Annotated in this window: 50 protein-coding genes, 1 pseudogene and 1 riboswitch (2 of these 52 running past the window's edge); of the genes and pseudogenes, 32 read left to right on the plus strand and 19 right to left on the minus strand. The window is 59.4% G+C overall.

Features of this window, described 5'->3' with window-relative positions:
• Positions 1–5376: the 3' portion of an Hpt domain-containing protein gene (locus tag CUN63_RS14535; RefSeq protein ID WP_129445103.1), read on the plus strand. The gene continues 531 nt to the left of window position 1, outside the view; 5376 of the gene's 5907 nt are visible here — the last part of the coding sequence; its start codon lies off the left edge, out of view; it ends in the stop codon at positions 5374–5376.
• Positions 5369–5821: a chemotaxis protein CheW gene (locus tag CUN63_RS14540; protein ID WP_129440366.1), complete on the plus strand. Its 453-nt coding sequence runs from the start codon at positions 5369–5371 to the stop codon at positions 5819–5821. Before CUN63_RS14535 ends, CUN63_RS14540 begins: the two co-directional genes overlap by 8 nt.
• A 131-nt stretch (positions 5822–5952) precedes the next feature.
• On the opposite strand, the gene CUN63_RS14545 is transcribed toward CUN63_RS14540, so the two are convergent.
• Complete coding sequence (locus CUN63_RS14545) at positions 5953–6327, minus strand: DUF6124 family protein (protein ID WP_129440368.1); 375 nt, start codon at positions 6325–6327, stop codon at positions 5953–5955.
• Between the two features lie 704 nt (positions 6328–7031).
• Here CUN63_RS14545 and mdcA point away from each other — a divergent pair.
• The 9 genes from mdcA to madM all read left to right on the plus strand — a co-directional run bounded on the left by mdcA (position 7032) and on the right by madM (position 14290).
• Complete coding sequence (mdcA, locus tag CUN63_RS14550) at positions 7032–8702, plus strand: malonate decarboxylase subunit alpha (RefSeq protein WP_129440370.1); 1671 nt, start codon at positions 7032–7034, stop codon at positions 8700–8702.
• Positions 8702–9565, plus strand: a complete 864-nt coding sequence (locus CUN63_RS14555) for a triphosphoribosyl-dephospho-CoA synthase (protein ID WP_129440372.1) — start codon at positions 8702–8704, stop codon at positions 9563–9565. The genes mdcA and CUN63_RS14555 overlap by 1 nt, the downstream gene beginning before the upstream one ends.
• Positions 9566–9576: 11 nt before the next feature.
• Complete coding sequence (locus tag CUN63_RS14560) at positions 9577–9876, plus strand: malonate decarboxylase subunit delta (protein WP_129440374.1); 300 nt, start codon at positions 9577–9579, stop codon at positions 9874–9876.
• On the plus strand, positions 9869–10723 hold the full coding sequence (locus CUN63_RS14565) for a biotin-independent malonate decarboxylase subunit beta (protein WP_129440376.1): 855 nt from the start codon (positions 9869–9871) through the stop codon (positions 10721–10723). Before CUN63_RS14560 ends, CUN63_RS14565 begins: the two co-directional genes overlap by 8 nt.
• A complete protein-coding gene (gene mdcE, locus CUN63_RS14570) occupies positions 10720–11523 on the plus strand; it encodes a biotin-independent malonate decarboxylase subunit gamma (protein WP_129440377.1) in 804 nt (267 codons plus the stop codon). Before CUN63_RS14565 ends, mdcE begins: the two co-directional genes overlap by 4 nt.
• On the plus strand, positions 11517–12137 hold the full coding sequence (locus CUN63_RS14575) for a malonate decarboxylase holo-ACP synthase (protein WP_129440379.1): 621 nt from the start codon (positions 11517–11519) through the stop codon (positions 12135–12137). The genes mdcE and CUN63_RS14575 overlap by 7 nt, the downstream gene beginning before the upstream one ends.
• Positions 12134–13045, plus strand: coding sequence for a malonate decarboxylase subunit epsilon (gene mdcH / locus CUN63_RS14580; RefSeq protein ID WP_129440381.1), 912 nt, complete (start codon positions 12134–12136; stop codon positions 13043–13045). Before CUN63_RS14575 ends, mdcH begins: the two co-directional genes overlap by 4 nt.
• Positions 13046–13107: 62 nt before the next feature.
• On the plus strand, positions 13108–13524 hold the full coding sequence (gene madL, locus CUN63_RS14585; RefSeq protein WP_046045246.1) for a malonate transporter subunit MadL: 417 nt from the start codon (positions 13108–13110) through the stop codon (positions 13522–13524).
• A gap of 1 nt (position 13525) precedes the next feature.
• The gene (gene madM, locus CUN63_RS14590) at positions 13526–14290 is read left to right on the plus strand and encodes a malonate transporter subunit MadM (protein ID WP_129440383.1); all 765 of its coding nucleotides are present in this window, start codon (positions 13526–13528) and stop codon (positions 14288–14290) included.
• Positions 14291–14401: 111 nt separating this feature from the next.
• Here the strand turns inward: madM and CUN63_RS14595 are convergent, their stop codons facing one another.
• Positions 14402–15316, minus strand: coding sequence for a LysR substrate-binding domain-containing protein (locus tag CUN63_RS14595; protein ID WP_008033325.1), 915 nt, complete (start codon positions 15314–15316; stop codon positions 14402–14404).
• 171 nt (positions 15317–15487) lie between these two features.
• On the opposite strand from CUN63_RS14595, the gene CUN63_RS14600 reads away from it, so the two are divergent.
• Positions 15488–16105 (plus strand): hemolysin III family protein, encoded by a 618-nt coding sequence (locus CUN63_RS14600; protein ID WP_095127102.1) that lies wholly within the window; start codon positions 15488–15490, stop codon positions 16103–16105.
• A gap of 59 nt (positions 16106–16164) precedes the next feature.
• Here CUN63_RS14600 and CUN63_RS14605 read toward each other — a convergent pair whose 3' ends face one another.
• Positions 16165–17127 carry a LysR family transcriptional regulator gene (locus CUN63_RS14605; RefSeq protein WP_129440385.1) on the minus strand — a complete coding sequence of 321 codons (963 nt, stop codon included), beginning with the start codon at positions 17125–17127 and terminating at the stop codon, positions 16165–16167.
• A 107-nt stretch (positions 17128–17234) separates the two neighbouring features.
• Here CUN63_RS14605 and CUN63_RS14610 point away from each other — a divergent pair, with 107 nt between their 5' ends.
• The 3 genes from CUN63_RS14610 to CUN63_RS14620 are packed head-to-tail and all read left to right on the plus strand — an operon-like array spanning position 17235 to position 19775.
• Positions 17235–18476 carry a D-amino acid dehydrogenase gene (locus CUN63_RS14610; protein ID WP_129440387.1) on the plus strand — a complete coding sequence of 414 codons (1242 nt, stop codon included), beginning with the start codon at positions 17235–17237 and terminating at the stop codon, positions 18474–18476.
• Positions 18477–18494: 18 nt separating this feature from the next.
• Positions 18495–18845, plus strand: coding sequence for a RidA family protein (locus CUN63_RS14615; RefSeq protein ID WP_129440389.1), 351 nt, complete (start codon positions 18495–18497; stop codon positions 18843–18845).
• A 27-nt stretch (positions 18846–18872) separates the two neighbouring features.
• The gene (locus CUN63_RS14620; protein WP_129440391.1) at positions 18873–19775 is read left to right on the plus strand and encodes a transporter substrate-binding domain-containing protein; all 903 of its coding nucleotides are present in this window, start codon (positions 18873–18875) and stop codon (positions 19773–19775) included.
• Positions 19776–19859: 84 nt separating this feature from the next.
• On the opposite strand, the gene CUN63_RS14625 is transcribed toward CUN63_RS14620, so the two are convergent.
• Positions 19860–20579 (minus strand): 16S rRNA (uracil(1498)-N(3))-methyltransferase, encoded by a 720-nt coding sequence (locus tag CUN63_RS14625; RefSeq protein ID WP_129440393.1) that lies wholly within the window; start codon positions 20577–20579, stop codon positions 19860–19862.
• Between the two features lie 103 nt (positions 20580–20682).
• On the minus strand, positions 20683–22089 hold the full coding sequence (locus CUN63_RS14630; protein WP_129440395.1) for an adenosylmethionine--8-amino-7-oxononanoate transaminase: 1407 nt from the start codon (positions 22087–22089) through the stop codon (positions 20683–20685).
• Positions 22090–22312: 223 nt separating this feature from the next.
• On the opposite strand from CUN63_RS14630, the gene CUN63_RS14635 reads away from it, so the two are divergent.
• The 3 genes from CUN63_RS14635 (at position 22313) to CUN63_RS14645 (ending at position 25517) form a co-directional block, all read left to right on the plus strand.
• Positions 22313–24076, plus strand: coding sequence for a flavin monoamine oxidase family protein (locus CUN63_RS14635; RefSeq protein WP_129440397.1), 1764 nt, complete (start codon positions 22313–22315; stop codon positions 24074–24076).
• A gap of 263 nt (positions 24077–24339) precedes the next feature.
• The gene (locus CUN63_RS14640) at positions 24340–24891 is read left to right on the plus strand and encodes a cytochrome b (protein ID WP_129440399.1); all 552 of its coding nucleotides are present in this window, start codon (positions 24340–24342) and stop codon (positions 24889–24891) included.
• Positions 24892–24923: 32 nt separating this feature from the next.
• The gene (locus CUN63_RS14645) at positions 24924–25517 is read left to right on the plus strand and encodes a YceI family protein (protein ID WP_129440401.1); all 594 of its coding nucleotides are present in this window, start codon (positions 24924–24926) and stop codon (positions 25515–25517) included.
• Positions 25518–25806: 289 nt separating this feature from the next.
• Here CUN63_RS14645 and CUN63_RS14650 read toward each other — a convergent pair whose 3' ends face one another.
• The 4 genes from CUN63_RS14650 to ahcY form a co-directional block, all read right to left on the minus strand.
• Positions 25807–27690 (minus strand): DEAD/DEAH box helicase, encoded by a 1884-nt coding sequence (locus CUN63_RS14650; protein ID WP_129440403.1) that lies wholly within the window; start codon positions 27688–27690, stop codon positions 25807–25809.
• A 223-nt stretch (positions 27691–27913) separates the two neighbouring features.
• The gene (locus CUN63_RS14655) at positions 27914–28729 is read right to left on the minus strand and encodes an ABC transporter substrate-binding protein (RefSeq protein ID WP_129440405.1); all 816 of its coding nucleotides are present in this window, start codon (positions 28727–28729) and stop codon (positions 27914–27916) included.
• Positions 28730–28925: 196 nt separating this feature from the next.
• Positions 28926–29771, minus strand: a complete 846-nt coding sequence (gene metF, locus CUN63_RS14660) for a methylenetetrahydrofolate reductase [NAD(P)H] (protein WP_129440407.1) — start codon at positions 29769–29771, stop codon at positions 28926–28928.
• 160 nt (positions 29772–29931) lie between these two features.
• A complete protein-coding gene (ahcY, locus tag CUN63_RS14665; RefSeq protein ID WP_129440409.1) occupies positions 29932–31341 on the minus strand; it encodes an adenosylhomocysteinase in 1410 nt (469 codons plus the stop codon).
• A gap of 23 nt (positions 31342–31364) precedes the next feature.
• Positions 31365–31467, minus strand: a riboswitch (S-adenosyl-L-homocysteine riboswitch).
• 356 nt (positions 31468–31823) lie between these two features.
• On the opposite strand from ahcY, the gene CUN63_RS14670 reads away from it, so the two are divergent.
• Both CUN63_RS14670 and CUN63_RS14675 read left to right on the plus strand, forming a co-directional pair.
• Positions 31824–32228, plus strand: a complete 405-nt coding sequence (locus CUN63_RS14670; protein ID WP_129440411.1) for an acyl-CoA thioesterase — start codon at positions 31824–31826, stop codon at positions 32226–32228.
• Positions 32229–32433: 205 nt separating this feature from the next.
• Entirely contained in the window at positions 32434–33321 is an 888-nt protein-coding gene (locus CUN63_RS14675) for a formate/nitrite transporter family protein (protein WP_129440413.1), read from the plus strand.
• Between the two features lie 259 nt (positions 33322–33580).
• Here the strand turns inward: CUN63_RS14675 and CUN63_RS14680 are convergent, their stop codons facing one another.
• Positions 33581–34750, minus strand: a complete 1170-nt coding sequence (locus tag CUN63_RS14680; protein WP_008152004.1) for an MFS transporter — start codon at positions 34748–34750, stop codon at positions 33581–33583.
• Between the two features lie 297 nt (positions 34751–35047).
• Here CUN63_RS14680 and CUN63_RS14685 point away from each other — a divergent pair, with 297 nt between their 5' ends.
• Positions 35048–35881: an EamA family transporter gene (locus tag CUN63_RS14685; RefSeq protein WP_129440415.1), complete on the plus strand. Its 834-nt coding sequence runs from the start codon at positions 35048–35050 to the stop codon at positions 35879–35881.
• Positions 35882–35921: 40 nt separating this feature from the next.
• Entirely contained in the window at positions 35922–36305 is a 384-nt protein-coding gene (locus CUN63_RS14690; protein WP_129440417.1) for an MAPEG family protein, read from the plus strand.
• Between the two features lie 80 nt (positions 36306–36385).
• Here CUN63_RS14690 and CUN63_RS14695 read toward each other — a convergent pair whose 3' ends face one another.
• Positions 36386–37558: a murein transglycosylase A gene (locus tag CUN63_RS14695; protein WP_129440418.1), complete on the minus strand. Its 1173-nt coding sequence runs from the start codon at positions 37556–37558 to the stop codon at positions 36386–36388.
• A gap of 128 nt (positions 37559–37686) precedes the next feature.
• Between CUN63_RS14695 and CUN63_RS14700 the strand changes: the two genes are divergently transcribed.
• Positions 37687–38136 carry a cytochrome c gene (locus CUN63_RS14700; protein ID WP_129440420.1) on the plus strand — a complete coding sequence of 150 codons (450 nt, stop codon included), beginning with the start codon at positions 37687–37689 and terminating at the stop codon, positions 38134–38136.
• Positions 38137–38151: 15 nt separating this feature from the next.
• On the opposite strand, the gene CUN63_RS14705 is transcribed toward CUN63_RS14700, so the two are convergent.
• The 4 genes from CUN63_RS14705 to CUN63_RS14720 all read right to left on the minus strand — a co-directional run bounded on the left by CUN63_RS14705 (position 38152) and on the right by CUN63_RS14720 (position 42776).
• The gene (locus tag CUN63_RS14705) at positions 38152–38547 is read right to left on the minus strand and encodes a DUF1090 domain-containing protein (RefSeq protein ID WP_129440422.1); all 396 of its coding nucleotides are present in this window, start codon (positions 38545–38547) and stop codon (positions 38152–38154) included.
• A gap of 99 nt (positions 38548–38646) precedes the next feature.
• Entirely contained in the window at positions 38647–40320 is a 1674-nt protein-coding gene (ligB, locus tag CUN63_RS14710; protein ID WP_129440424.1) for an NAD-dependent DNA ligase LigB, read from the minus strand.
• Positions 40321–40571: 251 nt separating this feature from the next.
• Positions 40572–41762 carry a methionine adenosyltransferase gene (metK, locus tag CUN63_RS14715; RefSeq protein ID WP_129440425.1) on the minus strand — a complete coding sequence of 397 codons (1191 nt, stop codon included), beginning with the start codon at positions 41760–41762 and terminating at the stop codon, positions 40572–40574.
• Between the two features lie 18 nt (positions 41763–41780).
• The gene (locus CUN63_RS14720; protein ID WP_129440427.1) at positions 41781–42776 is read right to left on the minus strand and encodes a metalloregulator ArsR/SmtB family transcription factor; all 996 of its coding nucleotides are present in this window, start codon (positions 42774–42776) and stop codon (positions 41781–41783) included.
• A 260-nt stretch (positions 42777–43036) separates the two neighbouring features.
• Between CUN63_RS14720 and tkt the strand changes: the two genes are divergently transcribed.
• The 6 genes from tkt to fba all read left to right on the plus strand — a co-directional run bounded on the left by tkt (position 43037) and on the right by fba (position 49418).
• Positions 43037–45034: a transketolase gene (gene tkt, locus CUN63_RS14725; RefSeq protein WP_129440429.1), complete on the plus strand. Its 1998-nt coding sequence runs from the start codon at positions 43037–43039 to the stop codon at positions 45032–45034.
• Between the two features lie 150 nt (positions 45035–45184).
• Positions 45185–46252, plus strand: a complete 1068-nt coding sequence (epd, locus tag CUN63_RS14730; protein WP_129440431.1) for an erythrose-4-phosphate dehydrogenase — start codon at positions 45185–45187, stop codon at positions 46250–46252.
• 12 nt (positions 46253–46264) lie between these two features.
• Entirely contained in the window at positions 46265–47428 is a 1164-nt protein-coding gene (locus CUN63_RS14735) for a phosphoglycerate kinase (protein WP_129440433.1), read from the plus strand.
• A 34-nt stretch (positions 47429–47462) separates the two neighbouring features.
• Positions 47463–47684, plus strand: a complete 222-nt coding sequence (locus CUN63_RS14740) for a hypothetical protein (protein ID WP_046045274.1) — start codon at positions 47463–47465, stop codon at positions 47682–47684.
• Positions 47685–47740: 56 nt separating this feature from the next.
• Positions 47741–48073, plus strand: a complete 333-nt coding sequence (locus CUN63_RS14745) for an MliC family protein (protein ID WP_129440434.1) — start codon at positions 47741–47743, stop codon at positions 48071–48073.
• Positions 48074–48353: 280 nt separating this feature from the next.
• The gene (gene fba, locus CUN63_RS14750) at positions 48354–49418 is read left to right on the plus strand and encodes a class II fructose-bisphosphate aldolase (protein WP_046045276.1); all 1065 of its coding nucleotides are present in this window, start codon (positions 48354–48356) and stop codon (positions 49416–49418) included.
• 954 nt (positions 49419–50372) lie between these two features.
• On the opposite strand, the pseudogene CUN63_RS32190 reads toward fba, so the two are convergent.
• The 4 genes and pseudogenes from CUN63_RS32190 to CUN63_RS14770 all read right to left on the minus strand — a co-directional run.
• Positions 50373–50537, minus strand: a pseudogene (locus tag CUN63_RS32190) (transposase); the annotation flags it as partial.
• A gap of 454 nt (positions 50538–50991) precedes the next feature.
• Positions 50992–51483 (minus strand): hypothetical protein, encoded by a 492-nt coding sequence (locus CUN63_RS14760; RefSeq protein WP_129440438.1) that lies wholly within the window; start codon positions 51481–51483, stop codon positions 50992–50994.
• A gap of 241 nt (positions 51484–51724) precedes the next feature.
• The gene (locus CUN63_RS14765; RefSeq protein WP_129440440.1) at positions 51725–52018 is read right to left on the minus strand and encodes a fructose-bisphosphate aldolase; all 294 of its coding nucleotides are present in this window, start codon (positions 52016–52018) and stop codon (positions 51725–51727) included.
• A 727-nt stretch (positions 52019–52745) separates the two neighbouring features.
• Complete coding sequence (locus tag CUN63_RS14770; RefSeq protein ID WP_129440442.1) at positions 52746–53414, minus strand: polysaccharide lyase family 7 protein; 669 nt, start codon at positions 53412–53414, stop codon at positions 52746–52748.
• A 323-nt stretch (positions 53415–53737) separates the two neighbouring features.
• Here CUN63_RS14770 and CUN63_RS14775 point away from each other — a divergent pair, with 323 nt between their 5' ends.
• The 3 genes in view from CUN63_RS14775 to CUN63_RS14785 are tightly spaced (at most 45 nt apart) and all read left to right on the plus strand, a layout consistent with a single transcriptional unit that may run on beyond the window.
• Entirely contained in the window at positions 53738–55861 is a 2124-nt protein-coding gene (locus tag CUN63_RS14775) for a bifunctional diguanylate cyclase/phosphodiesterase (RefSeq protein WP_129440444.1), read from the plus strand.
• Between the two features lie 45 nt (positions 55862–55906).
• Positions 55907–56398, plus strand: a complete 492-nt coding sequence (locus CUN63_RS14780) for a M48 family metallopeptidase (RefSeq protein WP_033060381.1) — start codon at positions 55907–55909, stop codon at positions 56396–56398.
• Between the two features lie 31 nt (positions 56399–56429).
• Positions 56430–56497, plus strand: partial view of a helix-turn-helix domain-containing protein gene (locus CUN63_RS14785; protein WP_123369167.1) — the beginning only. 229 nt of this gene lie beyond the right edge of the window; the window shows 68 of its 297 coding nt (coding positions 1–68); its start codon is at positions 56430–56432; the stop codon falls past the right edge of the window.

Consider the following 56497-nt stretch of genomic DNA (forward strand, 5'->3'; position numbering starts at 1 on the left):
GTCGGATTGCTGCGAGAGCAGGATGGCGAAACCAACCTCGATTATCTGACCAGAGTTTTTACGCGTCTCGAAGGCCTGTGCGGCAATGCGCCCCTGTGCCCGTTGTGGCAAGTGGCCTCGGCGCTGGTCGAAGGTATACGCAGCGGCTCGATTGCTAACAGTCCGGCGTTGCGCAGTCTGTTCAAGGAGGCCGACAAAGAACTGAAGCGCCTGCTCGAACAGGGCATGCCCGGAATCAATCAGCCAGCGCCGCTGGAGTTGCTCAAGAGTTTGCTGTTCTACATTGCCAAGGCCGAACATCCCACCGGGCAGATGCTTACCATGAAAGATCGCTACGGACTGGACGACGCGCTGCCTGACAGCGCAATGGTCGACGAAGAGCGCGCACGGCTGGCCGGTCCCGACCGCGATGCCATGCGCTCGGTGTTGGCCGCTTTGTGTGAAGAGCTGGTACGGGTCAAGGAACGTCTGGACCTGTTCGTGCGCAGTGACCGTCAACACATCTCTGACCTCGAAAGCCTGCTGGCGCCCCTGCGGCAAATCGCCGACACCCTGGCGGTGCTCGGTTTCGGCCAGCCACGTAAGGTCATCATCGATCAACTGGCGGTGGTGCTGAGCCTGGCCCAGGGCCAGCGTGAGCCCAACGACGCGATCCTGATGGACGTCGCCGGTGCCTTGCTCTACGTCGAAGCGACGCTGGCCGGCATGGTCGGCACCGTCGAGCCGGAAAGCCAGGAAGAAAGCCGCCTGCCGACCACCGACCTGACACAGATCCATCAGATCGTGATCAAGGAAGCGCGCATCTGCCTGCAACAGGCCAAGGACATGATCGTCGACTACATCGACGCCGACTGGGACCGCCAGCACTTGCAGCCATTGCCGGCCTTGCTGACCCAGGTGCGCGGTGCGCTGGCGATGATTCCGTTGAGCCGTGCGGCGAGCCTGATCGAAACGTGCAACCACTTCATCCGCGAGCACCTGCTGCTGGACCCGGATCATCCTGGCTGGCAGGAACTGGACAGCCTGGCCGACGTCATCACCAGCATCGAGTATTACCTGGAACGCCTCAGCGACGACCCCGAAGCGCCGGGCGAAAAGTTGCTCGACGTCGCGGAAAAAAGCCTGGCCGCGCTCGGCTTTTTCCCCAGCGAGCAGCAGGTGCCGGTGCTTGAAGATGTGCTCAGCCCGAGTGAAGCGCAGGTCATGCAGGATCTGCAGGAACTGGACGATCCCGAGACCGTCCAGTCACTGGCCGATGTATTGGCCAGCCCTGTGTCTTCCGTCAACCCGCCTGCTCTGACCATCCCGGGAAGCCTGTTGCCGCCACCTGCCGGTGAAGAGCCGGTGGACGATGAACTGCGGGAAGTGTTCCTCGAAGAAACCGATGAAGTCCTGGAAATCCTCCGGGAGTACCTGCCGCGCTGGTCGGCCAATCCCGACGATAAATCAGCTTTGAGTGAATTGCGTCGGGCCTTTCATACGTTGAAAGGCAGTGGCCGGATGGTCCGCGCTTTGGTCCTGGGCGAACTGGCCTGGGCGGTGGAAAACCTGCTCAACCGCGTACTGGAACGCAGCGTTCCGCCGGGGCCGGCGGTGCAGCAACTGCTGGGCGATGCGCTGCATCTGCTGCCGGAACTGGTGGCCGATTTTGCGGCCAATGCCCAGCGCCAGTGCAACGATGTCGACCAATTGGCCGCACGCGCCCACGCCTTGGCCAAGGGCGATGAATCGATACTCGATGAAGATGCACAAGACGTCGCAGCCCTCGATCCGCTGCTACTTGAGATCTTCCGCAACGAGGCCGAAACCCATTTGGGCAGCCTCAACCGTTTCCTCGATAAAGCCGCCGAGCACGTGCCATTGCAGGCCAGCGACGAGTTGCAGCGGGCGCTGCACACTCTCAAGGGCAGCGCCTCCATGGCTGGCGTATTGCCGATCGCCGAACTGGCAACACCGCTGGATCATCTGGCCCGGGAGTACAAGGCGCACCTGCTCGCCCTCGACCTGGACGAAGTCGAACTGTTACTCGAAGCCGAAGGACTGTTCCGTCTCGGGTTGCGACAGCTCAAGACTGATCCACTGGCGGAGATTCCCGGCGCCCCCCCATTGATCGAGCGAACCCAAGCGTTGCTGGCCGAGCGTCTGGAAACGCTCCTGAGTGCACCGAATACCGGGTTGCGCATCAAGCGTGATCCGCAACTGATCAACAACTTCCTCGCGCAAGGCATGGACATCCTGCTGGACGCCGAAAGCCTGTTGCAACGCTGGCAGCAACATCCCGGCGAGCGTCAGGAACTTAGCGCATTGCTGGACGAATTGACCACCCTCGGCGAAGGCGCGCACCTGGCTGATTTGCATCCGGTGGATGAACTCTGCGAAGCCCTGCTCGACCTCTACGGTGCGGTGGAAGAAAGCAGCCTGGCGGTCAGCGAGGCGTTTTTTCACGAGGCGCAAAGTGCCCATGAAGCGCTGATCAACATGCTCGACGAACTGGCGGCCGGCCAGGAAGTCAGCCCGCAACCGGAACGCATTCGGGCCTTGCGCGGCTTGCTCGATGAGAGCCTTGATCCCTCGGCCATGGGCCTGATTCGCAGCGACGGTAGCCGCACCCTGAGCATTAGGGAACTGGGCAGTGCCACCGCCGAACTCGAACAGACCGCGACCCAGGTTGAGCTGGACGATGAGATCGTTTCGATCTTCCTTGAAGAGGCGATGGATATCCTCGAAAGCGCCGGTCAGGCTTTGCAGCGCTGGCTGAGCGACCCGGACAACGCCGCGCCGTTGTTGTCGTTGCAGCGAGATTTGCACACCCTCAAGGGTGGTGCGCGGATGGCCGAGGTCGAGCCGGTCGGTGAGCTGGCCCATGAACTGGAAAGCCTTTACGAAGGTCTGGTGGACCGCCGTTACGCCTACAGCGAAGCCTTGGCGCACTTGCTGCAACACAGTCATGACCGGCTCGCGCAGCTGCTTGATCAGTTGCAGAACCAGCGTCCATTGGGCGATCCGGGTGAGGTGATCGAGGCCATTCGCGAGTTTCGCCAGGGCAACGCCAGCGCTGTTGACGTGGTCGAACCGGCACGGGCCGAGGATTCACCGGGGCATGATCCGGAGCTGCTGGAGATCTTCCTCGAGGAAGGTTTCGACATCATCGAAAACTCCGGCGCGGCGCTGGTGCGTTGGCAGGCCGAGCCGTCGAATCGTCAGGACGTGGAAACCCTGCTGCGTGATTTGCACACCCTCAAGGGTGGCGCGCGGATGGTGGAAATCGCGCCGATTGGCGACCTCGCCCATGAGCTGGAATTCCTCTACGAAGGCCTGTCCGCTGGCGTACTGCAACCCACCGCCGCGTTGTTCGGCTTGTTGCAAAGCAGCCACGACCGACTGGCGCAGATGCTCGACGCGACCCGTGCCGGTCAGCCATTGCCGCCCGCCGATCAACTGATCGACGCGATCAAGAATTTCAGTCATCCGGCCGTGCCCGAAACACCGGCACCGGTCGCGGTGTCCGCAACGCCGAAAGTCGAGACGCCCGCACTGCAACCCGATGCCGGCGCGGACATGGTCAAGGTCTCGGCAGAACTGCTCGACGATCTGGTGAACCTGGCCGGGGAAACGTCGATCTTCCGTGGCCGGATCGAACAACAGGTCAACGATGCACGCGTGACCCTGAGCGAGATGGAAACCACCATCGAACGCATGCGCGACCAGTTGCGTCGTCTCGATACTGAAACACAAGGGCGGATTCTCAGTCGCCAGCAAGTCGAAGCCGAACGCCTGGGCTACGAAGAATTCGATCCGCTGGAAATGGACCGCCACTCGCAGTTGCAGCAACTGTCGCGTGCGCTGTTCGAATCCGCCTCCGACTTGCTCGACCTCAAGGAAACCCTCGACCGACGCAATCAGGACGCGGAAAACCTGCTGCAACAGCAGGGCCGCATCAACACCGAATTGCAGGAAGGCCTGATGCGCACACGCATGGTGCCGTTCGAACGGATGCTGCCGCGCTTGAAGCGGATCGTCCGTCAGGTCTCCAGCGAACTGGGCAAAGATGTGGAATTCATCGTCGGCAATGCCGAAGGCGAGATGGACCGCAATGTCCTCGAACGCATGGCCGCGCCGTTGGAACACATGCTGCGCAACGCCGTGGATCATGGCCTGGAATCGGCCGAGGTGCGTATCGCGGCGGGTAAACCGGCTCAGGGTCGTATCACCCTCGACCTGTCGCGAGAGGGCGGCGACATCATTTTCGACATCCGCGACGACGGTGCCGGCGTGCCGCTGGACGCGGTGCGGCGCAAGGCGATCAAACGCGGGTTGCTGGCCGCGGACAGCGACATCAGCGACCGCGATGTACTGCAATTCATCCTGCAACCGGGATTCTCCACCGCCGAGAAAATCACCCAGATTTCCGGGCGTGGCGTCGGCATGGACGTGGTGCATGAAGAGGTCCGGCAGCTCGGCGGCAGCATGAGCATCGACTCTGTGCCGGGGCAGGGCGTGCACTTCCGGATTCGACTGCCGTTTACCGTGTCGGTCAACCGGGCGCTGATGGTGCAGTGCTTTGATGATCAGTACGCGATCCCGCTGAACACCATCGACGGCATCGTTCGCGTGCTGCCCAACGAACTTGAAGGGCATTACCGGCTCGATCCGCCGACCTACAAATACGCAGGGCAACACTATGAGCTGTGCTACCTCGGCGAACTGCTGAAAACCAGCCACCGCCCCAAACTGCTGGGTCAGAGCCTACCGCTGCCGGTGTTGCTGGTGCAGTGCAACGAGCGGCACATCGCGGTGCAAGTCGACTCCATGGCCGGCACTCGCGAGATCGTGGTCAAAAGCCTCGGCCCGCAATTTGCGGCGGTGCAGGGTTTGTCCGGGGCCACGATTCTCGGCGATGGGCGGGTGGTGCTGATTCTCGATTTGCTGGCGCCGATCCGCGCGATGCAGGCGCGTGTGCCGCAGCAGTCAGCGACTCAGGAGGCAGAGGTCGAGCCGCATAAACCGCTGCTGGTGATGGTGGTCGATGATTCGGTCACCGTGCGCAAGGTCACCAGCCGCCTGCTGGAACGCCACGGCATGAACGTGCTGACCGCCAAGGACGGTGTCGACGCCATGTTGCTGCTCGAAGACCACATGCCTGACCTGATGCTGCTGGACATCGAAATGCCGCGCATGGACGGCTTCGAAGTCGCGACCCAGGTACGCGCCGACGAACGTCTGCAGCACCTGCCGATCATCATGATCACCTCCCGCACCGGACAGAAACACCGCGACCGCGCCATGGCCATCGGCGTCAACGATTACCTCGGCAAGCCGTACCAGGAATCGGTGCTGCTCGAAAGCATCGCCTTGTGGAGCAAAACCCATGCTTGAGCACCGCACCAGCAACCTCACCGGCCTGCTGCTGCCCTTGGCCGACCGCAACCTGATTTTGCCCAACGTCGCTGTTGCGGAGCTTATTGACTACCAACCCAGCGCCTTCGACCTCGACACGCCGCCGTGGTACCTCGGGCGGGTAACGTGGCGGAACCGGCAGATTCCGTTGCTGAGTTTCGAGTCGGCGTGCGGGCAGAAAATCGTCATCGGCGAGGCGCGGATCGTCATCCTCAATGCGCTCGGTGGGCGGCCCGATTTGAAATTCATCGCCTTGCTGGTGCAGGGGATTCCGCGGTCTTACAAGCTTGATAGTCAGCTGAGTTATGTGGATGTGCCGTTGTGCTCGCTGGAACAGGCAGCGGTGCAGGTGGGGGAGCAAGTGGCCAAGGTGCCGGATTTGCTGGCGCTGGAGGAGTTGCTCGTAAGTGCTGGGTTGATCTGACTGGCCTCTTCGCGAGCAAGCCCGCTCCCACAGTTGATCGTCGGTGAACACAAAATATGTGTACGACTGGGACCCCTGTGGGAGCGGGCTTGCCCGCGAAGGCGGCCTTCAATTCACCACAGCCCTGACTGCTAAGCGCTGGCCTGAGCCTTCATCTGCGCCGTCTCATGATGATCCAGCGCCCGCTCCACCAACAACTGCACCCCATCCGCCATGCGGCTGAGCGCCAAGGCTACAGAACGGCGAGAGCCTTCCACATCGTCCGCCAGATCGGCCGCAATGGCGCTGATGGACAGCAGGTCTTCGGAGGCATTGGCCAGAAGGGCTTCGGTGTCGATATCGGGGGAGACGCTGAAGAGGTGATGTTTGCGGCGCTTGCGCGGTTTTTCATGGGGTGGGAAGTAGTAGGAAAAGACGCGGTCGGCGGCTTCCTTGAGTTTTTCGGCTTCGAGGGTTGCTTGGGAATCGGTGTCGGATTCCGGCGGATTGGGAGTTGGTTTGAACATGGCAGAGATCCTTGTAGTGATGGAGCTGCCATTTTTCGTTTTCCAGACGAAAAGGGTGGCAGCTGTACGCGGACTGGAAAAACCGAGAAAGGATCAAACCCGGCAGACCCGAAGGTCTCCCACGCACAGCCGCCATAACTTAGAACTACGGAGCAAAAAAAGCGCCGCATTATGTCATGTGCATTGATCCTGTTCTTCGGGTTTTCCAGACCCGATCGCTGAATTGGCAGCGACCCCCAAACGATAAAGATCAACGCAAAACCGCACCAGTCGGCGGGTTCCGGCATTGCTGTAGGCAGCGACGCCAGACTGCGTAGCCTCTCACCGCTCCTGCGGACAAACTTTTAAACACAAAACCCCAGTCTGTCGGACCTTCCGACAAGCCCCCTCGCCACAAAGGTTTCTGCGCCAGGTTGAAGATTCCCAAAAAGGGAACGATCGGTCCTGTTTTGGGACTGATCGATCATTGCACTCCGGCATTTGAACCGGCGGGGATTGTTCTGGCCCCTTCGCGAGCAAGCCAGCTCCCACAGGGGTATGCATTCCAATGTGGGAGCGGGCTTGCTCGCGAAGAGGCCGGCACAGTCACCACACGTCTTCGCCAACCATTACGGTGACCGTAACGATCCGTCTTTCTGCTTGATTGATGCCCCCACCCAACGCTCCTAAGGTGACTCCCACGACAGCGAACCCGTGGAGTGGTCATGACAACAACAATATCCCCCGACTCGCGATGGACGCGGCGGCGCAGCGAAAAGCAGCGGCGTCTCGAGCTGGTACGGGGTTTAGCCGACGGTGTGGTCCTGCCCACCGACAAAATCATTGCGGCGCTGGAGGCCTTGATCCTGCCCGGCGACCGTGTGGTGCTGGAGGGCAATAACCAGAAGCAGGCGGATTTCCTCTCCCGCTCCCTGGCCAAGGCTGATCCCGCGAAGCTGCATGACCTGCACATGATCATGCCCAGCGTCGGACGCTCCGAGCATCTGGACCTGTTTGAACGCGGCATCGCCCGCAAGCTCGACTTCTCTTTCGCCGGCACCCAGAGCCTGCGCATCAGCCAGTTGCTGGAAGATGGCCTGCTGGAAATCGGCGCGATCCATACCTACATCGAGCTCTATGCGCGGCTGGTGGTCGACCTGATTCCCAACGTCGTGCTCTCGGCCGGTTTCATGGCCGACCGCGCCGGTAACATCTACACCGGCCCGAGCACCGAAGACACTCCTGCATTGATCGAACCGGCCGCCTTCAGCGACGGCATCGTCATCGTTCAGGTCAATCAACTGGTGGACGATGTCAGCGACCTGCCTCGCGTTGACATCCCTGCCTCCTGGGTCGACTTCGTGGTGGTGGCCGATAAGCCGTTCTACATCGAACCGCTGTTCACCCGAGACCCGCGGCACATCAAGCCTGTGCATGTGTTGATGGCGATGATGGCGATCCGCGGGATCTACGAAAAACACAACGTCCAGTCCCTGAACCACGGCATCGGTTTCAACACCGCTGCCATCGAATTGATCCTGCCGACCTACGGCGAATCCCTCGGCCTGAAAGGCAAGATCTGCCGCAACTGGACGCTCAATCCGCACCCAACCTTGATCCCTGCCATCGAAAGCGGTTGGGTCGAAAGCGTGCATTGCTTCGGCACCGAACTGGGCATGGAAAACTACATCGCAGCCCGGCCCGACGTGTTCTTCACCGGACGCGACGGCTCTCTGCGCTCCAACCGGATGTTCTGCCAACTGGCCGGGCAATACGCGGTGGACCTGTTCATCGGCGCCACGCTGCAAGTCGATGGTGACGGGCATTCCTCCACCGTGACGCGCGGCCGCCTGGCCGGTTTCGGCGGTGCGCCGAACATGGGCCATGACCCTCGTGGCCGTCGTCACGGCACCCCAGCCTGGCTCGACATGCGTCACGACGATGCGCCGGAAGCGCTGCTGGAGCGGGGCAAAAAACTCGTGGTGCAAATGGTCGAGACCTTCCAGGAGGGCGGCAAACCGACCTTCGTCGAAACCCTCGACGCCGTGGAAGTGGCGAAGAAAAGCGGCATGCCGCTGGCGCCGATCATGATCTACGGCGACGACGTCACCCACCTGCTGACCGAAGAAGGCATCGCCTATTTGTATAAGGCGCGTTCGCTGGAAGAGCGTCAGGCGATGATTGCGGCCGTGGCCGGAGTCACCGTCATCGGTCTGCGCCACAACCCGAAAGACACTGCGCGCATGCGCCGCGAAGGCCTGATCGCCTTGCCCGAAGACCTCGGCATCCGCCGCACCGACGCCACCCGCGAACTGCTGGCGGCTAAAAGCGTGGCCGATCTGGTCGAGTGGTCCGGTGGCCTCTACAACCCGCCCGCCAAGTTCAGGAGCTGGTAATGCACGCATTTAACCTGCAACCGAAAACCCTGTCGTTGGCCGAGCGGCTGGCGGATCTGGCTGTGGATGCGCTGATCGACGAAGCGGACCTGTCGCCGAAACCGGCGCTGGTCGACCGTCGTGGCAATGGCGCGCACACCGATTTGCACCTCGGGTTGATGCACGCTTCGGCGCTGTCCCTGTGGCCTGCGTTCAAGGAAATGGCGGAGGCCGCCATCGAGTTCGGCGAAGTCAGTTTGCCGCTGCGCGAAGCCATTGGCCTGATCGGTCGTGAAGGGGAGGAAGTGATGCTCGCCACTACGGGCGGGGTGAATACTCATCGCGGGGCTATCTGGGCCTTGGGTCTGTTGGTCGTGGCGGCTGCGCTGGAACCCGAATCCACGGCTGCAGGCTCGATCACTTTGCGTGCTGCACGTCTGGCCTTGCTCGACGACCGTTACGCGCCGCGTCCTCTGAGCCACGGCGCGCAAGTCGCCCAGCGTTATGGCGCACGCGGTGCCCGTGAAGAAGCTCAGCTCGGTTTTCCGGCGGTGATTCAACGCGCGCTGCCACAACTCAAACGCAGCCGCGCCGCCGGTCATGGCGAGCAGAACGCCCGGCTCGATGCCTTGCTGGCGATCATGACGAATCTGGCCGACACCTGCGTGCTCTACCGCGCCGGCGAACAAGGCCTGCAGATCATGCAACTCGGCGCCCAAGCGGTGCTTGATGCAGGCGGCAGTGCCAGCCTCGCCGGCCGCCGCCGTTTGCATGAGCTGGACCAACAACTTATCGCGTTGAATGCCTCGCCCGGTGGTGCTGCGGACTTACTCGCCGCCTGCCTGTTCATCGACCGCATCGAGTCTGGCGACGGCCTCATCTAGGGAGCTTTCTGATGGAAACCTTATCTTTTGAATTCCCCGCCGGGCAGCCGCCACGCTGCCGGACGCTGGTGGGCTGTGTCGGCTCGGGCGATCTGGAAGTGCTGATAGAACCGGGTCAGACCGGCAAGCTCACGATCAAAGTGCAGACCTCGGTCAATGGCAGCGAACAACGCTGGCAGCATCTGTTTGCGCGGATGTTCGACGGTCAGACACCGCCCGCGATGGCGATTGATATCCACGATTTCGGTGCCACACCGGGTGTGGTGCGCTTGCGTCTGGAACAAGGCTTTGAGGAGATCGGCCATGACTGATCTTCTTCAGCCATCCCTACAAAGACGCAGCTTCGTCGAACTCGGCGCCCGGCAACGGGCGAAAGCCTTGCTCGACGCCGGTACTTTCCGCGAATTGCTCGACCCGTTTCAGCGTGTCATGTCGCCGTGGCTGTCGGGCCAGGGCGTGGTGCCGCAAGCCGATGACGGCGTAGTCATCGCCAAGGGCAGCATCGGCGGTTTGCCGGTGGTGATCGCCGCCATCGAAGGCGCATTTCAGGGTGGCAGTCTCGGGGAAGTCGGCGGGGCGAAGATTGCCGGTGCACTGGAACTGGCGGCCGAAGACAACCGCAACGGTGTTCCCACGCGCGCCGTGTTGCTGCTGGAGACCGGTGGCGTGCGTTTGCAGGAAGCCAACCTCGGGCTGGCGGCGATTGCCGATATTCATGCGGCGATTGTCGATCTGCGCCAATACCAGCCAGTCGTTGGCGTGGTGGCGGGCAGCGTGGGTTGCTTTGGCGGGATGTCGATTGCTGCCGGGTTGTGCAGTTATTTGCTGGTGACTCAGGAAGCGCGGCTTGGCCTGAACGGTCCGCAAGTGATCGAACAGGAAGCCGGGCTTGAGGAATACGACTCCCGTGATCGTCCTTTCATCTGGAGCCTGACTGGTGGCGAGCAACGTTTCGCCAGTGGTTTGGTGGATCGTTTTGTCGCTGACGACGTGGCGCAGGTTCAGCAGCAGGTCAGCGAATTGCTGCAACAAGGTTTGCCTGCGCAACAACGCAGCCGTCAGGCCGAGCTGTTCCTGCAACGGTTGGCCCGTCTGGACGCCGAGCCGCAAATCGAGCCGTCAACGGTTCGCGATCTGTATCAAGGAGAGCGCTCATGAGTTCGTATTCCCTGAGAGGTTTGAGCTGGTTCAACGCTTTGAGTGCTGGCGCGAAACCGGTTGATGGTTTGCCCGCTTCGTTGAAGGTTGCCGACGGTGTATTGGGTGACCAATCCGTTCGCTTTATCGCGGTGGTGGCTGATCCCGACAACCGTTTCGTGCGCGCCCGCAATGGCGAGGTCGGTCTGCTGGAAGGTTGGGGACTGGCCAAAGCCGTGGATGAGGTCATCGCAGCGGATCTGGATAAATCGCAGAAACGCGCCTTAATCGCCATCGTCGATGTGCCGAGTCAGGCCTACGGTCGGCGCGAAGAAGCGCTCGGCATTCATCAGGCCTTGGCCGGTGCGGCAGACAGTTATGCCCGTGCCCGACTGGCCGGCCATGCCGTGATCGGTTTACTGGTGGGCAAGGCGATGTCCGGGGCGTTTCTGGCTCATGGGTATCAGGCCAATCGGCTGATTGCGCTGCGCGATCCGGGGGTGATGGTTCACGCGATGGGCAAGGCTTCGGCGGCGCGGGTGACGTTGCGCAGCGTCGAAGAACTCGAAGCCTTGGCTGCCAGCGTGCCGCCGATGGCGTATGACATCGACAGTTACGCGAGCCTTGGTTTGCTGTGGGAAACCTTGTCGGTGGAACAGATCGAGCAGCCGACGGCGGCGGATCTGACGCGGGTGACTGAATGCCTGACCCGGGCGATTGGTGATGTCGCCGCGAAAGGGCGCGACCTGAGCAGCCGCCTGGGCGCGAGCAACCGTGCGGCGTCGAGTCAGGTTCGCCAATTGCTGAGAGAGCAGTGGTGAACACGCTTCTGGCCCACGACCTGCTCTGGGGGATGACCCCGGAGCAGTTGCCTGCAGATGCACCGTCGTGGGTGATCGAGTCGATCAGTGCGGGTCAACCGGTGGTGGTTCGGCGTGCGTTGAGCGCGCCGGATCACATCGCGGTCGGGGTGCGTGGGAGTTTGCGTGAACAGCGGTATGCAACGGTGATGACGGTCGATGCGATCCAGCGTCAAGTTCGGCCGGAAGCGCTTTGCCATGTCTCGATTGATCGGGATTTACCGGCAGTGCGCGCCCTCAATCAACTGCGGCCGATGCTCGATTCCTGTGAGTGGGTTTGGGGTGTCAGCGGCAGTGCCGGGTTTGAATTGGCCAGCGGTTTTCAGGCGTTGCATGAGGGCAGCGATCTCGACTTGATCCTGCGTACACCGCAACCGTTGGAGCGCACTCAGGCGCAGGAACTGGTGAAACTTCTTGATGCCTCGGTGTGCTTGGTGGACATGCAACTGCAAACGCCAAACGGCGCTGTCGCCTTGCGCGAATGGGCCGGTCCCTCGCAACGGGTCCTGCTAAAAAGCGCCAGTGAAGCCTGTCTGGTAACCAATCCCTGGAACCCGCAGGAGCAAGCAGCGTGAGCAGCCTGCTGGTGTTCCCCGGCCAGGGCGCGCAGCAACCGGGCATGCTCCATCGTTTGCCTCGCGAGACAGTGATCGAAGCGAGTGAAGTGCTTGGCGAAGATACATTGATGCTGGATTCTGCCGAGTCGTTGAAATCGACAAGGGCCGTGCAGCTCTGCCTGTTGATCGCCGGCGTCGCGGCTTCACGCCAGTTGTTAATGACGGCGGACTACGTGGCGGGATTGTCCATCGGCGCCTATCCGGCAGCGGTGGTTGCCGGTGCCTTGAGCTTCAGCGATGCGCTGCATCTGGTCAGCCTGCGCGGTGAGCTGATGCAACAGGCTTATCCACAAGGCTATGGCATGACCGCGATCATCGGTCTGGATCTGGCCACGGTGGAAGATTTGCTGGCGCAGGTTCACAGCGATGCAACACCGGTTTACCTGGCCAATATCAACGCCGATAACCAGGTGGTGATTGCCGGCAGCGATGGCGCGATGAAAGCGGTGGCCGCGTTGGCGAAAGGTCGCGGTGCAGGTCTGGCCAAACGTCTGGCCGTCAGCGTGCCGTCTCACTGTCCGCTGCTGGAAACACCTGCGAAAACCCTGGCCGAAGCCTTCGCCAAGGTGCAGCTGAACACACCGACGCTGGGCTACCTGAGCGGCAGTCGCGCCCGGCCCATCATCAACACTGACGCCTTGCGCGACGACCTGGCCTTCAACATGTGCCGCGTGGTGGATTGGCGCGGCACGGTACAAAGCGCCTACGAGCGCGGCGTACGTCTACAGATCGAACTGCCGCCCGGTGCGGTGCTGACCGGGCTGGCGCGCCGGGTGTTCGAGCAGGGCACCGTGATTGCCTTCGACGGTGCGCGGCTCGATACCTTGCAGGCGCTGTTGCGTGAGGAGGGAAGCCGCCAACCCTAGAACGCCCCCAGGCTTCGAACAACAAAAACAACATTCGACGATGCACTTTGAGGACAACAACAATGATTATTTACGGTGTGGCACTGTTGGCGATTTGTACGCTGGCAGGGGTGATCGTAGGCGACATGCTCGGCGTGTTGCTGGGTGTGAAATCCAACGTTGGCGGCGTCGGGATCGCGATGATCCTGTTGATCTGCGCGCGGTTATGGATGCAAAAACGCGGCGGCATGACCAAGGATTGCGAGATGGGCGTCGGTTTCTGGGGCGCCATGTACATTCCGGTCGTGGTCGCGATGGCCGCGCAACAGAACGTCGTCACCGCCCTGCACGGCGGCCCGGTGGCGGTGCTGGCGGCGATCGGCTCGGTGGTGATCTGCGGTTGCACCATTGCCCTGATCAGCCGGACTCACAAAGGCGAACCGTTGCCCGATGAACCGGCGGAAATAACTCCGGTTGGCACTCCAGTAGGAGGTCGCTGATATGTGGGAATTCATTGAGAAGGGGCTGGCCAATAACAGTCTGATTACCGCGTTCGCGTTCGTCGGCGTGATCATGTGGGTGTCGGTGGTGCTGTCCAAGCGCCTGACGTTCGGACGGATTCACGGTTCGGCGATTGCCATCGTCATCGGGCTTGTTCTGGCCTGGGTCGGCGGCACGATGACTGGCGGGCAAAAAGGCCTGGCGGATCTGACGCTGTTTTCCGGCATTGGTCTGATGGGCGGCGCCATGCTGCGGGACTTTGCGATCGTTGCCACGGCATTCGAAGTGCAAGCCACCGAAGCGAAAAAGGCCGGTTTGATCGGTGTGATTGCGCTGCTGTTGGGCACGATCCTGCCATTCACTGTCGGCGCAAGCATGGCCTGGGCGTTCGGTTATCGCGATGCGATCAGCATGACTACCATCGGCGCGGGTGCGGTGACCTACATCGTCGGGCCGGTGACCGGGGCGGCAATTGGTGCGAGTTCGGATGTGGTGGCGTTGTCGATTGCCACCGGGTTGATCAAGGCGATTTTTGTAATGGTCGGCACACCGATGGCGGCGCGCTGGATGGGGTTGGATAACCCGCGCTCGGCGATGGTGTTTGGTGGGTTGGCGGGTACTGTCAGTGGTGTGACGGCCGGGTTGGCAGCGACGGATCGGCGGTTGGTGCCTTATGGGGCGTTGACGGCGACTTTTCACACTGGGCTTGGGTGCTTGCTTGGGCCGTCGTCGTTGTACTTCATTGTTCGCGGGATTGTGGGGTAGGGCTTTGGTTCTTTGTTGAATGTGCTGGCCCCTTCGCGAGCAAGCCCGCTCCCACAGGAGAATGCATTCCAATGTGGGAGCGGGCTTGCTCGCGAAGGGGGCGACGCGGTCTCAAGCCTGGCGATTGGCGTACATCCGACACTCAGCCAGCAACGCCAACAAATTCGGATCCCGCTCCTTGGCCTTCAAGAACACCACCCCAATGTGCTGCTGCAACCGATACTTTTCCTGCAACGGAATCAGCTTCACCCGGTTTTCATACACCGCTGCAATCCGCCCCGGCAGCAACGCATAACCCACGCCCGAGCTGACCATGCTCAGCAGGGTGAAGATGTCGTTGACCTGCATCGCCACCTTCGGTTCGAACCCTGCCTGCTTGAACACCCGATTACCGTCCTGGTGCGTGGCAAAGCCTTGGGTCAGCGTAATGAATGTCTCATCGCGGACTTCGGCAAGGTCGACTTCGGTCCGTTGAGCAAACTTTGAGTCCGCCGGTGTGGCGAGAAAGATGTCGTCGGAAAACAGCGGAATCTGCTCGCAGTCAGGGTCGTTGACGCTCTCGTCCAGCGACACCAGGATCGCGTCGACTTCCATGTTCTTGAGCTTGTACAGCAGGTCGAAGTTCGAGCCGAGGATCAGGTCGATGTTGAGTTCGCTGCGGCGGATTTTCAGGCCCATGATCAGCTGCGGCACCGTCTTCACCGTCAGCGAATACAGCGAGCCGAGCTTGAAACGCTCGGCGGAGAACCCGGCGGCTTCGCGGGTCAGGCGCACGGTTTCGACCACGTCCTGAATCAGCTTCTGCGCCCGCTCTTCCAGCACATAAGCGCTTTCCAGCGGCGTGAGATTGCGGCCTTCGTGCTTGAACAGCGGGCAGCGCAGGGCGCTCTCCAGGGAATGGATCGCCCGGTGCACGCTGACATTGCTGGTCTGCAATTCGGCGGCAGCCCGGGCCAGGTTGCCGGTGCGCATGAAGGCCAGGAACACCTCGAGTTTTTTCAGGGTCAACTCTTCATCGATCAGCATGATGCAGACTCTTATTCGAATGGCTCGATTGTGCACGTATGCGATCTTTTGTAGCAGCTGTCGAGTGAAACGAGGCTGCGATTTTTCAAGATCAAAAGATCGCAGCCTCGTTTCACTCGACAGCTCCTACAGTTTGCGCGATGTTGCAGTGAATTTTGAGGTGAGCAACACATGTATCACGGGGAAAGATTGAACGCCTGGACGCATCTGGTCGGGGCGGTGGCAGCGGTTGTCGGGGTGGTGTGGATGCTGGTGATTGCCGGCATGGACGGAAGTCCGTGGAAGATCGTCAGCGTGGCGATTTACGGGTTTACCTTGCTGGTGCTGTACAGCGCGTCGACCGTTTATCACAGCGTGCGTGGGCGCAAGAAAGCGATCATGCAGAAGGTCGATCACTTTTCGATCTACCTGCTGATCGCCGGCAGCTACACGCCATTCTGTCTCGTGACGCTACGCGGGCCGTGGGGCTGGACGCTGTTCGGGATTGTCTGGGGATTGGCGCTGATCGGCATCCTGCAAGAGATCAAGCCGCGTTCGGAGGCGCGGATTCTGTCGATCGTGATCTACGCAGTGATGGGCTGGATCGTGCTGGTGGCGGTCAAGCCGTTATTGGCGGCGTTGGGCAGTACAGGTTTCGCCTGGCTGGCGTCGGGCGGCGTGCTGTACACCGTGGGCATTATCTTTTTTGCGCTGGATAGTCGTTTACGCCATGCCCACGGGATCTGGCACCTGTTCGTGATTGCCGGGAGTTTGCTGCACTTCGTGGCGATTCTGTTTTATGTCTTGTAGATCGCACTGCAGCTATTTGAAAAACCTGTGGGAGCGGGCTTGCTCGCGAAAGCGTCAGGTCAGCCGACATCATCGCTGACTGATCCACCGCATTCGCGAGCAAGCCCGCTCCCACAGGGGTACAGGTGATCCAGTTGTGCCTGCGCCCGTCGGCTGAACACCTGCAACAAGTCGCTCAGGGTGTGGGGCGGCGGTTCGTCGGCGCGAGTGACCGCATACAACGTGATCGGTAACGCGGGTGCCAGAGGTCGAATCGCCGTGGCGGCGGGGGACGCACCGAGTGCGGTAAACGGATCGATCACCGCCAATCCGGCACCTGACTCAACCATCGCCCGCGCCAGCGAGTAGGTCTGCACGGCGATGCGAACCCGTGGCGGCGGATCGACCGCCTCAAGGTAGCTGTCGAGTCTGGCCGCCAGCGGGTCGGCGCTGGACAGGCCGATCAGCGGCGCTCCGGCCAATTCGCTCAACGGCAACGGTTGGCTCAAGGCGTCGTCGGCCCAATAACCCAACGGCGCCAGTGCCACCAAAACCCCGCAAGCCAGGGTCTGTGCCTTCAGGCCTGGATGATCCGGCGGCTGCAAGGTCAGCGCGACATCCACTTCGCGCATCAACAAATTCTGCATCAGCTCACGGCTGTGGGCGCTGGACAGTTCGCAGACGATGTCCGGGTAGCGTTGCGTCCACTCGTTGATGGCCGGCGGCAGCAGCGACAGGGCCAGCGCCGGGATCGCGCCGATCCGTACGCTGTGCCCCGGCTCGCGCCGCAGGCTCTGGGCCAGACGTCGCACGCCTTGCAGGCTTTCGGTGACCTTGTCGACTTCGCGCTCAAGTTCCAGCGCTTCGGGCGTTGCCTGCAATTTGCCGCGCACCCGCAGGAACAACGGAAAGCCCAGTTGCTGTTCGGCGTGTTGCAGCACTTTGCTCACCGCCGGTTGCGATACGTGCAGCAACTGTGCGGCGCCACTGACCGAACCGGTCTGGCGAATGGCCTGGAAAATCTCGATGTGTCGCAGTCGCATGGCAAGTCCATAACCTTTGTTTATGGGTCAGGCATCTTTATGCATTGTTCAACGGCTGTCACCTGGTCCTAACCTGAAGCCTGTTCCAACAACGGTTAAGGACAGACATGGCTCAGCGGGTTTGCATTATCGGTGGCGGCGTCATCGGGCTGACGACGGCTTACGCACTGGTTCGCGACGGCATCGACGTGACGCTGATCGAGGCCCGGGACTCGCTGGGCAGCGAGACCAGTTTCGCCAACGGCGGCCAGTTGTCCTACCGCTACGTCGCACCGCTGGCCGATGCCGGCGTACCGTTGCAGGCGCTTGGCTGGATGCTGCGCGGTGACTCGCCGTTGAAGCTGCGCCCGCGCCTGGACCCGGCGCAATGGCGCTGGATGGCGTCCTTCCTGGCGGCTTGCCGTCGTTCGGTGAATCAGCGCAACGGCGCGCACCTGCTGCGTCTGGCGCTGCTGAGCCAGGCCACGCTGCAAGTCTGGCGCGAAGAAGACCCTCTCGACGGTTTCGACTGGCGGCGCAACGGCAAACTGGTGACGTTTCGTGAAGCCGCGAGTTTTGAACATGCGCGCCATGGCCTGGCCGATCCGCAACAGCAGCATGTGCTGTCGCGGGCCGAATGCGCCCAACTGGAGCCTGCACTCGCCGAGGCGCCGTTTGTGGGAGCGATTTATACGCCTGACGAAGAAGTCGCCGATTGCCATGCTTTCTGCCAGCAACTGCTGGCTCGACTCCAGGCGTCGGGGCGTTGCGAGTTTTTGCTCGGGCGCAAGGTCACCGGCATTCGCCACGCGGACGGCGCGGTGCAGGCCGTCGAAATAGGTTCGCAAGTGCTGCCTGTCGAGCAACTGGTGATTGCCGCCGGTCATCGCAGTCCGGCGCTGGCGCTGCCCGGCATGAACTTGCCGCTGTATCCGCTCAAGGGCTACAGCCTGACCTTGCCCATCCGCGCCGAACATCGCGCGCCGGAGCTGAGCATCACCGATTACAACCGCAAGATCGTTTACGCCCGCATCGGTGAACAACTGCGCGTGGCGGCGATGGTCGATATTGTCGGTTTCGACCCGGCACTCGACCCCAAACGTCTGGCGCTGATCAAGCGCCAGGCGCAGGAAACCTTACCGAATGCTGGCGATTACGACGCCGCCATCGAATGGGCCGGCATGCGCCCGGCCACCCCCAGCGGCGTGCCGTTGATCGGGGCCACGGTGTATCGCAACCTGTGGCTCAACCTCGGCCATGGAGCCCTGGGTTTTACCCTGGCTTGTGGCAGCGCCCGGTTGCTCAGCGAGTTGATCGCCCGGCGCACACCTTCAATCGAAATGCAGGGCCTCGCCCCCCGCGTCGCCTGACTTGAAAAGGAAAAACCGATGAGCATCAACCGAATCAACAGCAACAGCCGACTCTCTGGCGCAGTGACCTTTGGCGATCTGGTGTTTCTCTCGGGACAGGTTCCGGGTGACAGCACCGACGTCACCGGCCAAACCGCCGAAGTGCTGGCGAAAATCGATGCGTTGCTGGCCGAGGCTGGCAGCGACAAGGATCATCTGCTCAGCGCGACCATTTACCTGAACGACATTGGCCGCGACTTTGCCGCCATGAACGAGGTCTGGTCGCAGTGGCTGTCACCGGGCAACGCACCGACCCGCACCACTGTGCAGGCGCTACTGGCCCGGCCAGAGGTGCTGGTGGAAATCACCGTGATCGCCGCCCGCCGCTAATCGCCCTACCCACAACGGAGAATAACAATGCAAAAAATCACGTTGATCGGCTGCACCCTCGGCCTGCTGCTCGCCAGTCAGGTCCAGGCCAACGAAGCGCCGCTGACCGGCACGCTGAACAAGGTCGCCAATGCCAAGAGCATCACGCTGGGTTATCGCGACGCGTCGGTGCCGTTCTCTTACGTGGGTGATCACACGGGGCAGCCGATGGGCTATTCGGTGGACCTGGCGAGCAAGATTGTCGAGCGCATCAAGCAAAAGCTTGAGCTGCCGGATCTGCAGGTGAAGTACAATCTGGTGACCTCGCAAACGCGCATTCCGCTGGTGCAGAACGGCACCGTCGACCTTGAGTGCGGCTCCACCGGCGTGACGGCCGAGCGCATGCAGCAAGTGGCGTTTTCCTACGGGTTTATCTACGTGAAGGGGCAGTTGCTCACGGCGAAGGACAGCGGCATCAAGAGTTTCGCCGACTTGCGTGGCAAGAACGTCGTGACCACCGCGGGCACCACCAACGAGCGGTTTCTGAAGAGCTACAACGTCGATAACAAGATCGATATGTTCGTGATCAGCGCCAAGGACCACGGCGAAGCCTTCCAGATGTTGCAGTCGGGTCGGGCAGCAGCGTTCTATATGGATGACGCGCTGCTTTACGGCGAACGCGCCAAGGCCCGCGATCCGCATAACTGGGTGGTGGTGGGTGAGGAGCAGTCGCGGGAAATCTACAGCTGTATGGTGCGCAAGGATGATCCGCAGTTTCTTGAGTTGGTGAACTCGACACTCGCCGATCTGTACAGCTCGGGAGAGATCAACGGCATCTACCAGCGCTGGTTCCAGCAGCCGATTCCGCCCAAAGGCCTGAACCTGGAATTCCCGATGACCAGCGAACTGAAAGCAATCATCGCCAAGCCGGTGAGTGATCCGGTGCAATAAGATCAAAAGATCGCAGCCTGCGGCAGCTCCTACAGGAATCGCGCTCCATTGTAGGAGCTGCCGCAGGCTGCGATCTTTTCAGGTTTAGAAGTCGCCCCACAACTGCTGGGCAACCGCCAACGCCACCACCGGCGCGGTCTCCGTCCGCAATACCCTTGGCCCAAGCCGTGCGGCGTGAAAACCGCCAGCCTTGGCCTGATCCACTTCTGCCTCCGACAACCCGCCTTCAGGCCCGATCAAAAAAGCCAAGGTCGCCGGTTTCGCATGGCTCACCAATGGTTCGGCCACCGGATGCAGTACCAGTTTCAATTCGGCCTCCGTCTGCTTCAACCAATCCGCCAACAGCAGCGGCGGATGAATCACCGGCACCCGCGAGCGTCCGCATTGCTCGCACGCGCTGATCGCAACCTGGCGCCAGTGCATCAGGCGTTTGTCGGCGCGCTCATCCTTCAGCCGAACTTCACAGCGGTCGCTAAAAATCGGGGTGATTTCGGTGACGCCCAACTCGGTGGCTTTCTGAATCGCCCAATCCATCCGCTCGCCACGGGACAAGCCCTGGCCGAGATGGATCTGCAAGGGCGACTCGACCTGCCCGGCGAAGCTTTCATCGATCTGCACGACGACGCGCTTCTTGCCGACCTCCACCAGCGTGGCGCGAAACTCATGGCCCGAACCGTCGAACAGTTGCAACGCATCACCCTCGGCCATGCGCAGCACGCGGCTGATGTAATGGGCCTGGGCCTCGGGCAACTCGTGTTCGCCAGTGCTCAAGGGGGCGTCGATAAAGAAGCGGGACAGTCTCATCGGGGGTCTCTGTAAAATGTGTGCAGGTTTTGGCGGCCCTATCGCGAGCAAGCTCGCTCCCACAGGTGTACGCGGTCAACTGTGGGAGCTTCGGTGAAATCAATCAGCCCGGATCTCGGAAGCCCGGGTGGAAGTCTTTCGGCACCGCCACGCTAACGCTATCGCGAGTCGCGATGTCGATGCCTTCGCTGGCCACTTCGGCCAGAAAGTCGATCTGTTCAGGCGTGATCACGTATGGCGGCAGGAAGTACACCACGCTGCCCAACGGTCGAAGTAAAGCACCACGCTCCAGCGCATGCTGGAACACTTTCAAGCCGCGGCGTTCCTGCCACGGATAAGCTTCCTTGGTGGCCTTGTCCTTGACCATCTCGATGGCCAGCACCATGCCGGTCTGACGCACTTCCGAAACGTTCGGGTGATCGGCCAGGTGCGCAGTGCCGCTGGCCATGCGCTGAGACAGGGCCTTGTTGTTCTCGATGACGTTGTCTTCTTCGAATATATCCAGCGTCGCCAAGGCTGCCGCGCACGCCAGAGGATTGCCGGTGTAGCTGTGGGAATGCAGGAAGGCGCGCAGGGTCGGGTAGTCGTCGTAGAACGCGCTGTAGACATCTTCGGTCGTCACGCAGGCCGCCAACGGCAGGTAACCGCCGGTCAGGGCCTTGGACAGGCACAGGAAGTCCGGGCGGATGCCGGCCTGTTCGCAGGCGAACATCGTCCCGGTGCGGCCGAAGCCGACGGCGATTTCGTCGTGGATCAGGTGCACGCCATAGCGGTCGCAGGCTTCGCGCAGCAGTTTCAGGTACACCGGGTGGTACATGCGCATGCCGCCGGCGCCCTGAATCAGTGGCTCGACGATGACTGCCGCGACGGTGTCGTGATTCTCGGCCAGGGTTTGTTCCATGGCGGCGAACATGTTGCGCGAATGTTCTTCCCAGCTCATGCCTTCCGGGCGCAGGTAGCAATCGGGGCTCGGCACCTTGATGGTGTCCAGCAACAGGGCCTTGTAGGTTTCGGTGAACAGCGGCACGTCGCCCACCGACATCGCCGCCATGGTCTCGCCGTGGTAGCTGTTGGTCAGGGTGACGAAGCGCTTCTTGTTCGGCTGTCCGCGGTTGAGCCAATAGTGAAAGCTCATTTTCAGCGCGACTTCGATGCAGGACGAACCGTTATCGGCGTAGAAGCATCGGGTCAGGCCTTCCGGCGTCATCTTCACCAGGCGCTCGGACAACTCGATGACTGGCTGATGACTGAAACCAGCGAGGATCACGTGTTCCAGCTGATCGACCTGGTCCTTGATGCGCTGGTTGATCCGCGGGTTGGCGTGACCAAACACGTTGACCCACCAGGAGCTGACGGCGTCGAGGTAACGTTTGCCTTCGAAGTCTTCCAGCCAAACGCCTTCACCGCGTTTGATCGGGATCAGCGGCAGCTGTTCGTGGTCTTTCATCTGGGTGCAGGGATGCCACAACACCGCGAGATCGCGTTGCATCCACTGATTATTCAGGCCCATTTTCAGTCTCCTCGAGGCGGCTCGCGACGTGCGCGGGCAAACAATCGCGCAAGCCTATGCAATGCGTGACGTGGGGACAACCCATTGTGTGGATTGAGCTACTTTGTATAGGTGGATAGACGTCGCTGGCGGCCTTTTGATGGCTGACGTATTCTTCGCGGTTCTTTGAGTCGTCTGACTCGCAAAACCGCTATTTCCTACGTGTATTTCCGGAGTTCGCTGAATGTCTGCTGGTTGGCTGCGCGCCTGTGCGCTGGTGATGTTGGGGCTGTTCAGCGTGTCTGCGCTGGCCAAGGATAAAACGGCGATCGTGATCGGCGGAGGGCTGTCTGGCCTCACCGCGGCTTACGAACTGCAAAACAAGGGCTGGCAGGTGACCCTGCTGGAAGCCAAGCCGAGCATGGGCGGTCGCTCCGGCATGGCCACCAGTGAGTGGATCGGCAACGACAAGACCCAACCGGTCCTGAACAAGTACGTATCGACCTTCAAGCTGAGCACCACGCCGGCCCCAGAGTTCGTGCGGACCCCGGGCTACCTGATTGACGGTGAGTATTTCACCGCCGCCGATCTGGCCACCAAGCAGCCGGCCACCAGCGACGCGCTCAAGCGCTACGAAAAGACCCTGGACGATCTGGCGCGCTCGATCGAAGACCCGCAGAACCCGGCGGCCAACAGCACGCTGTTCGCGCTGGACCAGATCAACGTGGCCAACTGGCTCGACCGTCTGAATCTGCCGGCCACGGCTCGTCAGTTGGTGAATCAGCAGATTCGTACCCGTTATGACGAACCGTCGCGCCTGTCGCTGCTGTACTTCGCACAGCAAAGCCGCGTTTACCGTGGCGTTGCCGACCGTGACCTGCGTGCTTCGCGTCTGCTCGGTGGCAGCCCGGTGCTGGCACAGGCCTTCGTCAAACAACTGAAAACCATCAAGACCAGCTCCCCGGTCTCGGCCATCACCCAGGAAAAGGACGGCGTAACCGTCAAAGTCGGCAGCGTTGGCTATCAGGCTGACTACGTCGTCGTGGCCGTGCCATTGCGCGCCCTGAACAAGATCCAGATGACTCCGTCGCTGGATGCCCAGCACATGGGCGCGATCAAGGGCACCAACTACGGTTGGCGCGACCAGATCATGCTGAAATTCAAGACGCCAGTGTGGGAAAGCAAGGCGCGGATGACCGGCGAGATCTACAGCAACGCCGGTCTGGGCATGTTGTGGGTTGAGCCGGCGCTGAAGGGCGGCGCCAACGTGGTGATCAACCTGTCCGGCGACAACGCGCGCGTGATGCAGGCTTTCGGCGACAAGCAGATGGTCGATCAGGTGTTGATCCGTCTGCACGCCTTTTATCCACAGGCGCGCGGTTCGTTCACCGGTTACGAAATCCGCCGCTACAGCACCGACCCATCGATGGGCGGCGCTTACCTGGCGTTCGGTCCTGGCCAGATCAGCAAGTACTGGCGTCTGTGGGAGCGTCCGATTCAGCGTGTAGCCTTTGCTGGCGAACACACTGACACCTTGTACCCGGGCACGCTGGAAGGTGCATTGCGCACCGGTCAGCGGGCAGCCAGTCAGGTAGAAGACCTGGCGGCCGGCAAGTCGTTTGAACCGGCGAAAGTTGTTCCGGCAGCGACCGTTGCGGCGGCCGGCGCGGTGGCAGCGAAGAAAGGCAACTTCTTCACCAACCTGTTCATTGGTTCTGACGACAAACCGGCACCGGTCAAGGCGCCAGAGCCAGTGGCTCCGGTTGCTCCGGCACCGGCACCGGCTCCAACACCTGAGCTGGCCCCAGCGCCAGCACCGGTCGAAGCGTCGAAACCAGCGGCACCGGTGAAAGCTGAACCGGCCAAAAAAGCCCCGGCCAAAAAGCCTGCTGCCAAAACCGAGGCCAAAAAGGCTCCGGCAAAAGCGCCGGCGAAGAAAGCTGAACCAGCTAAGAAACCAGCGGCCAAGCCCGCTGCGACTCCGGCGACGGATACCAAAGCGCAGTAAGCTTTGGGACTAAAAAACGCGGCAGAAATGCCGCGTTTTTTTATGTCCTGAAGAAAACCAATATCAAGAATCGAATAAATCTTGGGGCGCAGGTGTTCCTTAGTTGGACTTCATTTTTTCTTACACATTGGTCTTTAATCTTTCCTTAACTCACCTATTTCAGACTCTTGATCGTATTTCTCGATATTTCAAAGCGAAATTTTCCGCTTTAACTCGATAGATAACTCGATAGTCTTGTTCGCAGTTCTCACAGGATTTGGGCAATGCAGCTACGTAATTCTTCTTCGCGCTACGGTTGGGTCAGCATCTTTATGCACTGGGGCGTGGCGCTGGCGGTCTTCGGTCTGTTTGCGTTGGGCTTGTGGATGGTCGGTCTCGACTACTACAGCACCTGGCGCAAAGACGCGCCCGACTTGCACAAGAGCATTGGCCTGGTGTTGTTAGCCGTCATGGTTCTACGGGTGCTGTGGCGTTTCATCAGTCCGCCGCCGCCAGTACTGGAAAGCTATAACCGCATGACGCGCATTGGCGCCAAGTTCGGGCACTCGTTCCTGTATCTCAGTCTGTTTGCTGTGATGATTGCCGGTTACCTGATTTCCACCGCAGAAGGTGTCGGGATTCCGGTGTTTGGCCTGTTTGAAGTTCCTGCACTGGTGTCCGGACTACCGGACCAGGCAGACACCGCCGGTGTGATTCATCTGTATCTGGCGTGGATGCTGGTAATTTTTTCCGGCCTCCATGCGTTGGCAGCACTGAAACACCACTTTATCGATCGTGATGCGACCCTCACTCGAATGCTGGGGCGCAAAGCTTGACGTTCAACCTCGACTCCAAAGGAATAGAAAGCATGTTGAAAAAGACTCTCGCCGCTCTGGCAATCGGTTCTGCTCTGCTGTCCGCCAACGTGATGGCAGCCGACTACGTTGTCGACAAAGAAGGCCAGCACGCCTTCGTTGACTTCAAGATCAGCCACCTGGGCTACAGCTTCATCACCGGTACCTTCAAGGATATCGACGGCAAGTTCAGCTTCGACGCTGCCAAGCCAGAAGACAGCAAGATCGAGTTCAACGTGAACACCGCCAGCGTGTTCACCAACCATGCCGAGCGCGATAAGCACATCGCCAGCGGTGATTTCCTGAATGTGAGCAAGTTCGCCAAAGCCACGTTCGTTTCCACCAGCGTCAAATCCACCGGCAAAAACGCCGCGGGTAAAGACACTGCGGACGTGACCGGTGACCTGACCCTGCTGGGCGTGACCAAGCCAGTCGTGGTCAAGGCCACTTTCCTGGGTGAAGGCAAGGACCCATGGGGCGGCTACCGTGCCGGCTTCGAAGGCACTACCAGCATCAAGCGTTCCGATTTCGGCAAGCAGAAAGACCTGGGCCCACAGTCCGACGCGGTCGAGCTGTACGTTACGTTTGAAGGTGTGAAAGCGAAGTAACTTTCGCCGCTAAAACAAAAACGCCCCCGATCTTGCGATCGGGGGCGTTTTTTATTACCTGGCGCAATACGCACAGGTGATGAGATCAAGTGTGGGAGCGGGCTTGCTTGCGAAAGCGGTGGGTCAGTCGCCATCAATGTTGAATGTTCAACCGCTTTCGCGAGCAAGCCCGCTCCCACATTTGTTCTTTGGTGAATCCGGTATTTGCGCCTGACTTCAGGGCCGCTACGCAGAAAACAAAAATGCCCCTGATCTCGCGATCAGGGGCATTTTTTATTGCAGTGATAACTCAGCGATTGCGGGTCAGCAACGCTGGTTTCTCGCCGCGCGGACGGCCTGGCAGTTGATCAAGTTGCTCAGGAGTCGGGAAACGATCGGTTTTCGACTCCTTGTGAATGATCTTCGGTGCCGGGCCGCGCGGGTTTTGCACGGCTGGCTCCGAACGCGGCTGGTCGTCGGTGCGGGCAGGGCGGCGGTTGCGGGACTCTTCGCGACGGGCCTGGCCGTCACGTGGAGCGCCATTGCGTGGGCCGCTGCGCTTGGCCGGCGGAGTGCCGGTGGTGGCGCCATCGCTGCTGCGTGGGCCGCTTTGACGACCCTGAGGCTTGCCGCCGCCGGTGCGCGGAGCACCTGCACCAGCTGTCGTGCCTTGTGCCGGAGCACTCGGACGGCGGCCACGGCCCTGAGCCGGTTTGGCTTGAGGAACGTAATCGACGCGGTTACCGAAGTTATCGATATCGTCGTCCAGGAACTCGTCCGGAGCACGGTCTGCGGCAGCAGCGCGTGGTGCTGGACGTTGTTGCTCGCGAGCCGGAGTGCCTTCGCGTGGCTTGTGTTCACGCGCCGGGCGATCGCCACGGCCAGTGGCTGCAGGTTTTTCCTTGCCGCCCTTGTCCTTGCCCTTGTCTTTACGACCGCCGCCACCGCCAGTGCCGTTCGGACCGTCGCCGCGCGGGCCACGTGGGTTGCGCGGGTTACGCACATCCGGACGCTCGCGGACTTCAGGCTTCTCGGCTTCTACAGCGCTGGAGTCGAAGCCCATCAGGTTGCCGTCGGCAATCTTCTGCTTGGTCATGCGCTCGATGCTTTTCAGCAACTTCTCTTCGTCCGGGGCAACCAGCGAGATCGCCTCGCCCGAACGACCGGCACGGCCAGTACGGCCGATACGGTGAACGTAGTCTTCGTCGACGTTTGGCAATTCGAAGTTGACCACGTGTGGCAACTGGTCGATATCCAGGCCGCGAGCGGCGATGTCGGTGGCGACCAGGATGCGCACTTCGCCGGCCTTGAAGTCGGCCAAGGCTTTGGTGCGAGCGTTCTGGCTCTTGTTACCGTGGATCGCAACGGCGCTGAGGCCGTGTTTGTCCAGGTACTCGGCCAGACGGTTGGCGCCGTGCTTGGTGCGGGTGAACACCAGCACCTGTTCCCAGGCACCTGCGGTGATCAAGTGCGCCAGCAGCGAACGCTTGTGGCTGGCAGCCAGGCGGAATACGCGCTGTTCGATACGCTCGACCGTGGTGTTCGGCGGCGTGACTTCGATGCGTTCCGGGTTGTGCAGCAGCTTGCCGGCGAGGTCGGTGATGTCTTTGGAGAAAGTCGCCGAGAACAGCAGGTTCTGGCGTTTGCTCGGCAGACGGGCGAGGACCTTTTTCACGTCATGGACGAAGCCCATGTCGAGCATGCGGTCGGCTTCGTCCAGCACGAGGATTTCCACGTGGGACAAATCGACGCTGCCTTGGCCGGCGAGGTCGAGCAGGCGGCCAGGGCAGGCCACCAGCACGTCAACACCGCGGGACATGGCCTGAACCTGCGGGTTCATGCCGACGCCGCCGAAGATGCAGGCGCTGACGAACTTCAGGTCACGGGCATAGACCTTGAAGCTCTCGTGTACTTGAGCCGCGAGTTCGCGGGTAGGGGTCAGGACCAGTACGCGCGGTTGGCGCGGGCCGTGACGCTGGGATTTGTCCGGGTGACCGTTGGGGAACAACCGCTCCAGAATCGGAAGGGCGAAGCCGCCGGTTTTACCAGTACCTGTCTGAGCCGCGACCATCAGGTCGCGACCTTGCAACACGGCGGGAATGGCCCGCTGTTGCACCGGAGTAGGCTCGGTATAGCCCGCTGCCTCGATGGCGCGGACTAAAGCCTCGGAGAGACCGAGGGAAGCAAAGGACATGAGTAATCCTGTTTTAGTTAGGGCTTGGCCCAATGGGAGTCTTGCCTGGCGCGAATGGCGTTTAAGAGGAACGCAATCCCGTCCGGTCCTGCTGGGCCAAGAAGGCTCATCTGGAGTGCTCGCGCGGGCTGAAAAGCTGCGCTGTAGCGGGGTCGAGATGCCTTGAACAAGTCCGAGCGTCCGGGCGTGAGCCTGGCGGGAAGGCCGGAGTATAACAGAGCAATCACTGCGCGCCGCTTTCCTGCTGCTCAACGGTTTTTCCGTTGGCGGCGGTGGCTCTGGTGGTTTTTACCTCGGCCGCCGGGTCGGCGCCATAACGGGCGCTCAGTTCAGCGTACGCGGGCTCGCGCTTGAAGCGTCTGAGTTCGGCGCCGAAGCGCTGCACCAACAAGTCCATGCCGGCGTTGCGGCGTACTGCCAGGAACTGGCTCTGGTGGCTGATGACGGTCGGGTTCTCGGTAATCTTGTCGCGGATGCCCAATTCATCAAGCAAGTGCTGACCGACCCTGCGATCAGTGATCAGTAGGTCGATCCGCCCGCGCACCAGTTTGCCGAAGTTGGCTTCATGGGTCGGCGCCGGTTCGCGAGTGAACAGGGTCGATTCGCTGAAGTCCTGGCTGTACAGATAGCCCGGGGAAGTGCCGATGGTCAGCCCTTTCAGGTCGGCCAGGGTGCGAAAAGGGAGGGGCCGCTCATTGGCGTAGAACATTACGAACTCCACTTCCGAGAGCGGCTCGCCGGGGTAGAGCAGGGTGGCGTCGCGCTCATTGCTGTGGAAGATGTCCAGTGCGCCGTCTGCCTGGCCCGTTTCGAGCATCGACAGGCAGCGTTTCCACGGCAGGAACTGCCATTCCACTTCGATACCCAGACGTTTGAAGACGATGGCGGTGGTTTCGTAGTCCAGTCCCAGGGACTTGCCGTTTTCCTCATACACGTACGGCGCCCAGGGTTCGGTGACAATGCGCAGCTTCTCGCCCCGAGCGGCGAAGCTCAGGCAAGTAAAAAGAAACACGGTCAGTAACTGCGCGATCAAAGGCATGGCTTGAGATTACGACGAGAAACCGGAAAGAGCCAGAAACGGGATCCAGAAGCTCTAACTCAGTGTGTGCTGCACAATAAAAGGGCGTTAAAAGCAAAAGATCGCAGCCTCGTTTCACTCGACAGCTCCTACAGGGGATTGCGTACCCTGTAGGAGCTGTCGAGTGAAACGAGGCTGCGATCTCTTGATCTTGCTTTTAGCGCGGCAGCTTCAGGTTGTTCCACACCGCCAGGCTCGGTTCGGCCTGGTTCAGCGTGTAGAAGTGCAGCCCTGGAGCGCCACCTTGCAGCAGGCGTTCGCACATCTCGGTGATGACTTGCTCACCAAAGCCTTGAATGCTTTGGGTGTCGTCGCCGTAGGCTTCCAGCTGCTTGCGGATCCAGCGCGGGATTTCCGCACCGCAGGCATCGGAGAAGCGCGCCAGCTTGCTGTAGTTGGTGATCGGCATGATCCCCGGAACGATCGGGATATTCACGCCCATCGCCCGTACACGCTCGACGAAGTAGAAGTAGCTGTCGGCGTTGAAGAAGTACTGGGTGATCGCACTGTTGGCGCCAGCGTTGGCCTTGCGCACGAAGTTGGTCAGATCGTCTTCGAAATTGCGCGCTTGCGGATGCATTTCCGGGTAGGCGGCGACTTCGATGTGGAAATGATCGCCGGTTTCTTCACGAATGAATTCAACCAGGTCATTGGCGTGGCGCATTTCACCACTGGCCATGCCCATGCCGGAAGGCAGGTCACCGCGCAGGGCGACGATACGGGTGATACCGGCTGCCTTGTATTGGGCCAGCAGGCCGCGCAAGTCGTCCTTGCTGTCACCAACGCAGGACAAATGCGGCGCGGCAGGAACTTTGACTTCACTTTCGAGCTGCAACACGGTGTTGAGGGTGCGATCACGGGTCGAACCACCAGCGCCGTAGGTGCAGGAGAAGAAGTCAGGATTGTAGGTCGCCAGATGACGGGCAGTGGCGATCAGTTTTTCATGCCCAGCATCGGTCTTCGTAGGGAAGAACTCGAAGCTGTAGCGACGTTCTTGGGACATGGTCATATCCTTGGAAGCACGTAAGCCGGAGGCTTGCACGTCCCAATGTGGGAGCGGGCTTGCTCGCGAAGGCGGTGGGTCAGACGACATTAATGTTGAATGATAAACCGCCTTCGCGAGCAAGCCCGCTCCCACAAGGGAGAGCAGGCAGCAGGTCGAATCAGTAGCGGTAAGCGTGCGGCTTGAACGGGCCTTCAACGGTCACGCCGATGTAGTCGGCCTGGGTCTTGGTCAGTTGAGTCACCACGCCGCCGAAACCGCGGACCATTTCCAGGGCCACTTCTTCGTCGAGTTTCTTCGGCAGTACTTCAACGGTCAGGCGCTCGGCTTTTTGGGCTGGCGACAGGTCGGCGTACTTCTGGCCGAACAGGAAGATCTGAGCCAGAACCTGGTTGGCGAACGAACCGTCCATGATGCGGCTTGGGTGGCCGGTTGCGTTACCCAGGTTAACCAGACGGCCTTCGGCCAGCAGGATCAGGTAGTCGTCGTTCTGAGCGTCGAATGCGCCAGTGCCGGTACGGTGGATCTTGTGAACCTGTGGCTTCACTTCTTCCCATGCCCAGTTCTTGCGCATGAAAGCGGTGTCGATTTCGTTGTCGAAGTGACCGATGTTGCAGACAACGGCACGCTTCTTCAGGGCTTTGAGCATGTTTGCGTCGCAAACGTTGACGTTACCGGTGGTGGTCACGATCAGGTCGATCTTGCCCAGCAGCGCTTTGTCGATGCTTGCTTCGGTGCCGTTGTTGATACCGTCGATGAACGGCGAAACCAGCTCGTAACCGTCCATGCAGGCTTGCATGGCGCAGATCGGGTCGACTTCGGAAACCTTGACGATCATGCCTTCCTGACGCAGGGACTGGGCCGAACCCTTGCCCACGTCACCGTAACCGATGACCAGCGCTTGCTTGCCGGACAACAGGTGGTCGGTACCGCGCTTGATCGCGTCGTTCAGGCTGTGACGGCAGCCGTACTTGTTGTCGTTCTTGCTCTTGGTGACCGAGTCGTTGACGTTGATGGCCGGGATTTTCAGCTCGCCCTTGGCCAGCATGTCCAGCAGGCGGTGAACGCCCGTGGTGGTTTCTTCGGTAACGCCGTGGACGCGGTCCAGGATCGCCGGGTATTTCTTGTGCAGCAACTCGGTCAGGTCGCCGCCGTCGTCGAGGATCATGTTGGCATCCCAAGGCGCGCCATCTTTGAGGATGGTTTGCTCCAGGCACCACTCGTACTCTTCTTCGGTTTCGCCTTTCCAGGCGTAAACCGCGATGCCGGCAGCGGCGATAGCAGCAGCGGCCTGATCCTGAGTCGAGAAAATGTTGCAGGACGACCAACGCACTTCGGCACCCAGGGCAACCAGGGTTTCGATCAGCACGGCAGTCTGAATGGTCATGTGGATGCAGCCGAGGATTTTCGCGCCTTTGAGCGGCTGCTCACCGGCGTACTTGCGGCGCAGACCCATCAGGGCTGGCATTTCGGATTCGGCGATGATGGTTTCGCGACGGCCCCAGGCAGCCAGGGACATGTCGGCAACTTTGTAATCGTTAAAATCTGCAGGCGTGATAACAGCGCTCATGATGAGCCTCCATTCGTAATGTATGCGAATGGGCGCCGTTGTGCGTTTAGTGTCTGACCGATAACGGTCAAGCAACGCCCCATCCGAGCCTGACAGGTCGAACCTGCTGCAGCGCCCCTCGGACAGGTGGCGGGAAAACGGTATCAGGTGGCCCGCATGGCCAGTTTTTCAGCTCAACTTCGGCGCCATAAGCCCAGATCCTGCGTTGCTGTTCCTCGCCATAGCTGGCTATGACTCGTCACAGCGCCTTGGCTCTGGACTTCTGGCATCCGAATTTGAGCTGAAAAACTGGCCATGCGGGCCACGTGAAGATGACCGTTTTGAAACGGTGGCGATTATAGCCGTGTGAGCGATACTTCCAAAGCGTTTCTGTTGGTCAATGTCTGAACGGTAATTGAGACCATAGTCGATGCTTGATAGAGCTCTAGGTCGGGCTCTGCCATGATGGCCGGCATCAATCGGCAAGACGGTCAGGAGTGAATATGAATTTCCACACCCGCAAATGGGTAAAACCCGAAGACCTCAACCCTAACGGCACGCTGTTCGGCGGCAGCCTGTTGCGCTGGCTCGACGAAGAAGCGGCAATCTACGCCATCGTCCAGCTGGGCAATCAGCGTGTGGTCACCAAGTACATTTCCGAAATCAACTTCGTCAGCGCCTCGCGCCAGGGCGACATCATTGAACTGGGCATCACCGCCACGGAATTCGGTCGCACCTCCATCACCCTGAAGTGCGAAGTGCGTAACAAGATCACCCGCAAAAGCATCCTGACGGTGGAGAAGATTGTCTTCGTCAATCTGGGTGAAGACGGCTTGCCCGCGGCACACGGCCAAACCGAGATCAAGTACGTCAAAGACCAGTTCAAGGATGAAATCGCCAGCGAGTGATATCGGCGGCGCGCCCTTCGCGAGCAAGCCCGCTCCCACATTGGATCTTCAGCGAACACGGTTTCTGTGAACGACTGAGATTAAGGGTGGGAGCGGGCTTGCTCGCGAAAGCGGTGTAACAGTCGATGATGTTTTAACGGGTCAGTGAACAGCTCCGAACCCCGCGTGTCGTACCTACATGACACACCACAGGTTCCGGAGCTTTATGGACGCGCAAAAAGACGGCAAGACCCCGAACCTCTCGCCTGAAGAACAGCACGACGTCGACAAGAGCCAGCCACCGCGGGCGGCGGTGTTGCACGAAATCATCCGCACCCAGGGCGATCAGGAACTCGAACGCAGCGTCGCCGCCTTGTGGTGGTCGGCGCTGGCCGCCGGCCTGACCATGGGCCTGTCGCTGATGGCCATGGGGCTGCTCAATTCCCGTCTGCCGGACGGCGAAGGCTTCAAGGTGATTGCCAGTTTCGGTTACTGCGCAGGCTTTCTCGCGGTGATCCTCGCCCGTCAGCAGTTGTTCACCGAAAACACCCTGACGGCGGTGCTGCCGATCATGACCAAGCCCACACTGAACAATTTCGGTCGATTGCTACGCCTGTGGTCGGTGGTGCTGGTGGGCAACCTCTGCGGCACGTTGCTGGTGGCGTATGTGATGCTGAATCTGCCGATTTTCGACAGCAAGACCGACCTGGCCTTCCTTGATATCGGGCGCAAGATCATGGAGAACGACGCCAGCCAGATGTTTGCCAAAGGCATTGTGTCGGGCTGGATGATCGCCACCATGGTCTGGATGATTCCGTCCATGGAGAGCGCGAAGATGTGGATCATCATCCTCATCACCTACCTAATGGCGCTGGGGGATTTCACCCACATCGTGGTCGGTTCGGCCGAGGTCTCGTATCTGGTGTTTGCCGGCGAGTTGCCGTGGAAGGATTTCTGGCTGGTGTTCGCCGGGCCGACGCTGGCGGGGAACATCATCGGCGGCAGCTTCATCTTCGCGCTGATCAGCCATGCGCAGATTCGCAGCGAGAGCGGGCCGCCGAAGAAGTCTACGGATCAAGGCCCGGAGCCCGACCCGCAGAAGACCACAAAGTAATCAGTGATGCTCGGCCTGTGCCGCTGGCGCAGGCTCACCCTTGGTCACGTGCTTGACCAGTTTGCCGATGCTCAACAGCAAGTCACGTTCCGGACAGAAAAGAGGGGATTCAGGGAGTGGCTGCTACACCGTGTCAACTTCTTCGCGAGCAAGCCCGCTCCCACACTGAATCGTCAGTGAACACCGATTTGGTGTACGACGGAGATCAAATGTGGGAGCGGGCTTGCTCGCGAATGCAATGTCATGGGCGATGCAGCTATTAGCCGGACACATTGACCGCAGCAACACCGCGACGTTGCAGATAGATGTAGAAAAGCGCCGTCAGCACCGTTAATCCACTGACCAGCGCGCCGGTCCACGGCAAGTCCGCCAGATCCGCGCCACTGGCAACGACCAGCCCACCAATCCACGCACCGGCCGCGTTGCCGAGGTTGAACGCGCTCTGGTTCAGCGTTGAACCCAGATTCGGCGCTTCATGGGCCTGATCGATGATCAGCAATTGCAAAATCGGGCACAGGGCAAAGGCGAAGATGCCCCACAACACCAGCGTGATCGCCGCCGGAATCACCGAGTGACTGGTCTGCGTGAATGCCGCCAGCACGACCAAAACGGCCAGCGCCATGCCCACCAGCGACGGCAGCAATCGACTGTCAGCCAGGCGACCGCCGAGCATGCTGCCCGCCGTCAGTCCGACACCGAATAGCAGCAGCATGATGGTCACGCCATGCGGGCTGACGCCGGTGATGTCCTGCAGGATGGGGGCAATGTAAGTGAAGACGCTGAACAGGCTGGTCGACGCCAGCACGCTCATGCCCAGCGCCAACAACACGTTGACCTTGCCCAGCACTTTGAACTCGCTGGCGAGGTTGGCTTTGTCCATGGCGATGTCCTTCGGCAACCAGACCCACTGCGCGATCGCGGCAATCACGCCGATTACCGACACCGCCCAGAACGTCGAGCGCCAGCCGGCGTATTGCCCGAGCGCGGTGCCCAAAGGCACGCCCAGCACGTTGGCCAGGGTCAGGCCGGTGAACATCATCGCAATCGCTTGGGCGCGTTTGTTAGGTGCCACCAAACCGGCGGCAACCACCGAACCGATGCCGAAGAACGCACCATGGCAGAGCGCGGTGACCACTCGTGCGGCCATCAGCGTGGCGTAGTTCGGCGCCAATGCGCAAAGAATGTTGCCGAGGATGAACATCAGGGTCATGCCCAGCAGCGTGGCTTTGCGCGGCATGTTGGCGGTGCCGACCGCGAGGATCGGCGCACCGAACACCACGCCCAGGGCGTAGCCGGTGATCAGCAGGCCCGCGTGGGGGATGCTCACGGCGAGGTCGCGGGCGACATCGGGCAGCAAGCCCATGATGACGAATTCAGTGGTGCCGATGCCGAACGCGGCAACGGCGAGGGCAAGCAAGGCGAGTGGCATGCGCAAGGTCTCTGTCGGTAGTCTTGACGCTCTGATCAGGCATACGCATGCCGACGCCCGTTCTCGACGAGAGCGGGCGGTGGCAAAAATTATTGGAATTAGTCTGTGCGCAACTGAGTGCGGCGTGGTCGCTTGCAGTATAAACAGCTGCTGACATATGGCGAATCAATTATCTACCCGGTCAATGTAGGAGCTGCCGAAGGCTGCGGTCTTTTGATGTTGATTTTTTAAGATCAAAAGATCGCAGCCTTCGGCAGCTCCTGCAGGGGGGGGCGGGCAAATAATAAGGAGGGTGCCGTGCTTGCAACAGCACTGGTGTTGGTAGCGGCGCTGTTGCACGCGGCGTGGAATACCCTGATCAAATTCAGTGCGGAACGGCTGCTGGTGGTGGCCTGCATGGACAGCGTTGCAATGCTGTTTGTCGCACTGATGCTGCCGTTCGTGGCGTTGCCACCCCTGGACATCTGGCCGTGGATTCTGGCGTCGGCGGCGTTTGAATTGCTCTATCGCTACTTGTTGATCCAGGCGTACCGGGTCGGCGACCTCGGGTTGGTCTACCCACTGATGCGTGGCTTGTCGCCGCTGGTGGTGCTGGCACTGACGCTGATTTTTGCCGGGGAAGTGCTGACGAACCAGCAGATCTTCGGGATTCTGCTGATCCCGTTCGGCATGCTGTGCCTGCTCTGGCAAGGCGGCGGCGGTGCGCGATTGCCGTGGTCGATGCTGCCGGTGGTGGCGTTGATCGGCCTGTGCATCGGCTGCTACACCTTCATCGATGGCCAGGCGTTGCGGCGCTGGTCGCATCCGCTGGATTACCTGGTGTGGGTCACGCTGCTCAGCGCCTGGCCGTTCCCGTTACTGGCGCTGGTGCGTAAGCGACCGGCCTTCATGTTGTTCTGGCGTGAACAGTGGCGACTGGGGTTGGCGGTCGGGTTTTGCGTGTTGTTCAGCTACGCTCTGGTGCTGTGGGCCATGCAGCTGGGCTCGATTGCCGAAGCGGCGGCATTGCGCGAGATCAGCGTGATCCTGGTGGTGCTGTTCGGCATGCGTTACCTGAAAGAACCTTTCGGCAGGCCACGGCTCTTAGCCTGTGGGCTGGTGCTGACCGGTATGCTGGTGATGAAGTTTTGACTGGAACTCGACTCTTGAAACTTGAAGAAGGGATTGCGTTATGACGGTTGCTCTGTGGTGCATTTTGATCGCGATTTTCCTGCCCTATATCTGCACGGGCATCGCCAGGGTCAGTGGCGGGTTCAGGCCGAAAGACAACCATGACCCCCGTGACTTTCTCGAGTCACTGAATGGTTTTGGCCGACGTGCGTATGCGGCGCATCTGAACAGTTTTGAAGTGACTCCCGCGTTCGCGGCGGCGGTGATCGTTGCCCACTTGGCCGGCAATGCCGAACTGGTGACGATCAATGTGCTGTCGGTGTTGTTCATCACCAGTCGGCTGCTGTACATCATTTGCTACTTGGCGGACTGGGCGATTTTGCGATCGCTGATGTGGTTGGTGGGGATGGGGTTGATCGTCAGTTTCTTTGTGGTTTCTGTTTAAGAGCAAGATCAAGAGATCGCAGGCTTCGCCAGCTCCTACGCTCATCCGCGATTTTGCGGCGAGCCTGCGATCTTTTGACTTTAAAGCTTGTCGGTCACCTGAGGCACTTGAGGCAGGGCTGCACCTTTAGGCCAGAGCATCCAGATTTGCCCCTGCTGTTTCATGTCTCCCGCCAATTGCCCGGCCGCCTCGCCCGTGCCCCAGAACAGGTCTGCACGGACTTCGCCGGCAATTGCGCCGCCGGTGTCCTGAGCGGCTACCGGGCGTACCAGTGCGGTACCGTCCGGTTTAGTGGTCGACAACCACAACAGACTGCCCAGCGGAATCACTTTGCGATCCACCGCCGCGCTATAGCCTGCGGTCAGCGGAACGTTCAGCGAGCCGCGAGGCCCTTCGTTGCTGTCCGGGTTGCGGGTGAAGAACACGTAGCTAGGGTTGCTGCCCAGCAGTTCCGGAATGCGCGTCGGATTGGCCTTGGCCCAATTGCTGATGGCGCCCATGGTCACTTCTTCTTTTTTCAGCTCGCCCTGGTCCACCAGCCAGCGGCCGATCGGTCGATACGGGTGACCGTTCTGATCGGCATACGCAATGCGCAACTGGCGGCCGTCATCGAGCTGGATACGACCTGAACCCTGGATTTGCAGGAATTGCAGGTTCATCGGGTCGGTCAGCCAGGCAACGACAGGCGCCTTGACCCCTTGGGTTTCAATGGTGGCCGCATCGTCGTAAGGCTTGAGTACGCGACCTTCGAGTCGTCCGCGCAGGCGTTTGCCTTTGAGTTCCGGATAAATGCTGTCCAGAGAGACGATGATCATGTCCTCAGGCACACCGTACACCGGGATGTTCGCCACTTCGGTCTGGGTCAGGCTGCCGGGGTAGACCGGCTCGTAATAGCCGGTGATCAAGCCGTTGGGATTGTCATTGGCGGCGCGCAGGCCGTAGACGTCGAGGTTCTGCTTGAGGAAGCCACGAATGTCGCTGGCGGATTGCGGCACGTTGGCGGCAGCCGCGCAGGTCGAGCCCCACACCGGGTCGGCTTTGAGTCGGGTACAGGCGCTGCGCCACGAACCGAAGCCGGCGACCAGGTCGTTGTCGGACACCGTCGGAAGTGCTTCCCACGTGGCGCTGGAGTAGGTGGCCAGGGCGTGGGTTTTCGGTTGGTTGTTGTCGCCACCGGTGCAGCCCGCAAGCACGGCCACCATCGGAAGTGTCCAGGCGAGGTTGTGACGCCATGCCTTGAAACGGCTGTTCATGGAGTAATTCCTTTGTCGGTTGCCTGAGTGCTCCATGCGCTCAAACAACCCGTATTGATAATAGGGCTATTGGTCTTTGCCGATGACGCGAGGATACTGGCCGCCGTTTCCCGTGACCTGAAGCCACCATGACTCTTAAAAGACTTTCTGTTGTATTGCTGGCCTGCCTGACGTTGTCTGCCTGCGGTGGTGTCGATCCCAACTCGCCGCTGGGCCAGCGCAAGGCGATCTTCAAGCAAATGCTCAAGACCGGCGAAGACCTGGGCGGCATGTTGCGTGGTCGCATCCCGTTCGACGGCCCGAAATTCGCTGACGGTGCCGTGAAGCTCGATGCGTTGTCCCGTGAACCCTGGAAACATTTTCCGCAGGTGCGCGAAGAAGATCACACCAGTGCCAAGAGCGATGTATGGCAGAAACAGGAACACTTCCAGGACATGGCCCGCACCCTTGAAGTCGCCACCGGTGAATTGGTGATTGCCAGCAAGGTCCAGCCTTACAAGGCCAGTAACCTGGGGCCGGCCGTGCAGAAGGTCGAAGATGCCTGCAGTGCCTGCCATAAAGAGTTTCGGGGTCATTGAGTCCTGAGCTGATCCTTACTTATCCAGCTCATCGAGTGCGTCCTGCAGTTCCTTGCGGGACTCGGCGAGTTTGTCTTTGTGCTTGTTGATTTTCTCGGCGTCGCCTTTCTTCATGGCCTTGTCGAGGTCAGCCTGACGCTGGCTGACTTCGTGCTTGGCGTCGAGCACCTTGTTTTCCCGTTCTTTCTTCAGGGAAGCATCTGTGCATTGAGCAGTGACTTCACTCAGGGCCGTTTCAAGGCCTGCCTGCTGATCGGCGTTGCCGTGGGACTTGGCCAGTTCAATCTGGTTGATGATGCCCTGCTTCTTTGCGGCGCAGCCGGTCAGGCCCGGAGCTTCTTCGGCGGCCATTAGTGGAGCGGCCAGCACGCTGCAAAGGGTCAACAGGGCGAGCGGTGAAAGAAGTTTCATAAAGGCTCCATGTGAAAAAGCGATCGGGTCGATGTGGCGATGGGGAGTTTGAGCCCAGCGGCACCATTGGGTTCCCGGGTTGGCGGACATCGCCGGCCGTTAAAAACCGTCAATCCCCGCAATACGTAATGTTTCACTCAAGGCCAGGACCTGCGGGTCGCGGAAAAATGCGCTCAATTGCGCTGCGCGTCCCGGGCCGATGCCGGCTTCTGCCTGCCATTGTTCGGTGTTTCGTTGTGCCAGTTCCTGCCATGAATCGGCAAGCCGCGCCTGGCCGGTCGGCGGTAAACCCAGGGCTTTGAGCCAGCGAGTGAAAGGGCGTTGCCGGGCACTGTTGAAACTGTTCAAAAGACGAGCGCTGCTGCGTTCGCCGAAGCCGTCAATGTTAGCAAGCTCTTGAGCATCGAGGGTCAACCAATCCAGCAGGCCTTTCAGGCGGCCTGTTTCTAAAAGTTTCTCCCAAGTGCCAGGACCGACATGCGGCAACGCCAGTCCCTGCTTGCCGCTGAGCCAGGTCAGTCGGGCGAGGAATTGGCTTTCGCACCCCGGTGTCGGCTGCCAGCAACTCAAATGATGAAAGTCGTCCGCCAGCGGTACGCTCAATTCAGTGCGTTGAGTGCTGCGCAGCATGACACCGTCTAACCTTGGAATGGTCAGGCCTGCCAGGCTGATGGACACCTGATCGCCGGGGCGGATGTCCAGTTCTTCCCAGCGTCGCAGGGAGCTGACGCTCACGCGCTTGATTTGTCGGTCATCGAGTTTCACAGGTGTCAGTTCAAGTACCGGGGTGATCCGCCCGGTTCGCCCAATCTTGAAGTTGACCTTGCGCACTTCGGCCAGCGCTTGAGCAAACGGATACTTCCAGGCAACGCTCCAGTGGGGAGGCCGGGCCTGTCGGCGCTCGGCCGGTGGACGTTGGCTCTGACGCAAAACGATACCATCGCTGGCGAAAGGCAAGGGCGCGCGATACCAGTGATCGCGCCAGCGTTCAGCGTCGGCAAATGCCTTGATCGGCTGGCTGTACGGTGCGGTGCTCGGGAAACCCAGTTCGTCCAGGGCCGCCACGCGAGCGGGCAAAGTAGCCGGGCCCTGAGGCCAGTCCCAGACAAACAACCCTATACCACCGGCCTGATCGGCGTTCAGCTCTTTGCGTGCCATTAATCCGGCCACCGTGGCGCGGGCATTGAGGCTGCCAGCCCGGGCTTGTATGTGGTCAGTCAGGCGCCAGTAGAGTTCGCCTTGCACCAGCAGCTCCAGCGGTTGTGGCAGCGCTTGAGGAATGGCGGCGATCTGGCGCGCCGAGGTGGTCCAGTCCTGGCCGTTGACACCGTCACCGCGACTGATCGCCTGATGCAGCAAGCCATTGCGATAGATCAGCGTCACCGCTACACCGTCGACCTTGGGTTGTACCCAGATATCGTTTCGATCGCGCAGCCAGTCCTCTACCGCGCGACCATCACGGAGTTTTTCCAGGCCAGTGTGGGCGATGGGGTGGGGGATCGTGCCGCCGGCGGTGCGCAAAGGTTCGGGCGCCAAACCCAGGTCAAAACATTTCCGCCATTCGATCAGTCTCGCACGGGATTGATCATAGATTTCGTCGGGGACCAGTGAGCGTCCGTTGCGGTGATAGTGGTCGTCCCAGAGGTCGATTTGTTTCTGCAGTGACGTGATTTCGTCCAGGGCGCGTGCGGGTGGCCAGTCGGGGCACTCGCCAGCGTTTGAACTCAGGCAAAGAAAGGTCAGGAAAAAACAGAAAAACAGGCGCAGAAGCATTGTGAGCGTCCTTGCTCAGGAGAATGCTTTCAAGGCTAGTCAGCTTTCGGGCGTCGGTAGCGAGGATGTTTTTCGGTGTGTTTCGAGAGACAGGAAGATCAAGAGATCGCAGCCTCGTTTCACTCGACAGCTCCTACACAAATCCCTGTAGGAGCTGTCGAATGAAACAAGGCTGCGATCTTTCGATTTTCGCGCAATAAAAAGCCCCGCACGGCGAACCGTGCAGGGCTTTTGGTACCGCCGGGGAAGTCTTACAGGCCGGCAGCCGCGCGCAAGGTATCGGCGCGGTCGGTCTTTTCCCAGGTGAAGGTGGTGAAAGTGTCTTCGCCCACAGTCTTGGTTGTCGGGGTGCGACCGAAGTGGCCGTACGCAGCGGTTTCCTGGTACATCGGGTGCAGCAGGTCGAGCATGGTGGTGATTGCGTATGGACGCAGGTCGAACACTTCGCGAACCAGTTTGACGATTTTGTCGTCGCTGATCTTGCCGGTGCCGAAGGTGTTCAACGAGATCGACGTCGGCTGAGCAACACCGATCGCGTAGGAAACCTGAATCTCGCAACGCTCAGCCAGGCCGGCCGCCACGATGTTTTTAGCCACGTAACGACCCGCGTAGGCGGCCGAACGGTCAACCTTCGATGGATCTTTACCGGAGAACGCGCCGCCACCGTGACGGGCCATGCCGCCGTAGCTGTCAACGATGATCTTGCGACCGGTCAGACCGCAGTCGCCTACCGGGCCACCGATGATGAACTGGCCAGTCGGGTTGATGTGGAACTGGGTGTCTTTGGACAGCAGTTCGGCAGGCAGTACGTGCTTGACGATCAGCTCCATCACGCCTTCGCGCAGGTCTTTGTAGGACACGTCAGGGTTGTGCTGAGTCGACAGTACAACGGCGTCGATACCGACAACTTTGCCGCCTTCGTAACGGCAAGTCACTTGCGACTTGGCGTCCGGGCGCAGCCAAGGCAGCAGGCCGGATTTACGGGCTTCGGCCTGACGCTGAACCAGCTGGTGCGAGAAGGTGATCGGTGCTGGCATCAGCACGTCGGTTTCGTTGCTGGCATAGCCGAACATCAGGCCCTGGTCGCCGGCGCCCTGATCTTCAGGCTTGGCACGGTCGACACCCTGGTTGATGTCAGGGGACTGCTTGCCAATGATGTTCATCACGCCGCAAGTGGCGCCGTCGAAGCCGACATCGGAGCTGTTGTAGCCGATGTCCAGAATGACGTTACGCACGATCTCTTCCAGGTCGACCCAGGCCGACGTGGTGACTTCACCTGCGATGATTGCAACGCCGGTTTTTACCAGGGTCTCGACCGCGACACGGGCGAACTTGTCTTCAGCAATGATGGCGTCCAGCACAGCATCGGAAATCTGGTCGGCGATTTTGTCCGGATGCCCTTCGGACACGGACTCGGAGGTGAAGAGGGAGTATTCGCTCATCTCGATTTTTTCCTGAATTTACCGATGGTGAGTGTCGCCAGCCGGTCGCTGAAAATGGCGGACCTGGATCTGGAAACCATTACGTAAGCCTACATAGAGGCTTTCCCCGGGAACGAGTCCCGCAGCGGTGGCCCAACGGGCCAAATCGTCCTGTTCAAACCCCAACCAGAGATCACCGCAGGCCTCCCTGGCCCAACTCTGGTTGTGGCTACATAACTCTGTCACGAGCAGGCTACCGCCCGGTTGCAGCAAGTTGGCCATGTGCTTGAGAGCTTCGGCCGGCGCAGCGAAATGGTGCAGCACCATGTTCAGTACAACGCAGTCAGCCTTGAGGCGGACACCGTTCAATGCATCGGCCAATTGCAGGCTGACGTTAGCCAGCGTTTCACGTTCGCAAACCTGGCGCGCCAGTTCGAGCATCGCCGGGCTGTTGTCCAGCGCCGTGACCTGTGTAAAGCGGCGCGCCAGTTCCGGCAAAAATGCGCCATCTCCGGGGCCGACTTCGATGGCCGTGGCGCCTTCGCTGAAACTCAGCTTGTCGAGCAATGCCACCACGCTTTCGCGGTATTGCGGCAGACCGGCGATCAAGTCTTGCTGGGCGCGAAACTTCTCCGCGACCCGTGAGAAAAAGTCCTGGCTGGCCGCCGCTCGTTGCCCATGGACCTGACCGATCCGCGACTGCACATCGGCAGGCAGGGGCAGGTTGTCCACTTCTTCCAGTAGCGCGGCATGCAGCTTGCCGCCCAGCAGGTCGGTGTGGGGCAGGGCGCGACGGTAGAAAATCGCGTTGCCTTCACGGCGCGTCGCCACCAGATCGGCCTGGGCCAATACCTTGAGGTGATGACTCATGCCGGACTGGCCGATGCCAAAGATCTGCGCCAGCTCCAGTACGCCAAACGAATCGTTGGCCAGCGCGCGCAATACATTCAGCCGCAGAGGATCGCCGCCGGCCTTGCACAGGGCCGCCAGCTCATCGCAATCGTCATGTCGAATGGAAGGCACACGTAAATTCATAAGGCCAGCAGTCTAGTGACGGTCAGAAAACACCGCAAGAGCAATATCAAAAAGTTTTGATATTGCTCGATAGATGGCACTTCTCGGGGAAAGGGTCACTCTACAAATCGTCAGCGGAAAGGTTTCATCAGGCGAATGCGACTTTATCCACCGGAAAAACGCCTTCAGATGACTATCTGTCATTGCCCCGAGGCGGGTGGGTGAGGGAAAATGCTCGCCTTTTTTCCGTTTCGTTTTATTCAGCCCCCAGGAGAACAGCGATGCCCAGCCGTCGTGAGCGTGCCAACGCCATTCGTGCCCTCAGCATGGATGCCGTGCAAAAAGCCAACAGCGGCCATCCCGGTGCCCCTATGGGTATGGCGGATATCGCCGAAGTACTTTGGCGTGACTACCTGAAGCACAACCCGAGCAATCCATCGTTCGCCGACCGTGACCGCTTCGTGCTGTCCAACGGTCACGGCTCGATGTTGATCTACTCGCTGCTGCACCTGACCGGCTACGATCTGTCGATCGAAGACCTGAAGAACTTCCGCCAACTGCACAGCCGCACCCCGGGTCACCCGGAATTGGGCTACACCCCAGGCGTTGAAACCACCACCGGTCCACTGGGCCAAGGCCTGGCCAACGCCGTTGGTTTTGCCCTGGCAGAAAAAGTCCTGGCGGCGCAGTTCAACCGTCCGGGCCACAATGTTGTCGATCACCACACCTACGTGTTCCTGGGTGATGGCTGCATGATGGAAGGCATTTCCCACGAAGTCGGCTCCCTGGCCGGTACTTTGGGCCTGGGCAAACTGATCGCCTTCTACGACGACAACGGCATTTCCATCGACGGCGAAGTCGAAGGCTGGTTCACCGACGACACGCCGAAGCGCTTCGAAGCCTACAACTGGCAGGTCATCCGCAACGTTGACGGTCACGACCCTGAAGAGATCAAGATCGCGATCGAAACTGCGCGCAAAAGCGATCAGCCAACCCTGATCTGCTGCAAGACCACCATCGGTTTCGGTTCACCGAACAAGCAAGGCAAGGAAGACTGCCACGGCGCCCCACTGGGTGACGCGGAAATCGCTCTGACTCGTGCTGCACTGAAATGGAACCACGGTCCGTTCGAAATCCCGGCCGACATCTACGCCGAGTGGGACGCCAAGGAAACCGGTCGCGCGGCCGAAGCCGAATGGGATCAGCGTTTCGCTGCCTACTCTGCTGCCTTCCCTGAGTTGGCCAACGAGCTGATTCGTCGTCTGAGCGGCGAACTGCCGGAAGACTTCGCTGAAAAAGCCTCTGCTTATATTGCTGAAGTCGCTGCCAAAGGCGAAACCATCGCCAGCCGTAAAGCCAGCCAGAACGCATTGAATGCCTACGGCCCGCTGTTGCCTGAACTACTGGGCGGCTCCGCTGACCTGGCCGGTTCCAACCTGACCCTGTGGAAAGGTTGCAAAGGTGTTTCGGCTGAAGACGCCAGCGGCAACTACATGTACTACGGCGTTCGCGAGTTCGGCATGAGCGCGATCATGAACGGCGTGGCCTTGCATGGCGGTCTGGTGCCTTACGGCGCGACCTTCCTGATGTTCATGGAATATGCCCGCAACGCCGTGCGCATGGCCTCGCTGATGAAGCAGCGTGTCGTGTTCGTCTACACCCACGACTCCATCGGTCTGGGCGAAGACGGTCCGACTCACCAGCCGATCGAGCAACTGACCAGCTTGCGCAGCACGCCGAACCTCGACACCTGGCGCCCAGCCGATGCCGTTGAATCGGCGGTGTGCTGGAAACTGGCTCTGGAACGCAAGGACGGCCCTTCGGCGCTGATCTTCTCGCGTCAGAACCTGCAGCACCAAACTCGTAATGCGTTCCAGATCGCCGACATCGCCCGTGGCGGTTACGTGTTGAAGGATTGCGACGGCGAACCTGAGCTGATCCTGATCTCCACCGGTTCCGAAGTCGGTCTGGCGGTTCAGGCCTACGACAAGCTGACCGAACAAGGTCGTAAGGTGCGTGTTGTTTCGATGCCTTGCACCAGCGTGTTCGATGCTCAGGACGCCGGTTACAAGCAAGCAGTTCTGCCGTTGCAGGTCAGTGCCCGTATCGCCATCGAAGCCGCCCACGCGGACTATTGGTACAAGTACGTGGGCCTGGAAGGCCGCGTGATCGGCATGACCACCTACGGCGAGTCGGCGCCTGCGCCTGCCTTGTTCGAAGAGTTCGGCTTCACCCTGGAAAACATCCTGGGTCAGGCTGAAGAGCTGCTGGAAGACTGATCCAGAAGTTGCTTTGTCTGGACTGCCGCTTTCGCGAGCAAGCCCGCTCCCACATTGGAATGCATTCTCCTGTGGGAGCGGGCTTGCTCGCGAAGGCGTCGGTCCGACCAACACTGCAATAACGGATTCACCACGGTAATCGAGAACCCCATGCCTCAACCGCGTCCTTACAAAGTTGCACTCAACGGCTACGGCCGGATTGGTCGTTGCGTCTTGCGTGCGTTGTTTGAGCGAGGCGATAAGGCCGGGTTTGAAATTGTTGCGATCAACGATCTGGCTGACATGGCCAGCATCGAATACCTGACACGCTTCGACTCCACTCACGGGCGTTTTCCCGGGGAAGTGAAGGTCGAGGGCGATTGTCTGCATATCAATGGCGACTGCGTGAAGGTCCTGCGCAGTGCCACCCCCGAAGGCATCGATTGGGCGTCGCTGGGCGTCGATCTGGTGCTGGAGTGCTCCGGCGCTTACCACACTCGGGTCGACGGCCAGCGTTTTCTCGATGCTGGCGCACCGCGTGTGCTGTTTTCCCAGCCGATGGCCAGCGAGGCGGATGTCGACGCCACCATCGTCTACGGCGTGAACCAGGATTGCCTGACCGGCGACGAGCTGCTGGTGTCCAACGCGTCCTGCACCACCAACTGCGGCGTGCCGCTGTTGCGCCTGCTGGATCAGGCCATTGGTCTGGAATACGTGTCGATCACCACCATTCACTCGGCGATGAACGATCAGCCGGTGATTGACGCCTATCACCACGAAGACTTGCGGCGCACCCGTTCGGCGTTTCAGTCGGTGATTCCGGTGTCCACTGGTCTGGCGCGTGGCATCGAACGGCTGTTACCGGAACTTGCCGGGAGAATTCAGGCCAAAGCCGTGCGGGTGCCGACGGTTAACGTGTCTTGCCTCGACATTACGATGCAGACCGTGAGCGACACCGACGCCACCGAGGTCAACCGGATTTTGCGCGAGGCCGCCACCAGCGGCCCGCTCAAAGGCCTTCTGGCCTACACCGAGTTGCCTCACGCCAGTTGTGATTTTAATCATGACCCACATTCGGCCATCGTCGATGCCAGTCAGACCCGAGTTTCCGGCCCACGGCTGGTGAACATTCTGGCCTGGTTCGACAACGAATGGGGGTTTGCCAACCGAATGCTGGATGTTGCGGAACACTATCTGCAATCAGCTGGCTCTCCAAAACACTGCTCTCCAAAACAGTAGGAAATGCGACCCATGACCGTGTTGAAGATGACCGACCTCGATCTGCAAGGTAAGCGCGTACTGATCCGCGAAGACCTCAACGTCCCAGTCAAGGACGGTGTTGTCACCAGCGATGCGCGAATCCTGGCCTCGCTGCCGACCATCAAGCTGGCCCTGGAAAAAGGCGCGGCCGTGATGGTCTGCTCGCACCTTGGCCGTCCGACCGAAGGCGAGTTCTCGGCCGAGAACAGCCTCAAGCCAGTCGCTGATTACCTGAGCAAGGCCCTGGGCCGTGAAGTGCCGCTGGTGGCCGATTACCTGGGCGGCGTTGACGTGAAGGCCGGCGACATCGTGCTGTTCGAAAACGTGCGCTTCAACAAAGGCGAGAAAAAGAACGCCGACGAACTGGCCCAGCAATACGCTGCCCTGTGCGACGTGTTCGTGATGGACGCCTTCGGCACCGCTCACCGTGCGGAGGGTTCGACCCACGGCGTGGCCAAGTTCGCCAAAGTCGCTGCCGCTGGCCCGTTGCTGGCCGCCGAACTGGATGCACTGGGCAAAGCCCTCGGCGCCCCGGCTCAACCCATGGCTGCCATCGTTGCCGGCTCCAAGGTCTCGACCAAACTCGACGTGCTGAACAGCCTGAGCCAGATCTGCAACCAGCTGATCGTCGGCGGCGGCATTGCCAACACCTTCCTGGCCGCTGCCGGTCACCCGGTCGGCAAGTCCCTGTACGAGCCGGACCTGCTGGACACCGCTCGCGCCATCGCCGCCAAGGTCAGCGTGCCGCTGCCGGTCGACGTCGTGGTTGCCAAGGAATTCGCTGAAAGCGCCACCGCTACCGTCAAACTGATCGCTGATGTGGCCGCAGACGACATGATTCTGGACATCGGCCCACAGACCGCGGCGAATTTCGCCGAGCTGCTGAAGTCGTCCCAAACCATTCTGTGGAACGGCCCGGTGGGCGTGTTCGAATTCGACCAGTTCGGTAACGGCACCAAAGTCCTGGCCCAGGCCATCGCAGACAGCTCGGCATTCTCCATTGCTGGCGGCGGCGACACCCTGGCCGCTATCGATAAATATGGCGTTGCTGATCAGATCTCCTACATTTCTACCGGTGGCGGCGCGTTCCTCGAATTCGTCGAAGGCAAGGTTCTGCCAGCCGTTGAAGTCCTGGAAAGCCGGGCCAAGGCCTGAGGCCGCCCATTTGACCAGGCAAAGGAGTGTTCAGATGGTCAAAACATTAGCGCTGTTGATTATCGCGGGATCGCTGGCAGCTTGCGGGAGTAACCCGAAAGCCCCGAAGGTACCCGAGACGCCTGAACAGGACAAAGGCTGCTACCAGGCCGACTGGCAGGCGGAAACCAATCCGGTGATCAACAAGCGTTCCGGGCCTGATGGCCTGGACAAATATGAGACACAGACCCCGGCCAAGGAACATGGTTGCCCTTGACGGGTCTGACACTTTACTCAGGGCTGGCGGCGTGCGTCGTCAGTCGAGGAACATGGATGAAAGGTTTTATCGCCGTTGCGGCGCTGGCTCTACTGGCAGGTTGCGCTAATTTGAACCTGTTCAAGCCTGCCGAATCGACGGATAGCTGGATCACCTGGACCTGCGACAGTCAGGCCAAAGTGCTCTGGCGCTACACCGACGAAAGCCGCAAGGAAGTCGACGTTCGCCTGGGCGGTGCCGATCAGGTCTACCGCTTGAAACATGAGCCGGGCGCCGAAGGTTCGCTGTACAGCAATGACATGCTGGCGTTTCACATAAAAGGTGAGGAAGGCCTGGTGTACTGGGTCGCCACCAATGATTTGATCGGCCGCGGTTGTAAAGCGCAGTAAGACACGAAATTGATACACCACAGATCCAATGTGGAAGCAGATCCAAATGTGGGAGCGGGCTTGCTCGCGAAGGCGTCGGGTCAGCTTGCATCAACGTTGAATGTTAAATCGCATTCGCGAGCAAGCCCACTCCCACAATGAATCTGTGCGGGTACATCAGATTTTTGCAGCACCGAATGAGCGGAGCGGGCCAACCCCCGATCTGCAATAACTTGAATAGCCGCCGCCGCTACGGCAGGCTGGCACGATTAACGACCCTCAACCGGGAGAGACACACACAATGGCACTTATCAGCATGCGCCAGATGCTGGACCACGCAGCCGAGTTCGGCTACGGCGTTCCAGCCTTCAACGTCAACAACCTTGAGCAGATGCGCGCCATCATGGAAGCCGCTGACAAGACTGACTCCCCGGTGATCGTCCAGGCTTCGGCCGGTGCTCGCAAATACGCAGGCGCCCCGTTCCTGCGTCACCTGATCCTGGCGGCAATCGAAGAATTCCCGCACATCCCGGTGTGCATGCACCAGGACCACGGCACCAGCCCTGACGTCTGCCAGCGCTCCATCCAACTGGGCTTCAGCTCGGTGATGATGGACGGTTCCCTGGGCGAAGACGGCAAGACCCCGACCGACTACGACTACAACATCCGCGTCACCCAACAAACCGTGGCCCTGGCTCACGCCTGCGGCGTATCGGTAGAAGGCGAGCTGGGCTGCCTGGGTTCGCTGGAAACCGGCATGGCCGGTGAAGAAGACGGCATCGGTGCCGAAGGCGTTCTGGATCACAGCCAAATGCTGACCGACCCGGAAGAAGCCGCCGACTTCGTCAAGCGCACTCAAGTCGACGCCCTGGCCATCGCCATCGGCACCAGCCACGGCGCCTACAAGTTCACCAAGCCGCCTACCGGCGACGTGCTGGCCATCGACCGCATCAAAGAAATCCACAAACGCATCCCGAACACCCACCTGGTGATGCACGGTTCGTCTTCGGTTCCGCAAGACTGGCTGGCGATCATCAACCAGTACGGCGGCGACATCAAAGAAACCTACGGCGTACCGGTTGAAGAAATCGTCGAAGGCATCAAGCACGGCGTGCGCAAGGTCAACATCGACACCGACCTGCGCCTGGCGTCCACCGGTGCGATGCGTCGCCTGATGGCCACCAACCCGAGTGAATTCGATCCGCGTAAATTCTTCGGCGCGACTGTTACTGCCATGCGTGATGTGTGTATCGCCCGTTATGAAGCGTTTGGTACGGCGGGTAATGCTTCGAAGATCAAGCCGATCTCGTTGGAAGCGATGTATCAGCGTTATTTGAAAGGTGAGTTGAACGCTAAGGTTAACTAAGACTTTAGTGTTTTAGTCTCATAAAAAACCCGCCGCGAGGCGGGTTTTTTGTGGGCGAAACGTTTTTGCATAAAATGCGCCGACGGTTGGAATGTGACCTGTAGCGGACATGTTTTTGCTCAATTTAGAAAAAGTTCGTAATAGGTTACATTTTTATCCCGAGATTTATGGCTGACATGCTCTACGTTATATGCTGTGCACTCACCCAATCCGACCAAGGCCTAATTGTTGAGAATACCAAACGCCGGTAGCTCCAGTGAAGTTTCGCCTCCCGTTCAGAGCGTTAAAGTCGGAAGTTGTAAGTGTCCAGCTTTCTGTATTCTCACCCACCGTCCCGTTGAGCGTAATAGTTGTGGAGTTTGCCCCAATGTTCTGCGTCCCGTTGATTGTTCCAGTTTCTCCATTAATATTGGCGGTCGCGTAACCGGACCTGCATAGTCATCACTGCTATGGACTGTCAAATAGACGTGATTTTCGGCAAGCGCACCATAAAAAGTTCCAACTAGAGCGCCCCTAATTTATATCCTTGTGATGTTGAAAATAACAAAAATGAAAGAAGAAAGAAGAAAGAAGAAAGAAGAAAGAAGAAAGAAGAAAGAAGGGTGGATTTATTTATGTGCCCTGTTCTTCTTTTTTTGTGTTTCGTAGATAAGGCTAGTTCTGTGAGAGTGCACGGTCACCTGTAATAAGTGACAGCTTTTAATATCTTTTTGCTATAGAAAAACAGGTTTTTTGCGGAAGGAAGTGAGGGAGAGCTAAAAGGAGGCTAAAAGGGGATAGGCTGGGACAGATTTATTTAATCGTCCCCTAGTACTTCTATTCCAGTTGTTTCGCAGGTCTGCCGCGCGCTCGACATGATATTCGCAATCCAGTGATTTGTTCAATTTCGTCTATAAATCGAGGATTGCACGTCAGTTGGCCGTGTTGGAGGGCACCTCTGATCAACTGCAATTCACAAAAGGCATAGACTTTCACGTCGAATAGGGTTTTGAGCTCTCGCAGATCTTCGAGGTAGCGTTTGTAGTCACTCGGCTCGGCGAACACGACCTGCTTGTTGTGGCCGCGTTGCACGACATGATGCGGATAATTGGGTAACACAACACGTCCCATTCTGGGCATATAGCCTCCTCCTTGTAGTGATAGGGGAAGCGTAGCAGCAAATAGACGTGTTCCTGGCGGAAAAGCCGTTCCCAGCATTTTTTCTTTAAAGTTATATCTGTTATCGCAAAAATGTATTAAAAACTGTCATTTATTACAGGTGACTTAATGCTGGCTGCTACCTATTGTTTTATGCGTGATCCGAGAAAAAGAATGTTGATTAAATAGATCTGTCCCCTTTATTTCGCTTTATTTCGTCCCCTTTATTTCATTGCCATTTATTGATAGCGAAAAATGCTCCGTATCTTTCGATACGGAGCATTTTCTTTGAGCACTGCGCAGATTACTAGGTTTTCGCACCGTCTGGAGAGGCTGGTTTTTTGTGGGTGTAACTTTCGATCATGAAATACTATGTATCATAAGATACTCATTCTAGGAGGCAGTCGGAACTGAATACTCCACAGATAAAAGCGGTTTATTCTCGGCGGATGAACTCCACTTTAGGTCCCCAGCTGTCACTTTCGTTGGTGTCATTATTAGTGCCGTCATAATGAATCCCGACTGAAATTTTCCCGCCAATCTCACGAGCAAAATTGACAGTTAATTCTGTTTCGTAGGTGTGCCACTGTGTATCTTGACTCATGGTGTCAGGTGAGTTAACGCGCTGGGAAGTATTGCTTTCAATGAGGATATTTATATTTGCCCTATACCAATTTTTGTTGGTCGGTCGGGTGGTTAGCATATACTGCCGCGTTCTTACATATAGTCGGCCATTCTCTACTTTGTATTGATATGTAACCTGGCCCTTCAATTCGGGGACACGAACATGCTGGTGGCTATATGTGAGAGTTGGTGCGCCATCCCAAAAGCCGGCGGGGAACTGCTCTCCCCCTTCTTCTCGGTATGAACCGTCTTTTTCAACGAACTTCGGGTTGCGTGTTTCTTCATTTTTGGTTTTTTCAACCATTTTACACCTCCACAAATTAGTAGAAAAAAATCGAAAGTAATAGGGGCGAATTTATTTATGTATCTTGTTTTGTTTTTTGTGTTTCGTAGATGAGATTAGTTTGAGTGGTAAGCACAGTCACCTGTAAAATATGACAGTTTTTTATATCTTTTAGCTATAGGTGAAAAAGGAAAGTTGACTAAAGAAAAGGACAAGAAAAGGGGGCTGGTTTATTTAATCGTCCCCTTTTCCCTTAAACGGCTCAGCGATTTATTGGCTCATCAAACCCACGTTGCTCAATCACCCGAAACACATCGCTCACATCCTGAACCATGATCCGGGCGATGTTGGTGACGGTGTTGATGTCGTTCTCGGCATAGTCGGGGAGGCTGGTGCAGGCCATGAGGTTCAGATATTTGAGGACGGCGTTGAGGCGTTCGCTGACGCAGTTGTGGAGTTCGCGTAGCGGGGCGTCGCTGTCGATGAGGAGGACGGGGTAGTCGGTGGCGAATTGGGACATGGGGGTGAAGCGGCGGGGCGGATTATTCATTTTCATAAGTAAATCTTCCTCGAATCTAAAAGAAGAGCTACTGCCGTTCGCTGCGAAGCGAATTGGGTGGTAGCTGTGTGCGGGTTCGCAGACCAGGGATACGAGGAACCCGGCAGACCCGGAGGTCTCCCACACACAGCCACCATAAAAAGGAGGACGGGTGCTGATGCGCCCGTGATTTTCGAGGCGCTAGGTTACTACACGTATCGTTAGGGCTGCGAAACCCTATCGCCAACGATGTCAGCGACAGGCTAACTTTAGGCAGCGATTCGGGTAGCCGCAACCGGGCTGTAGGACGCCTTTCCGGTCATTTGGCGAGACGGTTTGGTCTCATTCGGTGGCGTAGCGGCAATAGAACCGTCCGATGTGATGTGTCTGAGGAAATTGGGGGGGAGGGTTTGGCGCTGCTTCGCAGCCCAGCGGGAGCAAGCTCCCTCGCCACGGTCGGAGGAGTCCTACGAGTTTTGCGGACGCCAGGTTTTTGTAGCAGCTGTCGAGCCTGCGAGGCTGCGTTCGGCTCGGGCCGCGTTCGGACGGAGCAGTCGTAAATCAGACAACGCATTTATTCAGGTAGACCGGGTTCCTCGGGCTTGCGAGGACTTCGTCCTCGGACGCAGCCTCGCAGGCTCGGCAGCTGCTACAGAGATCGAGTTGTTCTTGGGAGGGTTGGGGCGCGGAGCGTCCCGGGCGGCATTCCATTGCTGCGCGTGGGAACGATCAGGGTGAGGGGGGATTACTTATCGTGATCAATATCCAGATTGCTGAACGTCACTTGCCCGCCTTCGCTGGTGTACCCGGTGTTGTCCTGCACATAAACCCCGGCCTTGAAGTACAGCGGCTTGACGCTCCAGGTCTTGCTGATTTCGGTGTCCCACTGGTAGCCCGCCGCACTGATGCCCAGCGCGCCGCGCGGGCTCAGGTGGATGAGGTAGGAAAACTCCCGATCCAGTTTCACCCCGGTAGCAATGGTGATTATCCGTGCGCTATCGTCATCAGGGTGCATACGAACCTTGGCGACGATGTTGCCTGACTGCGTAGTGGTGCTGTACTGATACTCGAGCTTCACCATGGGCTTCTGGCTTTCATAGGCGTGGATCTGGCCAATAACGATCTTCCCCGAACTCGGTACCTGATTCACCGCCATGGTGGCGCGCAGGGTATTGTCGGCGTCCGGGTAGCGCCAGTTTTTCAGGGTGCCATTGCTGTAGGTTTCGCGAAGTTCAGTGCGGGGGTACTTTGCGTTTTCAGTTTTGGAACCGGTGACCGGGGCCCAGAAAAACAAGGTGCCGGTGTCGGAGTGGAAGTATTGGTCCTTGAAGCCATCCACCAGTTTTGACGTTTCAACGGTGTACGGCGGATTGCCGACAGGAACACTGAGGTTCCAGGTTGCGAGATCAATCATAGACAAAAGCTTCCACGGTTTTTTTACTGCACGCACGTTCCAGAAGCTCTGGCACGCGCCTTGGGGGCAATCCTTATAATCGCAGAAGTTCAATTTGTTAATGCGTAAATGACAAACGGGTGACGTCAAAATCCTGTCAAAACGCCATCTTTCCCGGTTTCAGAGGCCTGTGGCGCCGACCGTTAGTCGGCAAATGGACTCTTTGGTTAAATGATGGCGTACTGATAGCTTCTGCTTTTGCAGAACCCGGTCTAGAGTGAAGGCTTAGTATTTGTCCGGTTTTCACGAGAAACCGGCCTGACGTCCCGCATAAGAGAAGCAGCATGGAATGCGCGCAACCCACGCCAGCTGAAGGCAGTTCAATTCTTTTAATCGTCGATGATTACCCTGAAAACCTGATCAGCATGCGCGCGTTGTTGCAGCGCCAGGACTGGCAGGTCATGACCGCCGCCTCGGGCTTCGAGGCGCTCAGTCTGTTACTCGAACACGATGTCGACCTGGTGCTGCTGGATGTGCAGATGCCGGGCATGGACGGTTTTGAAGTGGCACGCCTGATGCGCGGCAGCCAACGAACCTGCCTCACGCCGATCATTTTTCTTACCGCCAACGAACAGTCCCAGGACGCCGTGATCAAGGGCTATGCCTGCGGCGCGGTGGATTACCTGTTCAAACCGTTCGATCCACAAATTCTCAAGCCCAAAGTCCAGGCGCTGCTCGAGCATCAGCGCAATCGCCGTGCGTTGCAGCGCCTGAGCCACGATCTGGAGGTCGCACGCGCGTTTAATGCCTCGGTGCTCGACAATGCCGCCGAAGGCATCCTGGTGGTCGGTGAGGACGGTCTGATCCGCTTTGCCAATCCGGCGATGTCGCGGCTGCTCAATGCCACGGTGCAAGACCTGCAAGGCAAAGAGTTCCTGGATTTCCTGCAAAATCCGCACATCCCGATCTGGGCCGACTCCGAGTTGTTCGCCGGTTACAAACGCGGCGAAACCTTGCGCCTGCACGATGCATTGCTGCGTACGGCGCCCGGCCAGCAGGTGCCCGTGGCGCTGTCCTGCGCACCGTTGCCCAGCGAACAACATGCGATGGTGGTGACGGTGCTGGACATGTCGGTGGTGCGCCATCTGCATCAGCAACTGGAGTTCCAGGCCGTCACTGATCCATTGACCGGGCTGCTCAATCGTCGCGGCTTTTACCAGACGGCAGAAAACCTGCTGTTGCGTGGCGACCGCTCAGACAGCGCCTGGGTGCTGCTGTATCTGGACCTCGACGGCTTCAAACGGGTCAACGATTCCCTTGGTCACGATGCCGGCGACCGGGTGCTGCGGTGGGTGTCCGAGCAGTTGAAGGCCTGTCTGCGGCCCTTCGACATTCTGGCGCGCATGGGCGGTGATGAGTTCACCGCTTTGCTGGATCTGGAATTCCCTGAGCAAGCGGCAAAGATTGCCGAGAAGCTGATTGAGCGGGTGTCGATTTGTCAGCAGATCGATGGTCTGGATATCGCGTTGGGCGCCAGCATCGGCATTGCGACGTACCCGGATTGCGGTTCCAATCTTGACGGTTTGTTGCGCGCATCTGACATCGCCATGTACGAAGCCAAGCGCGCCGGCCGTCAGCAATATCGTTTCTACGATCACGAAATGAACGGCCGGGCACGCTCGCGGCTGATGCTCGAAGAAAGTGTGCGCGCGGCAATCGAGAACCGTGAATTCAATTTGGTATATCAACCTCAGGTGGCCATTGCCAGTGGGCAGATTCGCGGGTTCGAAGCGCTGATTCGCTGGCAGCACCCGAGCGTCGGCGATGTACCGCCGGGGCTGTTTTTGCCATTGCTGGAAGAGGCGCGGTTGATCAGTCGCCTGGGCAGCTGGATCTATCAACAAGGGGCGAGCCAGCGAAAGGCCTGGGAAACCTTGTTTGCCAACGACCTGGTGCTGGGCGTCAGTTTGAGCAGTACGCAGTTCGGCATGCCCAATCTGGTCACTGAGTTGCGCCAGGTATTGGAGCGCCATGGTTTGCAGGCGCGCCATCTGGAAGTCGAGGTCACTGAAGAGGCCTTGATGCAAAACCCCGAGGAAACCCGCAAACAGCTGCGCCTGCTGCGTAACCTGGGTGTGCGAGTGGCCCTGGATGACTTCGGTTCCGGGCCGTGTTCGCTGTCTCATCTGCGCGATCTGGAATTGGACACGCTCAAGTTCGACCGGCATTTGATTGGCCGGCTTCTGGAGTCCTCACGCGATGCGGCGCTGGTGCGCAATGTGATCGAGTTGTGCAAGGAGTTCGGGATGCTGGTGATTGCCGAGGGGGTGGAAACCGTTGCGCAATTTCGGTGGCTGCAAGCCAATGGTTGCGAGTACGTGCAAGGGTTTCTGGTCGCACGGCCGATGATGGCCGAGGACGTCGGCGACTTTGTGCGGTCGTTCGACTGGAACACGCTGACCGGCTGAATTCGCTACACTGGCGACCTTTTCGTGAATCGTGTTGCCGCCCCAATGACCGCGTTGAAATACCTCCAGGCCTATCCTGCAGCACTGCAGGACCAAGTGCGCCAGCTGATCGCCGACGGTCGGCTGGGCGACTACCTGAGCCAGCGTTACCCGGAAAAACACCGGGTACAGAGCGACAAGGCGTTGTACACCTATACGCTGGACCTCAAGCAGGAATACCTGCGCAACGCCCCGGCCATCGATAAGGTGTTGTTCGACAACCGTCTGGACCTGACCCACCGCGCCCTCGGATTGCACACCGCGATATCCCGGGTGCAGGGCGGCAAGCTCAAGGCCAAGAAAGAAATTCGTGTAGCTTCATTGTTCAAGGAAGCACCTGCCGAGTTTCTGAAAATGATCGTGGTGCATGAACTGGCGCACTTCAAAGAGTCGGATCACAACAAGGCGTTCTACAAGCTTTGCGAACACATGTTGCCGGGGTATCACCAGGTGGAGTTCGATGTGCGGGTGTACCTGACGTGGCGGGATATGCAATAGAGATCAAAATATCGCAACCGGGAGTGTTTAGATGGATGTAAGCAAGACCAAGAGCAGCTTCTATCGTCGGTTGTACGTGGCGTACCTGATTGATAGCGG

It is taken from the genome of Pseudomonas sp. ACM7, assembly GCF_004136015.1.
Taxonomy (GTDB): Bacteria; Pseudomonadota; Gammaproteobacteria; order Pseudomonadales; family Pseudomonadaceae; genus Aquipseudomonas; species Aquipseudomonas frigoris.

Bases quoted from the DNA above. Each gene is read 5' to 3' on its own strand.
- CUN63_RS14540 (WP_129440366.1), top strand. From the start codon at position 5,369: ATGCTTGAGCACCGCACCAGCAACCTCACCGGCCTGCTGCTGCCCTTG.
- CUN63_RS14545 (WP_129440368.1), bottom strand. From the start codon at position 6,327: ATGTTCAAACCAACTCCCAATCCGCCGGAATCCGACACCGATTCCCAA.
- mdcA (WP_129440370.1), top strand. From the start codon at position 7,032: ATGACAACAACAATATCCCCCGACTCGCGATGGACGCGGCGGCGCAGC.
- CUN63_RS14555 (WP_129440372.1), top strand. From the start codon at position 8,702: ATGCACGCATTTAACCTGCAACCGAAAACCCTGTCGTTGGCCGAGCGG.
- CUN63_RS14560 (WP_129440374.1), top strand. From the start codon at position 9,577: ATGGAAACCTTATCTTTTGAATTCCCCGCCGGGCAGCCGCCACGCTGC.
- CUN63_RS14565 (WP_129440376.1), top strand. From the start codon at position 9,869: ATGACTGATCTTCTTCAGCCATCCCTACAAAGACGCAGCTTCGTCGAA.
- mdcE (WP_129440377.1), top strand. From the start codon at position 10,720: ATGAGTTCGTATTCCCTGAGAGGTTTGAGCTGGTTCAACGCTTTGAGT.
- madL (WP_046045246.1), top strand. From the start codon at position 13,108: ATGATTATTTACGGTGTGGCACTGTTGGCGATTTGTACGCTGGCAGGG.
- madM (WP_129440383.1), top strand. From the start codon at position 13,526: ATGTGGGAATTCATTGAGAAGGGGCTGGCCAATAACAGTCTGATTACC.
- CUN63_RS14595 (WP_008033325.1), bottom strand. From the start codon at position 15,316: ATGCTGATCGATGAAGAGTTGACCCTGAAAAAACTCGAGGTGTTCCTG.
- CUN63_RS14600 (WP_095127102.1), top strand. From the start codon at position 15,488: ATGTATCACGGGGAAAGATTGAACGCCTGGACGCATCTGGTCGGGGCG.
- CUN63_RS14605 (WP_129440385.1), bottom strand. From the start codon at position 17,127: ATGCGACTGCGACACATCGAGATTTTCCAGGCCATTCGCCAGACCGGT.
- CUN63_RS14610 (WP_129440387.1), top strand. From the start codon at position 17,235: ATGGCTCAGCGGGTTTGCATTATCGGTGGCGGCGTCATCGGGCTGACG.
- CUN63_RS14615 (WP_129440389.1), top strand. From the start codon at position 18,495: ATGAGCATCAACCGAATCAACAGCAACAGCCGACTCTCTGGCGCAGTG.
- CUN63_RS14620 (WP_129440391.1), top strand. From the start codon at position 18,873: ATGCAAAAAATCACGTTGATCGGCTGCACCCTCGGCCTGCTGCTCGCC.
- CUN63_RS14625 (WP_129440393.1), bottom strand. From the start codon at position 20,579: ATGAGACTGTCCCGCTTCTTTATCGACGCCCCCTTGAGCACTGGCGAA.
- CUN63_RS14630 (WP_129440395.1), bottom strand. From the start codon at position 22,089: ATGGGCCTGAATAATCAGTGGATGCAACGCGATCTCGCGGTGTTGTGG.
- CUN63_RS14635 (WP_129440397.1), top strand. From the start codon at position 22,313: ATGTCTGCTGGTTGGCTGCGCGCCTGTGCGCTGGTGATGTTGGGGCTG.
- CUN63_RS14640 (WP_129440399.1), top strand. From the start codon at position 24,340: ATGCAGCTACGTAATTCTTCTTCGCGCTACGGTTGGGTCAGCATCTTT.
- CUN63_RS14645 (WP_129440401.1), top strand. From the start codon at position 24,924: ATGTTGAAAAAGACTCTCGCCGCTCTGGCAATCGGTTCTGCTCTGCTG.
- CUN63_RS14650 (WP_129440403.1), bottom strand. From the start codon at position 27,690: ATGTCCTTTGCTTCCCTCGGTCTCTCCGAGGCTTTAGTCCGCGCCATC.
- CUN63_RS14655 (WP_129440405.1), bottom strand. From the start codon at position 28,729: ATGCCTTTGATCGCGCAGTTACTGACCGTGTTTCTTTTTACTTGCCTG.
- metF (WP_129440407.1), bottom strand. From the start codon at position 29,771: ATGTCCCAAGAACGTCGCTACAGCTTCGAGTTCTTCCCTACGAAGACC.
- ahcY (WP_129440409.1), bottom strand. From the start codon at position 31,341: ATGAGCGCTGTTATCACGCCTGCAGATTTTAACGATTACAAAGTTGCC.
- CUN63_RS14670 (WP_129440411.1), top strand. From the start codon at position 31,824: ATGAATTTCCACACCCGCAAATGGGTAAAACCCGAAGACCTCAACCCT.
- CUN63_RS14675 (WP_129440413.1), top strand. From the start codon at position 32,434: ATGGACGCGCAAAAAGACGGCAAGACCCCGAACCTCTCGCCTGAAGAA.
- CUN63_RS14680 (WP_008152004.1), bottom strand. From the start codon at position 34,750: ATGCCACTCGCCTTGCTTGCCCTCGCCGTTGCCGCGTTCGGCATCGGC.
- CUN63_RS14690 (WP_129440417.1), top strand. From the start codon at position 35,922: ATGACGGTTGCTCTGTGGTGCATTTTGATCGCGATTTTCCTGCCCTAT.
- CUN63_RS14695 (WP_129440418.1), bottom strand. From the start codon at position 37,558: ATGAACAGCCGTTTCAAGGCATGGCGTCACAACCTCGCCTGGACACTT.
- CUN63_RS14700 (WP_129440420.1), top strand. From the start codon at position 37,687: ATGACTCTTAAAAGACTTTCTGTTGTATTGCTGGCCTGCCTGACGTTG.
- CUN63_RS14705 (WP_129440422.1), bottom strand. From the start codon at position 38,547: ATGAAACTTCTTTCACCGCTCGCCCTGTTGACCCTTTGCAGCGTGCTG.
- ligB (WP_129440424.1), bottom strand. From the start codon at position 40,320: ATGCTTCTGCGCCTGTTTTTCTGTTTTTTCCTGACCTTTCTTTGCCTG.
- metK (WP_129440425.1), bottom strand. From the start codon at position 41,762: ATGAGCGAATACTCCCTCTTCACCTCCGAGTCCGTGTCCGAAGGGCAT.
- CUN63_RS14720 (WP_129440427.1), bottom strand. From the start codon at position 42,776: ATGAATTTACGTGTGCCTTCCATTCGACATGACGATTGCGATGAGCTG.
- tkt (WP_129440429.1), top strand. From the start codon at position 43,037: ATGCCCAGCCGTCGTGAGCGTGCCAACGCCATTCGTGCCCTCAGCATG.
- epd (WP_129440431.1), top strand. From the start codon at position 45,185: ATGCCTCAACCGCGTCCTTACAAAGTTGCACTCAACGGCTACGGCCGG.
- CUN63_RS14735 (WP_129440433.1), top strand. From the start codon at position 46,265: ATGACCGTGTTGAAGATGACCGACCTCGATCTGCAAGGTAAGCGCGTA.
- CUN63_RS14740 (WP_046045274.1), top strand. From the start codon at position 47,463: ATGGTCAAAACATTAGCGCTGTTGATTATCGCGGGATCGCTGGCAGCT.
- CUN63_RS14745 (WP_129440434.1), top strand. From the start codon at position 47,741: ATGAAAGGTTTTATCGCCGTTGCGGCGCTGGCTCTACTGGCAGGTTGC.
- fba (WP_046045276.1), top strand. From the start codon at position 48,354: ATGGCACTTATCAGCATGCGCCAGATGCTGGACCACGCAGCCGAGTTC.
- CUN63_RS14760 (WP_129440438.1), bottom strand. From the start codon at position 51,483: ATGGTTGAAAAAACCAAAAATGAAGAAACACGCAACCCGAAGTTCGTT.
- CUN63_RS14765 (WP_129440440.1), bottom strand. From the start codon at position 52,018: ATGAAAATGAATAATCCGCCCCGCCGCTTCACCCCCATGTCCCAATTC.
- CUN63_RS14770 (WP_129440442.1), bottom strand. From the start codon at position 53,414: ATGATTGATCTCGCAACCTGGAACCTCAGTGTTCCTGTCGGCAATCCG.
- CUN63_RS14775 (WP_129440444.1), top strand. From the start codon at position 53,738: ATGGAATGCGCGCAACCCACGCCAGCTGAAGGCAGTTCAATTCTTTTA.
- CUN63_RS14780 (WP_033060381.1), top strand. From the start codon at position 55,907: ATGACCGCGTTGAAATACCTCCAGGCCTATCCTGCAGCACTGCAGGAC.